General features: G+C 64.8%; 52 protein-coding genes and 3 tRNA genes (1 of these 55 only partly in view). 50 read left to right on the forward strand and 5 right to left on the reverse strand.

From position 1 onward, the window contains the following. On the forward strand, positions 1–193 hold a 193-nt coding region (locus VGV37_RS28240), incomplete at its 5' end, for a transposase (RefSeq protein WP_326883163.1). A 250-nt stretch (positions 194–443) separates the two neighbouring features. On the opposite strand, the gene VGV37_RS28245 is transcribed toward VGV37_RS28240, so the two are convergent. Both VGV37_RS28245 and VGV37_RS28250 read right to left on the reverse strand, forming a co-directional pair. Further along, complete coding sequence (locus VGV37_RS28245; RefSeq protein ID WP_326883165.1) at positions 444–1,580, reverse strand: hypothetical protein; 1,137 nt, start codon at positions 1,578–1,580, stop codon at positions 444–446. Positions 1,581–2,118: 538 nt separating this feature from the next. After that, entirely contained in the window at positions 2,119–3,231 is a 1,113-nt protein-coding gene (locus VGV37_RS28250) for an acyltransferase (RefSeq protein WP_326883166.1), read from the reverse strand. Between the two features lie 216 nt (positions 3,232–3,447). On the opposite strand from VGV37_RS28250, the gene VGV37_RS28255 reads away from it, so the two are divergent. The 33 genes from VGV37_RS28255 to VGV37_RS28415 all read left to right on the forward strand — a co-directional run bounded on the left by VGV37_RS28255 (position 3,448) and on the right by VGV37_RS28415 (position 35,863). After that, on the forward strand, positions 3,448–4,215 hold the full coding sequence (locus VGV37_RS28255; RefSeq protein WP_326883167.1) for an HpcH/HpaI aldolase family protein: 768 nt from the start codon (positions 3,448–3,450) through the stop codon (positions 4,213–4,215). Next, positions 4,215–5,684 carry an NAD(P)H-hydrate dehydratase gene (locus VGV37_RS28260; RefSeq protein ID WP_326883169.1) on the forward strand — a complete coding sequence of 490 codons (1,470 nt, stop codon included), beginning with the start codon at positions 4,215–4,217 and terminating at the stop codon, positions 5,682–5,684. Before VGV37_RS28255 ends, VGV37_RS28260 begins: the two co-directional genes overlap by 1 nt. Further along, on the forward strand, positions 5,681–6,100 hold the full coding sequence (locus VGV37_RS28265; protein ID WP_326883171.1) for a BLUF domain-containing protein: 420 nt from the start codon (positions 5,681–5,683) through the stop codon (positions 6,098–6,100). The genes VGV37_RS28260 and VGV37_RS28265 overlap by 4 nt, the downstream gene beginning before the upstream one ends. 115 nt (positions 6,101–6,215) lie before the next feature. After that, entirely contained in the window at positions 6,216–8,576 is a 2,361-nt protein-coding gene (locus VGV37_RS28270) for a 1-deoxy-D-xylulose-5-phosphate synthase N-terminal domain-containing protein (protein ID WP_326883173.1), read from the forward strand. Positions 8,577–8,664: 88 nt separating this feature from the next. Further along, positions 8,665–8,749: transfer RNA gene (locus VGV37_RS28275), tRNA-Leu, on the forward strand. Between the two features lie 82 nt (positions 8,750–8,831). Further along, entirely contained in the window at positions 8,832–10,190 is a 1,359-nt protein-coding gene (gene tig, locus VGV37_RS28280; protein WP_326883176.1) for a trigger factor, read from the forward strand. Between the two features lie 161 nt (positions 10,191–10,351). Beyond that, complete coding sequence (gene clpP, locus VGV37_RS28285; RefSeq protein ID WP_414638125.1) at positions 10,352–10,972, forward strand: ATP-dependent Clp endopeptidase proteolytic subunit ClpP; 621 nt, start codon at positions 10,352–10,354, stop codon at positions 10,970–10,972. Positions 10,973–11,186: 214 nt separating this feature from the next. After that, positions 11,187–12,473 carry an ATP-dependent Clp protease ATP-binding subunit ClpX gene (gene clpX, locus VGV37_RS28290; RefSeq protein ID WP_326883180.1) on the forward strand — a complete coding sequence of 429 codons (1,287 nt, stop codon included), beginning with the start codon at positions 11,187–11,189 and terminating at the stop codon, positions 12,471–12,473. A gap of 174 nt (positions 12,474–12,647) precedes the next feature. Further along, entirely contained in the window at positions 12,648–15,062 is a 2,415-nt protein-coding gene (gene lon, locus VGV37_RS28295) for an endopeptidase La (protein ID WP_326883182.1), read from the forward strand. Between the two features lie 167 nt (positions 15,063–15,229). Further along, entirely contained in the window at positions 15,230–15,535 is a 306-nt protein-coding gene (locus tag VGV37_RS28300) for an HU family DNA-binding protein (protein WP_326883301.1), read from the forward strand. A 130-nt stretch (positions 15,536–15,665) separates the two neighbouring features. Further along, positions 15,666–15,740 (forward strand) — tRNA-Val (locus tag VGV37_RS28305). A 153-nt stretch (positions 15,741–15,893) separates the two neighbouring features. Next, the gene (locus VGV37_RS28310) at positions 15,894–16,202 is read left to right on the forward strand and encodes a hypothetical protein (RefSeq protein ID WP_326883184.1); all 309 of its coding nucleotides are present in this window, start codon (positions 15,894–15,896) and stop codon (positions 16,200–16,202) included. Positions 16,203–16,580: 378 nt separating this feature from the next. Then, positions 16,581–16,657: transfer RNA gene (locus VGV37_RS28315), tRNA-Asp, on the forward strand. Positions 16,658–16,884: 227 nt separating this feature from the next. Beyond that, on the forward strand, positions 16,885–17,256 hold the full coding sequence (locus VGV37_RS28320) for an NADH-quinone oxidoreductase subunit A (RefSeq protein ID WP_326883187.1): 372 nt from the start codon (positions 16,885–16,887) through the stop codon (positions 17,254–17,256). Next, positions 17,247–17,810, forward strand: coding sequence for an NADH-quinone oxidoreductase subunit B family protein (locus VGV37_RS28325; protein WP_326883189.1), 564 nt, complete (start codon positions 17,247–17,249; stop codon positions 17,808–17,810). Before VGV37_RS28320 ends, VGV37_RS28325 begins: the two co-directional genes overlap by 10 nt. A 35-nt stretch (positions 17,811–17,845) precedes the next feature. Continuing rightward, on the forward strand, positions 17,846–18,481 hold the full coding sequence (locus VGV37_RS28330; RefSeq protein WP_326883190.1) for an NADH-quinone oxidoreductase subunit C: 636 nt from the start codon (positions 17,846–17,848) through the stop codon (positions 18,479–18,481). An 80-nt stretch (positions 18,482–18,561) separates the two neighbouring features. After that, positions 18,562–19,731, forward strand: a complete 1,170-nt coding sequence (locus tag VGV37_RS28335) for an NADH-quinone oxidoreductase subunit D (protein WP_326883302.1) — start codon at positions 18,562–18,564, stop codon at positions 19,729–19,731. Continuing rightward, entirely contained in the window at positions 19,728–20,360 is a 633-nt protein-coding gene (nuoE, locus tag VGV37_RS28340) for an NADH-quinone oxidoreductase subunit NuoE (protein ID WP_326883192.1), read from the forward strand. Before VGV37_RS28335 ends, nuoE begins: the two co-directional genes overlap by 4 nt. Next, on the forward strand, positions 20,350–21,648 hold the full coding sequence (gene nuoF / locus VGV37_RS28345; protein WP_326883194.1) for an NADH-quinone oxidoreductase subunit NuoF: 1,299 nt from the start codon (positions 20,350–20,352) through the stop codon (positions 21,646–21,648). Before nuoE ends, nuoF begins: the two co-directional genes overlap by 11 nt. Before the next feature lie 11 nt (positions 21,649–21,659). After that, complete coding sequence (nuoG, locus tag VGV37_RS28350) at positions 21,660–23,720, forward strand: NADH-quinone oxidoreductase subunit NuoG (protein ID WP_326883195.1); 2,061 nt, start codon at positions 21,660–21,662, stop codon at positions 23,718–23,720. Further along, on the forward strand, positions 23,713–24,759 hold the full coding sequence (nuoH, locus tag VGV37_RS28355) for an NADH-quinone oxidoreductase subunit NuoH (RefSeq protein WP_326883196.1): 1,047 nt from the start codon (positions 23,713–23,715) through the stop codon (positions 24,757–24,759). Before nuoG ends, nuoH begins: the two co-directional genes overlap by 8 nt. 38 nt (positions 24,760–24,797) lie before the next feature. After that, positions 24,798–25,286, forward strand: coding sequence for an NADH-quinone oxidoreductase subunit NuoI (gene nuoI, locus VGV37_RS28360; RefSeq protein ID WP_326883198.1), 489 nt, complete (start codon positions 24,798–24,800; stop codon positions 25,284–25,286). Between the two features lie 45 nt (positions 25,287–25,331). Beyond that, on the forward strand, positions 25,332–25,940 hold the full coding sequence (locus VGV37_RS28365; RefSeq protein WP_326883201.1) for an NADH-quinone oxidoreductase subunit J: 609 nt from the start codon (positions 25,332–25,334) through the stop codon (positions 25,938–25,940). Between the two features lie 25 nt (positions 25,941–25,965). Further along, complete coding sequence (nuoK, locus tag VGV37_RS28370) at positions 25,966–26,274, forward strand: NADH-quinone oxidoreductase subunit NuoK (RefSeq protein WP_326883203.1); 309 nt, start codon at positions 25,966–25,968, stop codon at positions 26,272–26,274. Between the two features lie 6 nt (positions 26,275–26,280). Continuing rightward, positions 26,281–28,209 (forward strand): NADH-quinone oxidoreductase subunit L, encoded by a 1,929-nt coding sequence (gene nuoL, locus VGV37_RS28375; RefSeq protein WP_326883204.1) that lies wholly within the window; start codon positions 26,281–26,283, stop codon positions 28,207–28,209. Positions 28,210–28,216: 7 nt separating this feature from the next. After that, positions 28,217–29,764 carry an NADH-quinone oxidoreductase subunit M gene (locus tag VGV37_RS28380; protein ID WP_326883207.1) on the forward strand — a complete coding sequence of 516 codons (1,548 nt, stop codon included), beginning with the start codon at positions 28,217–28,219 and terminating at the stop codon, positions 29,762–29,764. Further along, a complete protein-coding gene (nuoN, locus tag VGV37_RS28385) occupies positions 29,764–31,215 on the forward strand; it encodes an NADH-quinone oxidoreductase subunit NuoN (RefSeq protein WP_326883209.1) in 1,452 nt (483 codons plus the stop codon). Before VGV37_RS28380 ends, nuoN begins: the two co-directional genes overlap by 1 nt. After that, on the forward strand, positions 31,212–32,000 hold the full coding sequence (locus tag VGV37_RS28390) for a biotin--[acetyl-CoA-carboxylase] ligase (protein WP_326883211.1): 789 nt from the start codon (positions 31,212–31,214) through the stop codon (positions 31,998–32,000). The genes nuoN and VGV37_RS28390 overlap by 4 nt, the downstream gene beginning before the upstream one ends. A 242-nt stretch (positions 32,001–32,242) precedes the next feature. Further along, the gene (locus VGV37_RS28395; RefSeq protein ID WP_414638126.1) at positions 32,243–33,943 is read left to right on the forward strand and encodes a ribonuclease J; all 1,701 of its coding nucleotides are present in this window, start codon (positions 32,243–32,245) and stop codon (positions 33,941–33,943) included. Between the two features lie 36 nt (positions 33,944–33,979). Further along, on the forward strand, positions 33,980–34,384 hold the full coding sequence (gene mce / locus VGV37_RS28400) for a methylmalonyl-CoA epimerase (protein ID WP_326883212.1): 405 nt from the start codon (positions 33,980–33,982) through the stop codon (positions 34,382–34,384). 6 nt (positions 34,385–34,390) lie between these two features. Then, on the forward strand, positions 34,391–34,627 hold the full coding sequence (locus tag VGV37_RS28405; protein WP_326883214.1) for a DUF1467 family protein: 237 nt from the start codon (positions 34,391–34,393) through the stop codon (positions 34,625–34,627). Positions 34,628–34,635: 8 nt separating this feature from the next. Beyond that, entirely contained in the window at positions 34,636–35,178 is a 543-nt protein-coding gene (locus VGV37_RS28410; RefSeq protein WP_326883216.1) for a DNA-3-methyladenine glycosylase I, read from the forward strand. A 43-nt stretch (positions 35,179–35,221) separates the two neighbouring features. Further along, complete coding sequence (locus VGV37_RS28415) at positions 35,222–35,863, forward strand: hypothetical protein (RefSeq protein WP_326883218.1); 642 nt, start codon at positions 35,222–35,224, stop codon at positions 35,861–35,863. Between the two features lie 88 nt (positions 35,864–35,951). Here the strand turns inward: VGV37_RS28415 and VGV37_RS28420 are convergent, their stop codons facing one another. After that, positions 35,952–36,395 carry a hypothetical protein gene (locus VGV37_RS28420; RefSeq protein WP_326883219.1) on the reverse strand — a complete coding sequence of 148 codons (444 nt, stop codon included), beginning with the start codon at positions 36,393–36,395 and terminating at the stop codon, positions 35,952–35,954. A gap of 42 nt (positions 36,396–36,437) precedes the next feature. On the opposite strand from VGV37_RS28420, the gene VGV37_RS28425 reads away from it, so the two are divergent. Continuing rightward, the gene (locus tag VGV37_RS28425) at positions 36,438–37,235 is read left to right on the forward strand and encodes a hypothetical protein (RefSeq protein ID WP_326883220.1); all 798 of its coding nucleotides are present in this window, start codon (positions 36,438–36,440) and stop codon (positions 37,233–37,235) included. Between the two features lie 13 nt (positions 37,236–37,248). Here VGV37_RS28425 and VGV37_RS28430 read toward each other — a convergent pair whose 3' ends face one another. After that, positions 37,249–38,151 (reverse strand): fumarylacetoacetate hydrolase family protein, encoded by a 903-nt coding sequence (locus tag VGV37_RS28430; RefSeq protein WP_326883221.1) that lies wholly within the window; start codon positions 38,149–38,151, stop codon positions 37,249–37,251. A 424-nt stretch (positions 38,152–38,575) separates the two neighbouring features. Then, positions 38,576–39,703 carry an NADH:flavin oxidoreductase/NADH oxidase gene (locus tag VGV37_RS28435; RefSeq protein WP_326883222.1) on the reverse strand — a complete coding sequence of 376 codons (1,128 nt, stop codon included), beginning with the start codon at positions 39,701–39,703 and terminating at the stop codon, positions 38,576–38,578. Between the two features lie 166 nt (positions 39,704–39,869). Here VGV37_RS28435 and VGV37_RS28440 point away from each other — a divergent pair, with 166 nt between their 5' ends. From VGV37_RS28440 to lpxD, 15 genes are all read left to right on the forward strand, one after another. Beyond that, positions 39,870–41,114 carry a lipoprotein-releasing ABC transporter permease subunit gene (locus VGV37_RS28440; RefSeq protein ID WP_326883223.1) on the forward strand — a complete coding sequence of 415 codons (1,245 nt, stop codon included), beginning with the start codon at positions 39,870–39,872 and terminating at the stop codon, positions 41,112–41,114. Then, entirely contained in the window at positions 41,107–41,793 is a 687-nt protein-coding gene (locus tag VGV37_RS28445; protein ID WP_326883224.1) for an ABC transporter ATP-binding protein, read from the forward strand. The genes VGV37_RS28440 and VGV37_RS28445 overlap by 8 nt, the downstream gene beginning before the upstream one ends. Before the next feature lie 4 nt (positions 41,794–41,797). Further along, entirely contained in the window at positions 41,798–45,274 is a 3,477-nt protein-coding gene (dnaE, locus tag VGV37_RS28450) for a DNA polymerase III subunit alpha (protein ID WP_326883225.1), read from the forward strand. Positions 45,275–45,336: 62 nt separating this feature from the next. Continuing rightward, positions 45,337–45,816 carry a copper chaperone PCu(A)C gene (locus VGV37_RS28455; protein ID WP_326883226.1) on the forward strand — a complete coding sequence of 160 codons (480 nt, stop codon included), beginning with the start codon at positions 45,337–45,339 and terminating at the stop codon, positions 45,814–45,816. 225 nt (positions 45,817–46,041) lie between these two features. Further along, entirely contained in the window at positions 46,042–46,908 is an 867-nt protein-coding gene (gene rpsB, locus VGV37_RS28460; protein ID WP_326883228.1) for a 30S ribosomal protein S2, read from the forward strand. A gap of 141 nt (positions 46,909–47,049) precedes the next feature. After that, complete coding sequence (gene tsf / locus VGV37_RS28465; protein ID WP_326883230.1) at positions 47,050–47,976, forward strand: translation elongation factor Ts; 927 nt, start codon at positions 47,050–47,052, stop codon at positions 47,974–47,976. A gap of 188 nt (positions 47,977–48,164) precedes the next feature. Then, on the forward strand, positions 48,165–48,893 hold the full coding sequence (gene pyrH / locus VGV37_RS28470) for a UMP kinase (RefSeq protein ID WP_326883231.1): 729 nt from the start codon (positions 48,165–48,167) through the stop codon (positions 48,891–48,893). Positions 48,894–48,931: 38 nt separating this feature from the next. Beyond that, on the forward strand, positions 48,932–49,453 hold the full coding sequence (gene frr, locus VGV37_RS28475) for a ribosome recycling factor (RefSeq protein WP_326883304.1): 522 nt from the start codon (positions 48,932–48,934) through the stop codon (positions 49,451–49,453). Next, complete coding sequence (locus VGV37_RS28480; protein WP_326883233.1) at positions 49,453–50,193, forward strand: isoprenyl transferase; 741 nt, start codon at positions 49,453–49,455, stop codon at positions 50,191–50,193. Before frr ends, VGV37_RS28480 begins: the two co-directional genes overlap by 1 nt. A 40-nt stretch (positions 50,194–50,233) precedes the next feature. Further along, on the forward strand, positions 50,234–50,995 hold the full coding sequence (locus tag VGV37_RS28485) for a phosphatidate cytidylyltransferase (protein WP_414638127.1): 762 nt from the start codon (positions 50,234–50,236) through the stop codon (positions 50,993–50,995). Further along, a complete protein-coding gene (locus VGV37_RS28490) occupies positions 50,986–52,176 on the forward strand; it encodes a 1-deoxy-D-xylulose-5-phosphate reductoisomerase (RefSeq protein WP_326883235.1) in 1,191 nt (396 codons plus the stop codon). The genes VGV37_RS28485 and VGV37_RS28490 overlap by 10 nt, the downstream gene beginning before the upstream one ends. Positions 52,177–52,330: 154 nt before the next feature. Then, positions 52,331–53,452: an RIP metalloprotease RseP gene (rseP, locus tag VGV37_RS28495; protein ID WP_326883236.1), complete on the forward strand. Its 1,122-nt coding sequence runs from the start codon at positions 52,331–52,333 to the stop codon at positions 53,450–53,452. 114 nt (positions 53,453–53,566) lie between these two features. Further along, positions 53,567–55,825: an outer membrane protein assembly factor BamA gene (gene bamA, locus VGV37_RS28500; protein ID WP_326883237.1), complete on the forward strand. Its 2,259-nt coding sequence runs from the start codon at positions 53,567–53,569 to the stop codon at positions 55,823–55,825. Positions 55,826–55,839: 14 nt separating this feature from the next. Continuing rightward, positions 55,840–56,541: an OmpH family outer membrane protein gene (locus VGV37_RS28505; RefSeq protein WP_326883238.1), complete on the forward strand. Its 702-nt coding sequence runs from the start codon at positions 55,840–55,842 to the stop codon at positions 56,539–56,541. Between the two features lie 13 nt (positions 56,542–56,554). Then, positions 56,555–57,237 carry the 5' portion of a UDP-3-O-(3-hydroxymyristoyl)glucosamine N-acyltransferase gene (lpxD, locus tag VGV37_RS28510; RefSeq protein ID WP_326883239.1) on the forward strand. The gene runs 340 nt beyond the window's last position, so 683 of the gene's 1,023 nt are visible here — the first part of the coding sequence; it begins with the start codon at positions 56,555–56,557; the stop codon falls past the right edge of the window.

Below are 57,237 nucleotides of genomic sequence, written 5' to 3' on the forward strand. Positions count from 1 at the left end.
GCCGCCCAAGTGCCCGGAACTCAATCCAATCGAGAATGTCTGGCAGTTCATGCGCCAGAACTGGCTCTCGAACCGCGTGTTCCAGTCCTACGCCAACATCCTCGATCACTGTTGCCATGCCTGGAACAGACTCGAAGGCCAACCCTGGACCATAATGTCCATCGGGATGAGGGATTGGGCTCACAGGTTCTGATCAACGGGATTTGGTATTATATCGTGCAAAGGCGGGTCGTCGGTGTCTTCTACTATGCATGGCTCGACAGCCGTGAAGGATTCTCTGTCTATCGCTGCAATCATCTGACGGAGACCGGACGCTTGGCACTGGCTCCATTCTAATAGGATCGTAAATAAGGGACGGTTTTGGATTTCACGGGTGTTGAGCAGGCGCGGTCTTTATGGAAAACTGACGAACGGTGTCATGCTGCGACAATGCACCCGCCCCTTTACTGTTTGAGCGTAGCCGGTAACAGCGGGGCCAGCGCCGCTCTTCCGGAGTTGCTGAGGATGCCGCAGCGGAAAATACTGTAGGGATCATTGTCTATTTTGTCTGCGGGCTCCCAGTTGAAGGGCACGACGCCGCTCCAGGAGTAATAGACGATCGCCTTCAACCGCCCTTGCGCAATATATTGTTCGAAGGCCTCTCGTTCGGCCTGAACGTCCTGAGCGCGCCCGGTGTCGTCGAGCGGGCAGCCGGTGCTGCCGTTGGGAAATCCCCATTCGGTTAGCCAGCAGGGTTTGGTGTCCGTTCTGCATTCGGACAATATGCCGTATTGTTCGAGCTGCTGCGCGCGAGTTGCTACCGTCAGGCGTGGATTGCCGTCGGGATAGACATGAACGGCGTAACCATCCACCAACTTGTCCAAACCGTTCTGGCGCAGAAACTGCTGTGAGTCCGGAATTGGCGCCACTTCGCGGCCTTTTGCCATGATGGCCGACATGCCCGAGAGAATAGGCGTCGTGCGGTTGAGCTTCGAATGATCGCGCACGTCCTTGAGCGCTGCCACGATCTTGATGTATTGCCGGTAACCGTCGGCGACAGCGCGGGCCTCGCTGTCATTGAGATTGTCTAGATCTTTCAGACCCAATACGCGCCCCGGTATTTTGTCGGGGCCGAAATCGGCATTGAATCTTGGCGTATTCAGCTCGTTGCCGAGTTCAAAGGCCGTGGCTCGAACGCCCGCCGCTTCCAGCTTCGCCAGTTCGCCGCTGAACCATTTTTTGAATCCTTCCGGATCGGCATCCGACAGGGCGCCGATGCCCCAGGGCCTTCCCGCCGCCTTATCGGGCGGAAGCGCATGCGCATTATTCGTGCTGCCCGCTTCCGGCCCGATGAAGATGACTGCGCCGATGCCGCGCTGATGGGCCTCAATGATGAAATCCGTATACCCTTCGCCGTGCCCGCCGAGGGAGGTGCGGACGGTGTTGACGCCGTAGCGTTGTAGTTGCGCGAGCAGATCGTCCTTGGTCTGCTTGCTCGCGAGATCGACGCCGACGACGTTGACCCCGACGATGACGGTCTGGGCCTGCGCAGAGCGGGGAGCGAGAGCGGAGGATAAAAGGAGGACTAGAAATAAGCTCAAGGCGCGTAAGCCTGAGCATTTGACGTGTCTACTCACAGAAGACCTTCCCGCCCCACCCGTCCTGTTTGATGTTTGGTCCCGCATCAGCGGTCTCCCCAAAAGGCCCAGCGAAAAACCGCGGAATGGTGGCGCCCCGGAGCTTGAACGGATTCCGGGCGGGGTCATCCTTCAGTGCGCAAACACAGAGGTGAGCCCGAAAGTCGGATCCTCGGTTCTCTGTAAAGCCACGGTCGGCATGGTCACGACCTTTGAAAGGCTCTGAGCTTTCATTGTAAGCGGAGCCCCAGCCCCACCTTCCGCGCTTTATCGTCGTGCGCCATGGTCGCGATCTTTTTGAGGATCGGGTTGACCATATGGATGACCGTACGCCGGCTCTGCGGGAAGTGACCAATTCCGGGGTTTTCCCGGATAGTTGCTCGATCATGCTGCACTTGGGTGCCCGGGATTTTGCCCCTTTTACGAGATTTGCAGATCGTGATTCTGGATGTCGCCGGTTCAAATCCGGTCACTCGCCCCAAACTGCCCAAAAATTCCGATCCTACAGCGCAGGCCGCCCCGCCTGGGGCATTACCCTGGCCATCAGGCGTCGGAGCGAGCCCTTCTGCGACTCCGTCACCGGGGCGATCAGGGCCACCAGCGCCAGGGTCCCGCCGGTGACGATGAGCGGGCTGAAACGCTCGAGCCCCGTCGCCAGCACGGCCGCGCGCAGGACATAGACCAGCGGATAGTGCAGCAGGTAGAGCGTGAAGGTGAGGCCGGCCAGCGTGCGGATCGGCTTCTGCACCCGCTGCAGCGCCACGGCGAAATCCTGGGCTATGGCGGCCAATCCGATCAGCAGCACCGAAAACAGGATGCCGGTGGCGTAGTTGCTGAGGAACTCCTGGGAATTGCTCATCAGCAGCGCCGTGTCGGGGCCGACCATCGTCTCGACCAGATGATCGAGCCTCGTCTTGATGCCGAGCGCGATGAACAGGACATAGGCCAGCAGCGAGGCTGCGACCAGCAGGTAGCCCTGGCCCCTGGGAACCCGGTCGGCCTTGACGGCGCGATAGGTGACGACGCCCAGCATCCAGAGCGGAAACAGCAGCATGATCTTCGGCCCGGCGATGAGCGCGGCAAGCGCCGCCCAGGCCCAGCGATAGCGGCCGCCCCAGATCACCAGCGCATAGAGCAGGTAGTAGATCGCCTCATAGCCCAGCGACCAGAATGGGCTGTTCACGCCGGGCCATGCGTCCCACCACCAGATCTCGTTCACGAACAATCCGGTCGCCAACAGTTGCACGCCCAGCGGCCGGGCGATGTTGGCCAAGGTCGCGGGATCGGTCCAATGATCGGCATAGAGCGCCGGCGACAGCCAGCGTCCGACCGATTCGAGCAATGCCGTCAGCAGCAGGGCCGGCAGAACGACCGAATAGAGCCGCGCCAGGCGGTTGAGCGCGTAGGCGCCGGGGGTGCGGTCCTTGGTCTCGGCGCTATAGGCGATGACGAAACCGGACAGCACGAAGAACAGGATGACCGGCTCCCGTTCCGTCAGGACGAAGCGGTAGGGCAGGCCGGAGCCGAATTTGCCGATGGCGGCATGGTGGAAGAACACCAGCAATGCCGCCCCGAAGCGGATCACGTCGAGCAGCAGGGAAAGCGGTCGGTTCAATCTCTTCATCCGATCGATGGGCAGGGAACAAGGTGCGCTCTCGACCGGTTCACGAGAGGCGGCGGCACCGCGCATCTTCCGACTCGTGTTCGCAACCGCAGCATGATCCTGCCAGCAAACGTCGATCGACGCCACAAACGGTCGTGGCTCGGCATCCGATCCAAGCGGGGCTACAGTCGGTTTCGGAAACAAATCATCGGATGAAGGGGGAAAATCATGTGGCGACCCAATGGCGTGAAGGCGCGGCTTAGGGCCGGCAACGCGGTCTATGGCCTGTTCCATGGCTTCGCGAGCCCGCTGGTCGCCGAACTGCTGGGCCTCGTCGGCTATGATTTCGTGCTGATCGACGGCGAGCATGGGCCGGGCGACGTCATGACCCACCTGTCCCAGGTCCAGGCGATCCAGGCGACCCCCGCCATGGCCATGCTGCGCGTATCGTCGAACGATCCGGTGCAGTTCAAGCGCGCGCTCGACATCGGCGTCGAGGCCATCATGGTGCCCAACGTATCGAGCGCCGAGGAGGCGGCCGCGGCGGTGTCCGCCTGCCGCTATCCCAACGCCGGCAAGCGCGGCTTCGCGGCACCGATCCTGCGTGCCGCCAATTTCGGACTGGCGGCGGCCGACTATGTCGCGCGGGCCGCCGACGAGCTGCTGATCGCGGTGCAGATCGAAACCCTGGCCGGCGCCTCGCGGGCCGCCGAGATCGCTGCGGTCGACGGCGTCGACGTCGTGTTCATCGGGCCGAACGATCTCTCGGGCGATCTGGGCGTGCTGGGCCAGTTCGAGCATCCGGATTTCACCCAGACCGTGGCGGCGATCGAGTCGGCCGTAAAATCGGCCGGCAAGGTGCTGGGCTGTCTGCCCTATCCTGGTGCCGATCCGGCCGAACTGCATCGCCGCGGCCACCGGTTCATCTGCTCCGGTGCCGACGTCGCCCTGCTGCGCGATGCGGCGCTGGCCCAGATCCGCACGCTGCCGCGCTGATGGCACTTCCGACGGCCCTTCTGACGCCGGCGCAGATGGGCGAGGTCGATCGGCGCACCATCGCCGGCGGCATCGCGGGTTCCGTCCTGATGGAGCGGGCCGGCGCCGCCGTGGCCGTTGAAATCCGCCGGCGCTGGACCCCACGGCCGATCGCGGTGCTCTGCGGGCCGGGCAACAATGGCGGCGACGGCTTCGTCGCCGCCCGCCTGCTCGCGGCCGATGGGTGGCCGGTACGGCTGGCCCTGCTCGGCGAGCGGGCGGCGCTTCGTGGCGATGCCGCAGATCATGCGGCGCGCTGGACAGGCTCGGTCGAGCCGTTCGGCGCAAGCGTCCTCGACGGTGCCGACCTCGTGCTCGACGCGCTGTTCGGCGCGGGCTTAAGCCGTCCGCTCGACGGTCCGGCCAAGGATCTGCTGGCGGAGGCACGTCGACGCACGCTGCCGATCGTCGCGGTCGACGTGCCGAGCGGCCTGTTCGGGGCGACCGGCGAGGCACCGGGTGCCGTCGCCGCGGACTTGACCGTCACTTTCGGCTGGCTGAAGCCGGGCCATCTGCTGCAGCCGGGACGCACCCTGTGCGGCGAGACCCTGCTGGCCGACATCGGGCTCGATCCGCACGCTCTCGATACGCTCGGGATCAGGACCTGGAAGAACGATCCGGCATCCTGGCTGGGCGTGCTGCCCGTTCTCGGCGGCGCATCGCATAAATATACGCGCGGCCATGCCCTGGTGCTGGGCGGCTGGCCAATGAGCGGGGCAGGGCGCCTTGCCGCCCGCGCCGCCGCACGGGCCGGGGCCGGTCTGGTCACGGTCGCGGTACCCTCTGCCGGACTCGCGACCTATGCGGCGGCGCTCGAAAGCCAGATCGTCCGTGCGCTCGACGATCCGGGCACCCTTGATACGCTGCTGTCCGACCGGCGCTATACCGGCCTGCTGATCGGCCCCGGCGCAGGCGTCGGCAGCACGACGCGCGCCGCCGTTCGGCAATTGCTGGCGGCCGGGCGCGCCACCGTGCTCGATGCCGATGCGCTGACCAGTTTCGCGGACCGGCCGGCCGATCTGTTCGCCGCGATCCGGGCACCCACGGTGCTGACGCCCCATGCCGGCGAATTCGGCCGATTGTTCAAGGTCTCGGGCGACAAGCTGGCCCGGGCGCGGGCGGCTGCGGCCGAGAGCGGCGCGGTCCTGGTGCTCAAGGGCTCGGATACGGTGATCGCCGCACCCGATGGCCGTGCTATCGTCAATGCGAACGCACCGCCCACGCTCGCAACCGGAGGAACCGGCGACGTGCTTGCGGGACTGGTCCTGGGCCTTCTGACCCAAGGCATGCCGGCCTTCGAAGCGGCGGCAGCGGCCGTGTGGCTCCACGGCGCCGCCGCGGCATCGTTCGGGGCCGGGCTTATCTCCTCGGACCTGCCCGACCTCGTGCCGGCGGTCCTGCAACGGCTCGATCGGAAGACCAGCCCATGATTTCCCTGGTATACGTGAGTTCGGCCACTCGGCGCTTCGAAGCGGCGGAGCTTCGGGACCTGCTCGAAATCAGCAGGCAGAACAATGCGCGGGTCGATGTCACCGGCATGCTGCTGTATGCGGATGGCGACATTCTGCAGGTGCTCGAGGGCGACAAGCCGGCAGTCGATGCGTTGTTCCACCGCATCGAGGGCGATCCCCGGCACCGGCTGGTCTTCAAGCTCTACGAAGGCGAGACCGAGCATCGGCAGTTCGGCGATTGGTCGATGGCGCTCGCCAGGCCGGAAACTTTGGGCGCGACCGAGGGCGTCGAGAGTATCGCGGTGCTGCGCCGGTCGCTGGCGGCGCCGAGCGATCCCTCGACCAGCGCCGAGGTTCGCACGCTTCTGACGGTGTTCGCCAGAAACATGCGCTGAGCGGCTCTGACGCCGCCCGGCTTGCTCTCCGGCACGGGTTGAGGGAGAAAGGCAGGCAAGATGGGCCGACGAAGGCCCGCCGCCGCCAGCCTGCTTTCCGGGAGAGACCACCGCCGTGGCCAGCCTATCGATCGTTCCGCCGCCCGCACCGCGCGTCATCGAGCCCGTCCGGCTCCGCCGCCTCGAAGCGCTCGCGGAAAAGGTGCTGTGGCTGTCGGCCTGGACGATCCACAACGCGAACCATATCCGGCCGAGCCGCGATGGGCTGAAGGTCGGCGGTCACCAGGCCTCGTCCGCGTCGCTCGTCACCCTGATGACGGCGCTCTATCTGGATGTGCTGCGTCCGGAAGACCGGGTCGCGGTCAAGCCCCATGCCTCGCCGGTATTCCACGCGCTGCAATACCTGCTGGGCCACCAGACGCGCGACAAGCTGGAACGCTTCCGCGCGCTCGGCGGTGCGCAATCCTACCCGTCGCGCACCAAGGATACCGACGACGTCGATTTCTCGACCGGCTCGGTCGGCCTTGGCGTCGCGATCACCCTGTTCGCCTCGATCGCCCAGGATTTCGTCAAGCTGAAGCAGCTGTCGCCGGACAAGCGCCCGGCCGGCCGCATGGTGGCGCTGGTCGGCGACGCGGAGCTGGATGAGGGCAACGTGTTCGAAGCCCTGCTCGAGGGCTGGAAGCACGACGTGCGGAACCTCTGGTGGGTCATCGACTATAACCGCCAGAGCCTGGATTCGATCGTCAACGACCGGCTGTTCAACCGTATCGACAGCCTGTTCGAGATGATGGGTTGGCGCGTCGTCACCCTGAAATACGGCAAGCGGCTCGAGGCCGCCTTCGCCCGGCCCGATGGCGAACATCTGCGCCAATGGATCGACGAATGCCCGAACTCGCGTTACTCGGCCCTGGTTTACAAGGGCGGAGCCGACTGGCGTGAGCACCTGTCGCGTGACCTGAACCGCTATCCGGGCATCCGCCGGATCCTGGACGAGCATGACGACGACCAGCTCCATGGCCTGATGACGAACCTGGCCGGCCACGACATGGAAGCGGTGCTGGAGGCGTTCCACGGCATCGAGGACGACCTGCCGACCTGCTTCATCGCCTACACGATCAAGGGCTACGGCCTGCCGTTTGCCGGCCATAAGGACAATCATGCCGGCCTGATGAACAAGGACCAGATGGCCGGGTTCAAGGCCAAGCTGGGCATTGCCGACGGCACCGAATGGGACCGGTTCGCCGGCGCCAAGCTGCCGGCCGACGAGCTGGAAGAATTCCTGGCCCAGGTGCCGTTCGCGGCCGACGGCGTGCGCCAGCATGTAGCGGCGCCGGTGCCGGTCATCGACCTGCCGGTGCCACAGGTCGGCGGCGGCAAGGCGTCAACCCAGGAAGGCTTCGGCAAGATCCTGAACGACCTCGCCGCCGGCGACAGCGATCTCGCCAGCCGGATCGTCACGACCTCGCCCGACGTGACCGTATCGACCAATCTCGGCGGCTGGGTCAACCGGCGCGGCATCTTCCACCGCGAGGAGGTCGCCGACACGTTCCGCGACGAAAAGGTCGTCTCGGCCCAGCGCTGGGCCATGGCGCCGACCGGCCAGCATCTGGAGCTGGGCATCGCGGAGCATAATCTGTTCCTGATGCTGGCGGCGCTCGGTCTGACCGCGCCGCTGTTCGGCGCGCGGCTGCTGCCCATCGGCACGCTCTACGATCCGTTCATCAACCGGGGCCTGGATGCGCTCAACTACGGCTGCTACCAGGATTCCCGCTTCATGGTCGTGGCGACTCCGTCCGGCCTGACGCTGGCGCCGGAGGGCGGGGCGCATCAGTCGACCAACACGCCCCTGATCGGCATGGGACAGGATGGGCTCGCGTCCTACGAGCCGGCCTATGTCGACGAACTGGGCGTGCTGATGGCCTGGGGCTTCGCGCACATGCAGGCGCCGGCGGGCGAGGGCGGGTCGATCTATCTGCGCCTGTCGACCCGTTCGATCGAGCAGCCGGACCGGCCGATGACCGCGACCTTGCGCGACGGCATCGTGTCGGGCGCCTATTGGCTGGTCGAGCCGGCCGAGGGCGTCGAGCTGGCGATCGTCTATTGCGGCGCCGTGGCCGAGGAAGCGAAGCGGGCGCATGCCGCCATCCTGGAGGACATCCCCGGCGCCGGCCTGTTGGCTGTCACCTCGCCGGACCGGCTCCATGCGGACTGGCTGAAGCATCGCCAGGGTGGCCAGGGTCCGAGCCGGATCGAGCGGCTGCTGGCACCGCTCGCCCGTGACGCCGGCCTGGTCACGATCATCGACGCGCATCCGGCCGCACTTTCCTGGCTGGGTGCCGCGGCGGGCCGCCGGGTCGAGCCGCTGGGCGTCGATCATTTCGGCCAATCCGGTGATCTGCCGGACCTTTATCGGACCTACGGGCTCGACGAGAACGCGATTCTGGACGCCGTGGCGCGCGCGTGTCTCGCCTGATCCGGCGAAATCGCGGCTGCCTCCTGCGTATTTATCGTGGGAGTGCAAAAAAGGCTGTGCTATGTCAACCGGCCGACTTCGGGCCGGCGCGGGCGTGGCGGAATTGGTAGACGCACTGGATTTAGGTTCCAGCGACGCAAGTCGTGGGGGTTCAAGTCCCTTCGCCCGCACCAGTATCGAAGACCTGTTTAACCCTTGCCATCGGGGCCGCGCGTGTTCGAGCGCGCGTCCTTCTGACCCATAGGCTTGTTTTTCATGCAGATCACCGAGACCAGCACCGAAGGCCTGAAGCGCGAGTTCAAGGTCGTCGTCGCCTCCCAGGACATCGAGCAGCGCGTCAACGCGCGGCTCGCCGAGGTCGCCAAGACCGTCCGCCTGCCGGGCTTCCGGCCGGGCAAGGTGCCGACGGCGGTCGTCAAGCAGCGCTACGGCGACAGCCTGCTGGGCGAAGTGCTGGAGCAGACGGTGAACGAGACCTCGTCCCAGGCGCTGTCCGAGCGCAACCTGCGCCCGGCCCTGCAGCCCAAGATCGAGATCACCTCGTTCGAGAAGGGCGCCGACCTGGTTTACGACATGAAGCTGGAGGTCCTGCCCGAGATCGAGACGATCGATTTCTCCGGCGTGTCGCTCGAGCGGCTGAAGCCCGAGATTCCGGATACGGAGCTCGACGAGGCGCTGAAGAACCTGGCCGACCGCTATCGCGAGACCGAAGACGTGACCGACGGCAGCGCCGCCGCTACGGGCGACACGGTCGTGATCGATTTCGCGGGCTCGATCGACGGCGAGAAGTTCGACGGCGGCGCCGGCACCGACTTCTCCCTCGAGCTGGGCTCCGGCCGGTTCATTCCGGGCTTCGAGGAGCAATTGGTCGGTGCGAAGGTCGGCGACCATGTCGCCGTCAAGGTGCCGTTCCCGGCCGACTATGGCGTCGACACGCTGGCCGGCAAGGATGCGGTGTTCGAGGTCGACCTCAAGGGGCTGAAGCGCAAGCTGCCGTCCGTCGTCGACGAGAAGCTGGCCGAGACGCTGGGCCTGGAGAACCTCGAGGCGCTGCGCGGTGCCGTCCGCGAGCAGATGGAGCGCGAATACGCTGGCGTCGCCCGCCAGAAGCTGAAGCGCGACCTGCTCGACATCCTGTCGGAGAAGCATGATTTCGCCGTGCCGACCGGCATGGTCGATCTGGAATTCGACGCCATCTGGAAGCAGTACGAAGCCGAGCGCGAGCGCGCCAAGGCATCCGGCGCCTACAAGGAAGAAGAGGCGAAGCCGGACGAGGAGACCAAGGAGGAGTACCGGAAGATCGCCGAACGGCGCGTCCGTCTGGGCCTGGTCCTTGCCGAAGTCGGTCGGACGAACAACATTCAGGTAACCCAGGACGAGGTGAACCGGGCCGTGATGGCCCAGGCGCGCAATTATCCGGGGCAGGAGAAGGCCGTGATGGACTTCTACCGCAACAATCCCGACGCCGCGGGTCAGCTGCGCGCGCCGATCTATGAGGACAAGGTCGTCGATTTCATCGTCGATCTCGCCCAGGTCACCGACAAGGCGGTGCCGCCCAAGGAATTGGTGGCACTCGCCGGCCTCGATGATGAAGAAGAAGCTGCCGAAGCCTGATCGGGCGAGCGCCTGATCGGTTCGAGGCCTGATCGAAGCCCTCCGGTCCCGGTTCGCGAGACAGATTGCGGACCGGGACCCCGCCGGGGCATGCTCGTGCCCGAAGGGCCGAGCAGTTTGAAGGAACCAGTGTGATCATGGCCGACGCTTTGGACGTATATATGAATACCCTCGTTCCGATGGTGGTCGAGCAGACCAACCGCGGCGAGCGTGCGTACGACATCTATTCGCGCCTGTTGAAGGAGCGGATCATTTTCCTGGTCGGGCCGGTCAATGATGCGGTCGCCAGCCTGATCTGCGCGCAGATGCTGTTCCTCGAATCCGAGAATCCGTCGAAAGACATCTCGATCTACATCAACTCGCCGGGCGGGCTGGTCACGGCCGGCCTCGCGATCTACGACACGATGCAGTACGTGCGCCCCGACATCGCGACGATCTGCATCGGCCAGGCGGCCTCCATGGGGTCGCTGCTGCTCGCCGCCGGCGCCAAGGGCAAGCGATTCGCCCTGCCGAATTCGCGCATCATGGTCCATCAGCCCTCGGGCGGCGCCCAGGGCCAGGCCTCGGACATCGAAATCCAGGCCCGCGAGATCCTGTCGCTGCGCCATCGCCTGAACGGTATCTACGTGACGCATACGGGCCAATCGCTCGACGTCATTGAAGAGGCGATGGAGCGTGACAAATTCTTGTCACCGGAAGAGGCCAAGGTTTTCGGCCTGGTGGATGACGTCATGGCCGCACGGCCACCGTTGCCCAAGGACGAAGACGGCAGAAGCCGCTAGGCATCGGGCCTGCGCCCTCGTTAAGGGGGCGTTGATGTCCGGTGCGTTACGGTTCGATTGGATCGGCGGGACGATCCAGAGACGGTTCGTCCCGTCATGCGCCTAAAAGCCCCTGTGGGGCGACGCCAGCTTGCGCTTGTGCTGGTGAAGCGCTGGTGGATAACATGACCGAAGATCGGGGTAGAAGTCCCCGGTGGTCGACGGAGTGTCTATAGTGCCCACGACGAAATCCAGCGGCGGCGATTCGAAAAACACGCTCTATTGCTCGTTCTGCGGCAAGAGCCAGCACGAGGTCCGCAAGCTGATTGCCGGCCCGACCGTGTTCATCTGCGATGAATGCGTCGAGCTGTGCATGGACATCATCCGCGAGGAACACAAGACCACGCTGGTGAAGTCGCGCGACGGCGTGCCGGGCCCCAGAGACATCTGTGCCGTGCTCGACGACTACGTGATCGGCCAGTTCCATGCCAAGCGCGTGCTGTCGGTGGCGGTGCACAACCACTACAAGCGGCTGGCCCACGGCGCCAAGAACAACGACGTCGAGCTCGCCAAGTCCAACATCATGCTGGTCGGCCCGACCGGTTGCGGCAAGACGCTGCTGGCCCAGACCCTGGCCCGCATCATCGACGTGCCGTTCACCATGGCCGATGCGACGACGCTGACCGAGGCCGGCTATGTCGGCGAGGATGTCGAGAACATCATCCTGAAGCTGCTGCAGGCGGCCGACTACAATGTCGAGCGCGCGCAGCGCGGCATCGTCTACATCGACGAGGTCGACAAGATCAGCCGCAAGTCCGACAACCCGTCGATCACGCGCGACGTCTCCGGCGAGGGCGTGCAACAGGCCCTGCTGAAGATCATGGAAGGCACCGTCGCCTCCGTGCCGCCCCAGGGCGGGCGCAAGCATCCGCAGCAGGAATTCCTGCAGGTCGACACCACCAACATCCTGTTCATCTGCGGCGGCGCCTTCGCGGGCCTGGAGAAGATCATCGCCCAGCGCCGACAGGGCACCTCGATCGGCTTCGGCGCCGACGTCAAGGGTCCGGACGAGCGCACCACCGGCGAGATCCTGCGCGACGTGGAGCCCGAGGATCTGCTGAAGTTCGGTCTGATCCCCGAGTTCGTCGGCCGCCTGCCGGTCGTCGCCACGCTCGAAGACCTGGACGAGAAGGCGCTAATCGACATCCTGACCAAGCCGAAGAACGCGCTGGTGAAGCAGTATCAGCGGCTGTTCGAGATGGAGGACGTCCGCCTGACCTTCAACGAAGATGCGCTGAAGGGCATCGCGAAGAAGGCGATCCAGCGCAAGACCGGCGCGCGTGGGCTGCGCTCCATCATGGAAAGCATCCTGCTCGACTCGATGTACGATCTGCCGGGCCTCGAATCGGTCGATGAGATCGTCGTCAATCGCGAAGTGGTCGATGGGCGGGCCCAGCCGCTCTACATCCATTCCGAAACGCGCGGCGCCACCGGTGCCGCCGCCGGCGGAACGCCTGCGTGAGGTCGCATTTCAAGGGGCGGCCGCGCCGGCCCTGACATGCAAGGGGGAGGATGGCACGATCCTCCCCCGGCCTTGAATGGCCCACGACAGAGGCCACGTTAGTTCACGGGCAGCTACGCCTTAACGGCCGTTTCGCCGCGTGTCGGGAAGCGGCCCCAGCCAAGACGAGGCATCATGTTCGAAATTCCGCGCGGTGCCCTTTATCCTGTTCTTCCCCTGCGCGACATCGTGGTGTTTCCCCACATGATCGTCCCGCTGTTCGTGGGCCGGGAAAAGTCGGTACGTGCTCTCGAAGACGTCATGAAGGAGGATAAGCAGATCCTGCTCGTGACGCAGAAGAATGCCGCGCAGGACGATCCGTCTGCGTCGGACATCTTCACCGTCGGTACGGTCGGCACGGTTCTGCAGCTGCTGAAATTGCCCGACGGCACCGTCAAGGTACTGGTCGAGGGCGGCCAGCGCGCCCGCATCGTGCGCTTCAGCGACAACCCCGATTTCTTCCAGGCCTATGCCGAGCTGGTCGAGGAGAAGAGCGGCGAGGGCAGCGAGCTCGAGGCCCTGGCGCGTACCGCCGTCGCCCAGTTCGAGCAATACATCAAGCTCAACAAGAAGATCCCGCCCGAGGTGCTGGTCTCGATCAACCAGATCGACGATCCGGCCAAGCTCGCGGACACGATCGCCTCGCATCTGGCGCTCAAGATCCCCGAGAAGCAGGAGCTTCTGGAGGCCGAGACGGTCAGTGAGCGCCTGGAAAAGGTCTTCGCCTTCATGGAGGGCGAGATCGGCGTGCTGCAGGTGGAAAAGCGCATCCGCAACCGCGTCAAGCGGCAGATGGAGAAGACCCAGCGCGAGTATTATCTGAACGAACAGATGAAGGCGATCCAGAAGGAGCTGGGCGAGGGCGAGGATGGCAAGGACGAGCTGGCCGAGCTCGAAGAGCGCGTCAACAAGACCAAGCTGACCAAGGAAGCCCGCGACAAGGCCTTTGCCGAGCTGAAGAAGCTGCGCAGCATGAGCCCGATGTCGGCCGAGGCGACGGTGGTTCGCAACTACCTCGACTGGCTGCTGAGCATTCCGTGGGAGCAGCGCACCAAGGTCAAGCGCGACATCAAGGTCGCCGAGACGGTGCTGCACCAGGATCATTACGGCCTCGACAAGGTCAAGGAACGTATCCTCGAATATCTCGCGGTCCAGCAGCGCATGAAGAAGGTCAAGGGACCGATCCTGTGCCTGGTCGGCCCGCCGGGTGTCGGCAAGACCTCGCTCGGCAAGTCGATCGCCAAGGCGACCGGGCGCAACTTCGTGCGCATGTCGCTGGGTGGCGTGCGGGACGAGGCCGAGGTGCGCGGCCATCGCCGGACCTACATCGGCTCGATGCCGGGCAAGGTCATCCAGGGCATGAAGAAGGCGAAGTCGTCGAACCCGCTGTTCCTGCTGGACGAGATCGACAAGCTGGGCGCGGACTGGCGGGGCGATCCGTCCTCGGCCCTGCTCGAAGTGCTGGATCCGGAGCAGAACTCGACGTTCAACGATCACTATCTCGAGGTCGACTACGACCTGTCGGACGTGATGTTCGTGACGACCGCCAACAGCCTGCGCATGCCGCAGCCCCTGCTGGACCGCATGGAGATCATCCGTATCCCCGGCTACACCGAGGACGAGAAGCTGGAGATCGCCAAGCGGCATCTGCTGGCCAAGCAGGTCGAGGCCCATGGCCTGAAGAAGACCGAATGGTCGATTTCGGACGACGCGATCCGCGACCTGATCCGCTACTACACGAGGGAGGCCGGCGTCCGGTCGCTCGAGCGCGAGTTCGCCAACCTGACCCGCAAGGCCATCAAGGAAATCTTGATGAACAAGACGGTGAAGGTTGCGGTGACCCGGCGCAATCTCGAGAAGTATGCGGGCGTGAAGAAGTTCCGCTACGGCGAGATCGAGGCGGAGGATCTGGTCGGTGTCGTCACTGGCCTGGCCTGGACGGAAGTCGGCGGCGAGCTGCTGTCGATCGAGTCGGTGCTATTGCCCGGCAAGGGCAAGATCACGGCGACCGGCAAGCTCGGAGACGTTATGAAGGAATCGGTGCAAGCCGCTGAATCCTATGTGAAGTCGCGTGGCCCTGCTTATGGCATCAAACGGTCGGTGTTTGACAAGAAGGACATCCACGTCCATGTGCCCGAGGGGGCGACGCCCAAGGACGGCCCGTCGGCCGGCGTCGCCATGGTTACGACGATCGTCTCGGTCATGACCGGCATCCCGGTGCGCCGCGACATCGCCATGACCGGTGAGATCACGCTCAGGGGCCGGGTGTTCCCGATCGGCGGCCTGAAGGAGAAGCTGTTGGCGGCCCTGCGCGGCGGCATCAAGACGGTGTTCATCCCGAAGGACAACGAGAAGGACCTGGCCGAGATCCCGGACAACGTGAAGCGCGGCATGACGATCATCCCGGTCGCCCATGTCGACGAGGTCCTGGCCAAGGCCCTGACGAGGCCGCTGGTGCCGATCGAGTGGGACGAGACCGATGCGCCCGTAGCCGAATCGGTCGCTTCCAAGACCGAGACGGAAGACCGACCAGGGGTCGTGACCCACTAATCCACCTATCGGATTGACCAACCCGGGCCCGGATGGCGACATCCGGGCCCGGTTTCGTCAAAAGCCACTGTTTTTTCGCAGAATAGCTCGATTTTTTGGACTTTCGGCGGTTGACTGCCAAACGAGCCGCGATCTAAGCTCCCGGTTCAATTGAACGGGTAAATTTCCTGGTTCTACTTTGTGTCGTTGGAGGGGGTCGCGTGAACAAGAACGAACTCGTCGACGCGGTTGCTACCGCTACCGAGCTTAAGAAGTCCGAAGCGGCGAAGGCCGTGGATGCGGTCTTCGACAGCATTGAAGCCGCGCTGAAGAAGGGTGATGAAGTTCGCCTGGTCGGCTTCGGCACGTTCAGCGTCGCGGCGCGTGAGGCTTCTGAAGGGCGCAACCCGCGTACCGGCGAGAAGATTCAGATCGCTGCGTCGAAGCAGGCCAAGTTCAAGGCCGGCAAGACGCTCAAGGATGCGCTGAACTAATAGTTCGCGTTCGGGGCCGCCGGCGACGGCGACCTCACCGGTCTGAGGAAGCGATACCGCTCGACGGGGCTCGGATTCGACGAGCAGGTTGGGTAGGTCGCTTCGTCGGCCACCAGGGCCAGCCCCTGTCGGGCGATTAGCTCAGCGGTAGAGCGTCTCGCTTACACCGAGAGGGTCGGCGGTTCGAATCCGTCATCGCCCACCACCCCCTGGACTGCCACGACCTCGACCGAAGTCTGCATGGCCGCCTGTCGGAACACCGATGGCGTCTGCCGTGTTTGCTGTGGTAGGGTGACGCCTAGCTTAAAGCTACGCCATCTTGCAGTTAAAGCTGCGCCATTCAAAAACGGACGGCATGATGAGCGACATCAATGTAAATCCTGCCCAACGGCAGGCGACGGTCACCGACACGACCAACACGACGGCCCGGGCCGCAACGCAGCCCAATTCGGCCTCGACGACCGATGCACCCGCGACCAATGCGCCGGGTGATTCGATCAACCTCAGCCCGGCCGCCCAAGTGGCGACGGCGGGGTTCGCGGGCAACACGACGCTCAACGACAAGGATGCGGTCAGCACCTCCGTCGGTCTGCGTCAGAGCATCGGCGCATCGAGCCTATCGGTCAGCGCAAAACAGAACCAGGCGATCCTTTCGCTCCTCCGCTGAGGCTGGCGGCCTTCGGGCCGGCCCTTCCGGAATTCGGCCAAGGCCGCGCTTCGAAACAGACGCTGTTTCGGGACGCGGCTCCTTGCGTTTCTCGACAATGTTCGCCGCGGAAAGGAGCGGGCGGAGGAGGTCGCGGCAGCCGTTTCGTTCCAAAGAATTCTCCGACACCGGCCCCTAAGCGACTGTTTTGCCTGCCATCCCGCTCTACTGCACCGCCGAAGCAAGGCGCTGCCTCACCGAATCGATGAGGGTGCCGTCGCCTAGCCCAAAACATCCCGCAGACCTGCAGCCCTGCAATGCGCGACAGAGTGTGAAAAGACCGCTGTAACATGCTTGACCTAAGTCGGGGGCAGGGGTACTTAGCGGCCCTCGGTTCGCGGGGGTGTAGCTCAGTTGGTTAGAGCGCCGGCCTGTCACGCCGGAGGTCACGGGTTCGAGTCCCGCCACTCCCGCCATTCCGCCCCGAGCTTCGAAGGCGTCGTCCACCGCGCCCGCGGCGGTTTGCCGATACCCGTTCGGCATCGCGCGCTTTCCTTTTCCGCTTGTTCTCCTTATACCTGATTTTTCTGGCGATAACCGGACCTTGGCCTCCCGAGGCGTCCCGGTGAGCGCGTCCGACTCCCCGGGTCACGGGGGTTGATCCGCGTGGCGCCCCAGCCCGACAGGACCGAGAGACCGATCAATGTCTTCGCTCAGCCTGCTGCGAGAATATCTGCCGATCCTGATTTTCCTCGGCATCGCCATCTTCATGGGCTGCGCCGCCGTCGGCCTGTCCTTCATCGCCGGAAAACAGAATCCGGACAGCGAGAAGCTCTCGCCGTACGAATGCGGCTTCGAGCCGTTCGAGGACGCGCGTTCCAAGTTCGACGTGCGTTTCTATCTGGTCGCGATCCTGTTCATCATCTTCGACCTCGAAGTGGCCTTCCTGTTCCCCTGGGCGGTGACGCTCGGGGATATCGGCATGTTCGGGTTCTGGTCGATGGTGCTGTTCCTCGGCATCCTGACCATCGGCTTCGTCTATGAATGGAAGAAGGGAGCTCTCGAATGGGAGTGATCGGATCGTCCCAGCCGCCGACACCGTCGGGCCTCGCCCCCATTCCGCCCGGCGCCAGCCAGGACGCGCTCCTGCGCTCCGTGACCGACGAGATGACGGACAAGGGCTTCGTCGTGGCCTCGCTCGATGCGCTGGTCAATTGGGCCCGAACCGGCTCGTTGTGGCCGATGACCTTCGGTCTCGCCTGCTGCGCCGTCGAGATGATGCACAGCTATGCCAGCCGCTACGACCTCGACCGGTTCGGCGTGGTGCCGCGGCCGAGCCCGCGCCAGTCCGACGTGATGATCGTCGCCGGCACGCTCACCAACAAGATGGCGCCGGCCCTGCGTAAGGTCTACGACCAGATGGCAGAGCCGCGCTGGGTCATCTCCATGGGCTCTTGCGCCAACGGCGGCGGCTATTATCACTATTCCTATTCGGTCGTGCGCGGATGCGACCGGATCGTTCCGGTCGACATCTATGTGCCGGGTTGCCCGCCGACCGCGGAAGCGCTGGTCTACGGCATCCTGCAACTGCAGAAGAAGATCAAGCGCTCCAGCGTCTTCGCGCGCTGATCCGCCCCGTTACGGCAGGCGACCCAAGAGGGATCATGACCCAAGCGCTTACGGAGTTCGGCTCCACCGTCGCCACCGCCCTCGACCAGAATTGCCTCAAGGTCGAAGTGATCAGGGACGAGCTCATCCTTTGGGTGCCGCGCACGGCGATCGTGCCGGCGCTCACGTTCCTGCGCGACGATCCGCGCTGCCTGTTCAAGATCCTGGTCGACCTGTGCGGCGTCGATTATCCGGAACGCCCGCAGCGGTTCGAGGTCGTCTATAATCTGCTGAGCCTCAAGCACAATCGCCGGATCCGCGTAAAGGTCGCGACCGACGAGGAGACGCCGGTGCCGAGCGTGGTCGGCGTGTTCAGCACCGCCGGCTGGTTCGAGCGCGAAGCCTGGGACATGTACGGCATCTTCTTCGCCGACAATCCGGACCTGCGTCGCATCCTGACCGACTACGGCTTCGAAGGGCACCCGCTGCGCAAGGATTTCCCGCTGACCGGCTTCGTCGAGGTGCGCTATGACGACGACCAGAAGCGCGTCGTCTATGAGCCGGTGAAACTGAAACAGGAATTCCGCAGCTTCGACTTCCTGTCGCCGTGGGAGGGCATGAACCACCTGCTGCCGGGCGACGAGAAGTTCAAGGAGACGCCGCCCGAAGCCCCGGCGGGGAGCAAGACCTGATGAGCGAGACCATCCTCAAGACCGCGACGGCGTTCGACACCGCCACCGCCTCCGGCGCGCTGACCAATGCGCCGGCCGCGATGGACATCAAGAACTACAATCTGAATTTCGGGCCGCAGCATCCGGCCGCCCACGGCGTGTTGCGCCTGGTGCTGGAGCTGGACGGCGAGACCGTCGAGCGGTGCGATCCGCATATCGGCCTGCTGCATCGCGGCACCGAGAAGCTGATCGAATACAAGACCTACATGCAGGCGCTGCCGTATTTCGACCGGCTCGACTATGTGGCACCCATGTCGCAGGAGCACGCCTTCGCGCTGGCGGTCGAGCGGCTGATGGGTATCGACGTGCCGCTGCGTGCCCAATATATCCGTGTGCTCTATGCCGAGATCTCACGCATCGCGAACCATCTGCTCAACGTCACGACCTTCGCGATCGACGTCGGCGCCATCACGCCGCTGTTGTGGGGCTTTGAGGATCGCGAGCGGCTGATGGAGTTCTACGAGCGGGTCTGCGGCGCCCGGCTCCATGCCAACTACTTCCGCCCCGGCGGTGTCCATCAGGACCTGCCGTCCGGCCTGACCGACGAGATCCTGGGCTTCTGCGATGCGTTCCCCAAACGCATCGACGACCTGGAAAACCTGCTGACCGAAAACCGGATCTTCAAGCAGCGCACGGTCGACATCGGCGTGATCAGCCCCGAGGACGCGTTCGACTGGGGGCTGTCCGGGCCGATGCTGCGCGGCTCCGGCGTCGCCTGGGACCTGCGCAAGTCGCAGCCCTACGACTGCTATGCCGACATGGATTTCGACATTCCGATCGGCAAGAACGGCGACTGCTGGTCGCGCTACCTGGTTCGCATGGAAGAGATGCGTCAGTCCGTCAAGATCATGCGCCAGGCGATCGAGCAGATGCCGGGCGGCCCGCACATGGTCAACGACCGCAAGGTGGCGCCGCCGCCGCGCGCTGAAATGAAGCAGTCGATGGAAGCCCTCATCCATCACTTCAAGCTCTATACCGAGGGTTATCACGTACCGGCGGGCGAGACCTACACGGCCGTCGAGGCGCCCAAGGGCGAGTTCGGCGTCTATGTCGTGTCCGACGGCAGCAACAAGCCGTATCGCTGCAAGATCCGCGCGCCCGGGTTCGCCTTTCTCCAGGCGGCCGACTTCATGGGCAAGGGCCACATGCTGGCCGACGTGGTGGCGATCATCGGTTCCATGGACATCGTGTTTGGCGAGATCGATCGATGAGCGGAGAGCACGACGACGTGGTCGTCGAGCAGCCGAAGAGCTTCGAGTTCACGGCTGAGAATCTGGAACGGGCCAAGGCGATCATCGCCAAATATCCCGAAGGCCGCGAGGCGAGCGCGGTTCTGCCGCTGCTCTATATCGCGCAGAAACAGCACCAGAACTGGGTGCCGCGCGTCGCGATGGATTATGTCGCCGGCCTGCTCGGCATGGCACCGATCCGCGTGTACGAGGTCGCGACCTTCTACACCATGTTCAACCTGAAGCCGGTCGGCACCTATTTCCTGCAGGTGTGCCGCACGACTTCGTGCTGGCTGCGCGGGTCGGACGCCGTGACCGAGGCCTGCAAGCGCAAGCTGGGCATCGACCTTGGCGGCACGACGCCGGACGGCAAGTTCACCCTGGTCGAGGTCGAATGCCTGGGCGCCTGCGTCAATGCGCCGGTGCTGCAGGTTCACGACGATCTCTACGAGGATCTCGACGCCAGGCTGACCGAGGATCTGCTCGACAGCCTGGCGCGCGGCGTGGTTCCGCCCAAGGGTTCGATGATCGGCCGCCAGACCTCGGCGCCGGTCGGTGGCCCCGACACCCTGCTGACCCTCGGGCTCGATGGAGACGGCCATGCTGCGTGACGAAGATCGGATCTTCACGAACCTCTACGGCATCCACGACTGGCACCTGGCCGGCGCGCAGAAGCGTGGCGACTGGAGCGGCACCAAGGACCTGATCCTCAAGGGCCGCGACTGGCTGGTCGAGGAGATGAAATCCTCGAACCTGCGCGGCCGTGGCGGCGCGGGCTTCCCGACCGGGATGAAATGGTCGTTCATGCCCAAGGCCTCGCCCGATGGCCGCCCCAGCTACCTCGTGGTCAATGCCGACGAGTCGGAGCCCGGCACCTGCAAGGACCGCGACATCATCCGGCATGACCCGCACAAGCTGGTCGAGGGCTGTCTGCTGGCCTCGGTCGCGATGGGGGCGAGCGCCTGCTACATCTATATCCGCGGCGAGTTCTATAACGAGGGCACGAACCTCCAGGTCGCGATCGACGAGGCCTATGCGGCGGGCCTGGTCGGCAAGAACGCCTGCGGTTCGGGCTATGATTTCGAGATCTTCCTGCATCGCGGCGCCGGCGCCTATATCTGTGGCGAAGAGACGGCTCTTTTGGAGAGCCTGGAAGGCCGCAAGGGCCAGCCGCGCCTGAAGCCGCCGTTCCCGGCGCAGTGCGGGCTTTATGGCTGCCCGACGACGGTCAACAATGTCGAGACGATCGCGGTCGTGCCGACCATCCTGCGCCGCGGCGGCGCCTGGTTTGCGGGCCTCGGCCGGCCCAAGAACAACGGCACCAAGCTGTTCTGCATCTCGGGCCACGTGAACAAGCCGTGCAATGTCGAAGAGGAGATGGGCATCCCCCTGAAGGAACTCATCGAGAAGCATTGCGGCGGCGTGCGCGGCGGCTGGGACAACCTGCTGGGCATCATCCCCGGCGGCTCGTCGGTGCCGGTGCTGCCCAAGTCGATCTGCGACACGGTGCTGATGGATTTCGACAGCCTGCGCGAGGTCAAGAGCGGCCTTGGCACGGCAGCCGTCATCGTCATGGACAAGTCGACCGACATCATCGCGGCGATCGCGCGCCTGGCCCATTTCTATAAGCATGAGAGCTGCGGGCAATGCACGCCGTGCCGTGAGGGCACCGGCTGGATGTGGCGCGTGATGGAGCGGCTGGTGAAGGGCAATGCCTCGGTCGAGGAGATCGACATGCTGCTCGACGTCTCCTATGAGATCGAAGGCCATACGATCTGTGCGCTGGGCGACGCCGCGGCCTGGCCGATCCAGGGCCTGATCAGGCATTTCCGCCCGGTGCTCGAAGAGCGTATCAAGAACTACCGAGCGACGGCGATCGGCCGTTCGCACGCGGCCTGAGGTCCCAATCCATGCCGAAGCTGACGATCAACGGCCAAGAGGTCGAGGTTCCCGCGGGAACCACCGTGCTGCAGGCGTGCCAGAGCGCAGGCGTCGAGGTGCCGCATTTCTGCTTCCATGAGCGCCTGGCCATTGCCGGCAATTGCCGCATGTGCCTGGTCGAGATGGAGAAGGCGCCGAAGCCGGTCGCGTCCTGCGCCATGCCGGTTGCCGACGGGCAGGTGGTCTACACCAATTCCGCCAAGGCCCAGCGTGCCCGCAAGGGCGTGATGGAATTCCTGCTGATCAACCATCCGCTGGATTGCCCGATCTGCGACCAGGGCGGCGAGTGCGACCTCCAGGACGAGGCGATGGCATTCGGCTTCGATCGCGGCCGGTTCCAGGAAAACAAGCGCGCGGTCAAGGACAAGAATTTCGGTCCGCTGATCAAGACCCAGATGACGCGCTGCATCCATTGCACACGCTGCGTTCGCTTCGCGACCGACGTGGCCGGCGTGTCCGAACTGGGCGCCACGGGCCGCGGCGAGAATATGGAGATCGGCACCTATGTCGAGCATGCGCTGACGTCGGAGCTGTCGGGCAACATGATCGACCTGTGCCCGGTCGGCGCGCTGACCTCGAAGCCTTACGCCTTCGTGTCCCGGCCGTGGGAGTTGACCAAGACCGAGTCGATCGACGTGCTGGACGCGGTCGGCGCCAATATCCGCATCGACGCACGCGGGCCGGAAGTGCTGCGGGTACTGCCGCGCCTGCACGAGGACGTGAACGAGGAATGGCTGGGCGACAAGGGTCGCTTCGCCATCGACGGCCTGATGAAGCGCCGCCTGGACAAGCCCTATGTCCGCCAGAACGGCCGGCTGGTCGCGGCGAGCTGGGTGGACGCGTTCAGCGCGATCGCGGCACGGGTGGACGGCCTCGACGGCTCCAGGATCGCGGGCATCGCCGGCGATCTGGTCGATGCCGAGGCGATGCTGGCGCTCAAGGATCTGCTGGCCGGCCTGGGTTCCGCCAATCTCGACTGCCGCCAGGACGGCGCCAAGCTGCCGGCCGAGCGCGCGGGCTATCTGTTCAACACGACGATCGCCGGCATCGACCAGGCCGACGTCGTGCTGTTCGTCGGTACCAATCCGCGCATCGAGGCGCCGCTGATCAATGCGCGCTTCCGCAAGCGCTACCTGCTGGGCGGCTTCAAGGCGGCGGTGATCGGCCCGGCGGTCGACCTGACCTACCCGGTGATCCAACTGGGCGAGGGGCCGGAAGTGCTGGCCGATCTGGCCGACGGCAACCACACCTGGGGCGAGGTGCTGAAGGGCGCCAAGAACCCGATGATCGTGGTCGGGCAGGGCGCGCTGGCCCGCGAGGACGGCGCCGCCGTCCTGGATCTCGCGCGCAGGCTGGCTGATGCGGCCGGCGTGGTGCGCGAGGGTTGGAACGGCTTCAACGTGCTGCATACCGCGGCCGCGCGGGTCGGCGGCCTGGAACTGGGCTTCGTGCCGGGCGAGGGTGGCCGCGACGTGGCCGGCATCCTGGAGGGGGCGCGGTCCGGTGCGGTCGAGGTCGTCTACCTGCTGGGTGCCGATGAGATCGATACGACCCAGCTGGGCAAGGCCTTCGTGATCTACCAGGGGCATCACGGCGATGCCGGTGCCGCGCGCGCCGATGTCGTGCTGCCGGGTGCCGCCTATACCGAGAAGAACGGCACCTACGTCAATACCGAGGGTCGGGTCCAGCTCGGCCGCCTCGCGACCTTCCCGCCAGGCGAGGCGCGCGAGGATTGGAAGATCCTGCGCGCGCTGTCCGAGCCGCTCGGCCATAAGTTGCCCTACGACAACCTGTCCCAGCTGCGCCAGCGCCTGATCGAGGTCAATCCGCGCTTCGCCCATGTCGACGAACTGGTGCCGGCGGAATGGAGCGCGTTCGGTATCGCCGGACCGACCGGGGCAGGGCCGTTCGTCTACCCGATCGAGAATTATTACATGACCGATGCGGTCAGCCGGTCGTCGCCGACCATGGCGGCCTGCACCGAGTCGCTTCGCGCAACCGTCAGCCAGAAGACCGGCACCCATGGCTAACCTATTGACGGACTACATCATCCCGTTCGGCTGGATCCTGGGGGGCATCATCCTGACGGTGGCCTGCCTGATGGGCGGCATGGCGTACCTGACCTTGTTCGAGCGCAAGGTGCTGGCGGCGGCCCAGCTGCGCATCGGCCCGAACGTGGTCGGCCCGTTCGGGCTGCTGCAGCCGATCGCGGACGGGCTGAAGCTGCTCAGCAAGGAAACCATCATCCCGAGCGGGGCGAACCGCGCAGTGTTCATCCTGGCGCCGATGATGACCTTCATCCTGGCACTGGTCGCCTGGTCGGTCATCCCGTTCAACCAGTACCTGGTGCTGGCGAACATCAATGTCGGCGTGCTGTTCCTGTTCGCGATCTCGTCGCTGGGCGTCTACGGCATCATCATGGCCGGCTGGGCGTCGAACTCGAAATACGCGTTCCTGGGCTCGCTCCGCGCAGCGGCGCAGATGGTGTCCTACGAAGTTTCCATGGGCCTGGTGCTGGTCACGGTGCTGCTGTGTGCCGGTTCGCTGAACCTGTCGCAGATCGTGCTGGCGCAGAGCCATGGCTGGTTCGGCGTCTCGTGGCTGCCCGGCTGGTACGTGCTGCCGCTGCTGCCGATGGCGGTCGTGTTCTTTGTGTCGGGCCTGGCCGAGACCAACCGCTCGCCGTTCGACCTGGTCGAGGGCGAGTCGGAACTGGTCGGCGGCTATTTCGTCGAATATTCCTCGATGACCTTCGCGCTGTTCTATCTCGGCGAATACATGAACATGATCCTGGTCAGCGCCATGACCAGCATCCTGTTCCTGGGCGGCTGGCTGCCGCCGCTCAACATCGCGATCCTGAGCTATGCCTGGATGGGTCCGATCTGGTTCGTGCTCAAGACGATCTTCGTGCTGTTCTGTTTCATCTGGGTCCGTGCCTCGTTCCCGCGCTTCCGGTACGACCAGCTGATGCGGCTCGGCTGGAAGATCTTCCTGCCGCTGTCGCTGATCTATCTGCTGGTGGTGGCGTTCGTGCTGGTCTACGCAGGCTGGCTGCCCAAGGTCGCCTGACCGAAAGGCTTCGTCGTGTTCGGTAAAGGATTGAAGTGATGGCGTTCATCGACCGCGGGGCTCGGAGTTTCCTTCTGAAGGAACTCATCGGCGGCATGTTGCTGACCCTCAGCTACATGTTCAAGAAGCCCGTGACCGTGAACTACCCCTATGAAAAGGGGCCGCTCAGCCCGCGCTTCCGTGGCGAGCACGTGCTGCGCCGCTATGCCAATGGCGAAGAGCGCTGCATCGCCTGCAAGCTGTGCGAGGCGGTGTGTCCGGCGCTCGCCATCACGATCGAGGCCGAGCCGCGTGACGACGGCAGCCGCCGCACGACGCGCTACGATATCGACATGACGAAATGCATCTACTGCGGCCTGTGCCAGGAGGCCTGCCCGGTCGATGCGATCGTCGAAGGTCCGAATTTCGAATTCGCCACGGAGACCCGGGAAGAGCTGTTCTACAACAAGGAAAAGCTGCTCTCGAACGGCGACCGCTGGGAATACCAGATCGCCTTGAACCTCGTCGCCGACGCGCCGTATCGCTGAGGCTGGAAGAAGCATGGATATTCGTCTGACTTTCGGAGAGCCGGCATGATCCTCTCGGCCCTGGCCTTCTATCTCTTCGCCATCATCCTCGTCTTCTCGGGCCTGATGGTCGTCACGGCGCGCAATCCCGTGCATTCCGTGCTGTTCCTGATTCTGGCGTTCTTCAACGCGGCCGGGCTGTTCGTGTTGCTGGGCGCGGAATTCCTGGCGATGATCCTGGTCGTCGTCTATGTCGGCGCGGTGGCGGTGCTGTTCCTGTTCGTCGTCATGATGCTCGACATCAATTTCGCGGCCCTGCGGCACGGCATCAAGCAGCACCTGGCGCTGGGCCTCGCGGTCGGGATCGTGCTGCTGGCCGAACTCATCTTCAGCGGCACCGCCCTGGCACCGCAGGTCACGGCCCATATTGCCCAGGCTGGCGCCGCGCCGGCCGGTGCGACCAATACCCAGGCGCTGGGGGCGATCCTCTATACCCGCTACATCTACGCGTTCGAGGGCTCCGGCCTGATCCTGCTGGTCGCCATGATCGGCGCGATCGTGCTGACGCACCGTTCGCGCGTCGGCGTCCGCCGCCAGGTCATTTCCGCCCAGATCAACCGTTCGCGCGCCGAGACGATCGAAGTCGTCAAGGTCCCGACCGGCCACGGCATCTGAGCCGCAAACGAGAGGAATGGAAGCCATGGAAATCGGTCTTGCCCATTACCTGATCCTGGCGGCGCTGCTGTTCACGCTCGGGATCTTCGGGATCTTCCTCAATCGCCGGAACGTCATCATCATCCTGATGTCGGTCGAGCTGATGCTGCTCGCCGTCAACATCAATTTCGTGGCGTTCTCGAGCTTCTTGGGCGACCTCACCGGCCAGGTGTTCGCCATGTTCGTGCTGACCGTGGCCGCCGCCGAGGCGGCGATCGGTCTCGCCATCCTGGTCGTCTATTTCCGAAACCGCGGCACCATCGCGGTTGAGGACATCAACCTGATGAGGGGCTAGGGCCCTATGGCAACCGCCATCGTCTTTCTGCCGCTGCTCGCGGCACTCATCGTCGGCCTGCTCGGGCGCACGCTCGGCGACCGCGCCTCGCAACTCATCACCACCGGTGCGGTGCTGGTCTCGGCGATCCTGTCGGTGCTGGTGTTCAAGGATGTGGCGCTCGATCACCACACCTCGACCATTACGCTGTTTAAGTGGATCGACACTGGCCCGCTGTCGGTCGATTGGGCGATCCGCCTCGACACGCTCACCGCGGTCATGCTGCTGGTGGTCAACGGCGTGTCGTCGATGGTCCATGTCTATTCGATCGGCTATATGTCGCACGACCATTCCAAGCCGCGCTTCATGGCCTATCTGTCGCTGTTCACCTTCGCCATGCTGATGCTGGTGACGGCAGACAACCTGGTGCAGATGTTCTTCGGATGGGAAGGCGTCGGCGTCGCGTCCTACCTCCTGATCGGCTTCTGGTACGACCGGCCGTCGGCAAATGCCGCCGCCATCAAGGCGTTCGTGGTCAACCGGGTCGGCGATTTCGGCTTCTCGCTCGGCATCTTCGCCACTTTCTTCATGTTCGGTACCCTGCAGTTCGACCAGGTGTTCGCGGCCGTCCCGGGCGCCGTCGACAAGACTTTCGAGTTCCTGGGCTACCAGGTCGATGCGCTGACCTGCACCTCGATCCTGCTGTTCGTCGGCGCCATGGGCAAATCGGCCCAGCTCGGCCTCCATACCTGGCTGCCGGACGCGATGGAAGGTCCGACCCCGGTCTCGGCGCTCATCCATGCCGCGACCATGGTCACGGCCGGCGTGTTCATGCTGTGCCGCCTGTCGCCGATGCTGGAATATTCCCAGACCGCGCTCAACGTGGTGGTCGTCGTCGGCGGCACCACTGCGATCTTCGCCGCCTCGGTCGGCATGGCGCAGAACGACATCAAGCGCGTCATCGCCTATTCGACCTGCAGCCAACTCGGCTACATGTTCTTCGCCGCCGGGGTCTCGGCCTATCCGGCCGCGATGTTCCATCTGGCGACCCATGCCTCGTTCAAGGCGCTCTTGTTCCTCGGCGCCGGCTCGGTCATCCATGCCATGTCCGGCGAGCAGGACATGCGCAAGATGGGCGGGTTGTGGAAACTGATCCCGGTGACCTACGTGCTGATGTGGATCGGCAACTTGGCGCTGGCCGGCATTCCGCCCTTCGCAGGATATTTCTCCAAGGATGCGATCATCGAGGCGGCCTACGCGGCCGGTACGCCGGTCGGCTACTACGCCTATTGGCTGGGCATCGCGGCGGCGTTCCTGACCAGCTTCTATTCCTGGCGCCTGCTGTTCATGACGTTCCACGGCAAGTCGCGCGCCGATCATCACACGCTGGAGCATGTGCATGAGTCGCCGGCCGTGATGGTCGTGCCGCTGGTCGTGCTCGCGATCGGCGCCGTGTTCGCCGGCTGGATCGGCGTCGATCATTTCATCGGCGAGGACATGGGCGCGTTCTGGGGCAAGTCGATCCTGATGCTCGACAATCACCAGGGGCTGGCCCATCGCGAGGAGATTCCGGCGCTGATGAGTTACATGGCGCTGATCGTTGGCGTCGCCGGCATCGTGCTCGCCTGGATCTTCTACGTCGTGGCTCCGGGCCTGCCGGCCGCGTTCGCCAACGCCTTCCGCACGCTCTACGAAGCCTGTCTCAACAAGTGGTACTTCGACGAGATCTACGATGCGCTCATCGTCAAGCCGTCGATGTGGCTCGGCTGGGGGCTGTGGAAGGGCGGCGATGGCGTGATCATCGACGGGCTGGGTCCGAACGGCGTCGCCGCCGTCACCCGCGGCCTGTCCCGCCGGGCCAGCCGCCTGCAGACCGGCTACGTCTACCATTATGCGTTCGCGATGCTGATAGGCGTGCTGTGCCTTGTGTCGTGGTACATTGTCTATCAGCGGTGAGGATTTGATGAGCAACTGGCCGCTCCTGTCGCTGGTCACCTTCCTGCCGCTGGTGGGTGGCGCATTCATTCTGTTCTTGCGGGGCGACGAACATCTCGTCGCACGCAATGCCCGATGGATCGCGCTCTGGACCTCGCTGATCACGTTCGCGCTGTCGATTCCGCTGTGGGTCGGCTTCAACCCGAAAAGCCCGGATTTCCAGTTCGTCGAGCAGGCGGAATGGATGCCCAGCCTCCATATCGCCTACCACATGGGCATCGACGGCATTTCGCTGTTCTTCGTGCTGCTGTCGACCCTGCTGACGCCGATCTGCATCCTCGCCTCGTGGGAGGCGGTGCATAATCGCGTCAAGGAATACATGCTGGCCTTCCTCATCCTCGAGACGATGATGGTGGGCATGTTCTGCGCGCTCGATCTGATCGTGTTCTACATCTTCTTCGAGGCTGTACTGATCCCGATGTTCCTGATCATCGGCATCTGGGGCGGTCAGCGGCGCGTCTATGCCGCGTTCAAGTTCTTCCTCTACACCTTCCTCGGCTCGGTGCTGATGCTGCTGGCGATCCTCGCGATCTATTGGCAGCTGGGTACGACCGACATCCCGACCGCCATGCACGCGACCCTGCCGAAGTCGCTGCAGAACTACCTTTGGCTCGCGTTCTTCGCCTCCTTCGCGGTCAAGGTGCCGATGTGGCCGGTCCATACCTGGCTGCCCGACGCCCACGTCGAGGCGCCGACCGCGGGCTCGGTCATCCTGGCCGGCGTGCTGCTGAAGATGGGGGCCTACGGCTTCCTGCGCTTCTCGCTGCCGATCTTTCCGGATGCCAGCGTCTATTTCACGCCGCTCATCTTCGCGCTGTCGGTCATCGCGATCATCTATACGTCGCTGGTGGCTCTCGCCCAGGAAGACATGAAGAAGCTGATCGCCTATTCGTCCGTCGCCCACATGGGCTTCGTCACGATCGGCATCTTCACCCTGTCGCAGCAGGGTGTGCAGGGCGCGCTCATCACCATGATCAGCCACGGCTTCGTCTCGGGCGCCCTGTTCCTGTGTGTCGGCGTCGTCTACGACCGGCTGCATACCCGCGAAATCGCACGCTACGGCGGCCTTGCCGAAAACATGCCGAACTACGCGCTCGTCTTCATGGTGTTCATGATGGCGTCGGTCGGGCTGCCCGGGACGTCGGGCTTCGTCGGCGAATTCCTGGTGCTGAACGGCGCGTTCGAGGCCAACACCTGGGTGGGCTTCCTCGCGACCACCGGCATCATCCTGGGGGCGGCCTATATGCTGTACCTCTATCGCCGCGTGATCTTCGGCAAGATCACGCGCGAGGACGTGCGCGGCATGCTCGACCTGTCCTGGCGGGAAAAGCTGATCTTCGCGCCGCTACTCATCCTGGTGTTCTGGATGGGCATCTACCCGTCCTCGTTCCTCGAGCCGATGAAGCCGGCGGTCAGCTTCGTGATCGATCGCGGTCGTCTCGCCTCGCAGCCCCGGCCCCATCTGGCCGCGGCCGATGCGGTCTCGGTGGCCGACGCTGTCCCGGTGGTGAAGTGATGATGCCCGTTCCCGATCTCCTGCCGGCGCTGCCGGAGCTTTTCCTGGCCGTCGCCGCGATGGCGCTGATGATGATCGGCGTGTTCCGCAGCGACCGGACCTCGGCGCTGGTCTCGTGGCTTGCCGTGCTGGTGCTGGTCTTCGATCTGGTACTGGTGCAGCGCGGCCCGATCGCGCGCACCGTCACCTTCAGCGGCATGTTCGTGACCGAGCATTTCGCGATCTTCATGAAGTCGCTGATCCTGATCGGGTCCGCGGTGTCGATCGTGATGGCGCGGCAATATAACGAGCGCAACAAGGTCGACCGGTTCGAATTCCCGATCCTGATCCTGTTCGCGACCATCGGCATGATGGCGATGGTCTCGGCCAATGACCTGATCTCGCTCTATGTCGGCCTCGAGCTGCAGAGCCTGTCGCTCTACGTGCTGGCCGCCTTCAAGCGCGACACGCTGCGGTCGACCGAGGCGGGGCTGAAGTATTTCGTTCTGGGCGCGCTCAGCTCCGGCATGCTGCTGTTCGGCGCCTCGCTGATCTACGGCTTTGCCGGCTCGACCAACTTCGACCAGCTGGCGACGGTGCTGAGCACCGAGGCTGGCCTCGGCTCGATCGGCCTGATCATCGGCGTGGTGTTCCTGTCGGTCGGCATCGCGTTCAAATGCTCGGCCGTGCCGTTCCACATGTGGACGCCGGACGTCTATGAGGGCGCGCCGACGCCGGTCACCAGTTTCTTCGCGGTGGCGCCCAAGATCGCCGCCCTCTCGCTGTTCCTGCGCGTGATGATCGAGCCGCTGGGCCACCTCGTCCATCAGTGGCAGCAGATCATCTGGTTCATCTCGCTGGCCTCCATGGTGCTGGGCGCCTATGCCGCGATCAACCAGTCGAACATCAAGCGCCTGATGGCCTACAGCTCGATCGGCCATGTCGGCTACGCGCTGATCGGCCTCGCCGCCGGCACGGCCGACGGCGTGCGCGGCGTGCTGATCTATCTGGCCGTCTATCTGTTCATGAACCTGGGCGCCTTCTCGGTCATCCTGTGCATGGAGCGCAACGGCGAGAGCGTCGAGGAGATCAACGACCTGGCCGGCCTGTCGAAGACCCAGCCGATGACGGCGGCCGCGCTGGCGATCTTCATGTTCTCGATGGCCGGCGTGCCGCCGCTCGCAGGCTTCGTGCCGAAGTTCATCATCTTCATGGCGGCAGTCCATGCCGGGCTGGTCTGGCTCGCTGTGCTGGGCGTGCTGGCCAGCGTGGTCGGCTGCTACTACTACATCCGCATCGTGAAGCTGATGTATTTCGATGCGCCGGCCGAGGCGCTGGACCCGACCGCCGGCGGCAGCGCCGTACGGGTCGTGATGGCCATCACCGCGCTCATCATCCTGCTGTTCATCCTGATCCCCGGTCCGTTGCTGGCGACGGCCGAGGCTGCCGCGACGTCGCTGTTCCCGGGATGAGCCTGCCGGAGACCGCCGGAACGGACGGCGGCCCGAAACTGCCGCCGCCTTTCACGGCGGTCCTCCGCGACGTGGTCGGTTCGACCAGCGATGAGGCCAAGGCGCTGGCTGCCGCCGGTGCTGCCCACGGCACCCTGGTCTGGGCCCGGGAACAGACGGCAGGCCGCGGCCGGCTCGACCGGCAATGGCAGAGCCCGCGCGGCAATCTTTTTACGTCCTGCATCCTCAGGCCTGACGTGACGCCGGCGCGGGCAGCCGAGATCGGCTTCGTCGCGGCGCTGGCCGTGGCGGAGACGGTTCGGACCCTGTTGCCGGCCGCGGTGCCGGTGGCCCTCAAATGGCCGAACGACGTGCTGGTCGACGGCGGCAAGGTCGCCGGCATCCTGCTCGAAGCCCAGTCCGGTCCCAACGGGACGGTCGATTGGCTGGTGCTGGGCATGGGCATCAACATCGTGGCGGCGCCGACGGGCACGCCCTATCGCGCCGTGGCGCTCCAGCCGCTCGGTGCCGTCGCGGATGCGCGAATGGTTCTGGAACTGCTCTATGGCGCGCTGGCCGAACGGCTCGACGACTGGCGGCACGGCGGCTTCGGCGGCATCCGCGCGCGCTGGCTGGCGCTCGCACGTGGCCTGGGGCAACCGATCGAAGTCCGGCAGGGCGACGCCCTGGTTCAGGGTCGCTTCGTCGATCTCGACCATGACGGCGCGCTCGTGCTCGACACGGCCGAGGGGCCGCGGCGGATCACGACCGGTGACGTGCATTTCGCCCAGGTCATAGGAGCCTAGGCGTCGATGTCCGTTGCGCGCGAGGCTCGCAATGCCGATATCTTATTCATGAAATTCGATCGCGGCCTGCTGCCTTGGCTCGTTGGAGCCGATCGGCGCACCGCGACGTTAGCGTTCGAACGAGAAATCCGAGAAACCCATCGATCGGGAGACGGGCGCGGCTTTGCGTCGGCGCCTTCCCGATCATCGACGCGACTGCCTGTGGCGGCCTGCGTCTCATCCTTTTTGAAGAATCCGGTGATATGACACGACGACCCGTTACTTTCGAATCCGCGGCCTCGGCCGCCCCGGCCACGCTCAACAAGCCCGACGAACTGGTGTTCCTGCCCCTGGGCGGCGCCGGCGAGATCGGCATGAACCTCAACATGTACGGCTACGGCGGCAAATGGCTGATGGTCGACCTCGGCATCTCGTTCCCGGACGAGACCATGCCCGGTGTCGAGATCATCATGGCCGATCCCAGCTTCGCCGTTGAACGCAAGGCTGATCTGGTCGGCCTGATGATCACCCACGCCCATGAAGATCATATCGGCGCCATCAGCCATCTGTGGCCTCGCCTCGGCTGTCCGATCTATGCGACGCCGTTCACCGCGTCGGTGCTGCGCCTGAAGCTCGCCGAGTCTGGCCTGCTGCATTCGGTCAAGATCATCGAGCAGCCGCTCGGCAGCCGGTTCAACATCGGCCCGTTCGACATCGAGCTCATCTCGCTGACCCATTCGATCCCAGAACCGAACGCGCTGGTCATCCGCACCGCGGCCGGCACCGTGCTGCATACTGGCGACTGGAAGTTCGATCCGAACCCGCTGGTTGGCCTGACCTCAGATTTCGCGGCGCTGACGCGCTTGGGCGAGGAGGGGGTCGACGCGCTGATCGGCGATTCGACCAACGCATTGCGCGCCGGCGAGGCCGGGTCCGAGGCGGACGTGCGCGAATCCCTGATCGAGCTGGTCGGGCGTTACGACAATCGCGTCGCCATCGCCTGCTTCGCCTCCAACGTCGCCCGCCTGCAATCGGCCGCCGCTGCCGGGGCCGCCCACGGCCGCAAGGTGGCGCTGGTCGGCCGCTCGCTGTGGCGTATGGAGCAGGCTGCGCGCGAGAACGGCTATCTCGACGGCACGCCCGCCTTCATCACCGACGAGGCCGCGGCGGAGTTGCCACGCGACAAGGTGCTGCTGATCTGCACCGGCAGCCAGGGCGAGCCGCGCTCGGCCTTGACCCGCATCGCCGCCAACGACCACCAGAACATCGTGCTCGACGCCGGCGACACGGTGATCTTTTCCTCGCGTGTCATCCCCGGCAACGAACGGCCGATCGGCCGGCTGCAGAACCAGCTGGCGAAGCGCGGCGTCAAGGTCGTGACCGACGACGAGCATTTCGTCCATGTCTCCGGCCATCCGGCGCGCGACGAGCTGTCGCGCATGTATCAGCTCGTGCGGCCGAAGGTCGCCTTGCCGGTGCATGGCGAAGCGCGCCATCTGATCGCGCATGCGCAACTGGCCGAGGATTGCCAGGTGCCGCAGACCGTGATCATCGAGAATGGCGAGATGGTGCGCCTGGCACCGGGGCCGGCCAAAGTGATCGACCAGGTCGAGACCGGTCGGCTCGGCCTCGACGGCAAGAACCTGGTGCAGCTCGATAGCGGCGCCTTCAAGATGCGCCTGCGCATGACGTTCAACGGCTCGGCGGTCGCGACGATCGTGCTCGACCGACGCGGCAAGGTGCTGGCGCTGCCGCAGATCACGGTCCATGGCCTGATCGGCGAAGATGCCGAGGATACGATGAGCCTGACCAAGGCGGTCGAGCGCGCGGTCAATGCCATGCCGGCCGGCGCCAAGATGGAGGACGAAGCCGTGCGCGAGACGACGCGGCTCGCGATCCGCCGGGCGCTCAGCAACAGTCTCGGCAAGAAGCCGGTGACCGAGGTCCATGTCGTGCGCGTCTGACGCGCCGGCCGACGAAACGACGGGAGAGGAAGCAGCATGATCGGACGGCTCAACCATGTCGCCATCGTCGTGCCGGATCTGGCGGCGGCGACAAGGCTCTATGCCGAGACCCTGGGCGGCAAGGTTTCGGCGGCGGTGCCGCAACCGGCGCACGGCGTTACCGTCGTGTTCGTCGAGCTGCCGAACACCAAGATCGAGCTGCTGGAGCCGCTGGGCGAGGGCTCGCCGGTCCAGTCCTTCCTCGACCGCAACCCGTCGGGCGGCATGCATCATGTCTGCTACGAGGTCGACGACATCCTTGCCGCGCGCGACCATCTGAAGGCGCAGGGCGCCCGCGTGCTGGGCGACGGCGAGCCGAAGATCGGCGCCCACGACAAGCCGGTGTTGTTCCTGCACCCGAAGGATTTCTGCGGCACGCTGGTCGAGCTGGAACAGGCCTGAGCCGTCATGAACTGGGTCGAAGGCATCGTCGTCTACACCATCACCTGGTGGCTGGTGATCTTTTGCGTGCTGCCGATCGGCGTGAAGCGCGCCGGCGAGGAGCATCTGGGCCATGACGCAGGCGCGCCAGCCAACCCGCGCCTCAAGTTCAAGGCGCTGTTGACGACCGGGATCACGACGGTGATTTTCATCGCGATCTATCTGGTCGTATCGTCGCCTTATCTGTCCTTCCGCGGTGACTGAGCACATCCATGGCGACGACCTATTGCGACGCGGCCCCCGGCCACCCGTTCCACGAGCCCTATCACGATACCGAATACGGCTTTCCCCAGCGCGACGACCGGGTGCTGTTCGAGCGGCTGGTGCTGGAGATCAACCAGGCCGGCCTGTCCTGGCTGACCATCCTCAAGAAGCGGCCGGCCTTCACCGCCGCCTATGACGGCTTCGACATCGACAAGGTCGCGGCCTATGGCGAGGCAGAGGTGGCGCGGCTGCTGGGCGACCCCGGCATCATCCGCAACCGCCTGAAGGTGGCGGCCGCGATCGAAAACGCCAAGCGGCTGCAGGTCATCATCGCCGAGCATGGCTCGTTCGCCGGCTGGCTCGACAAGCATCACCCGCTGGACAAGGCCGGGTGGGTCAAGCTGTTCGGCCAGACGTTCCGCTTCACGGGCGGCGAGATCGTCGGCGAGTTCCTGATGAGCCTCGGCTACCTGCCGGGCGCCCATGCACCGCATTGTCCGCAGTACAAGACGGTGCTGGCACTCAAGCCGGCATGGGCCGCGGCGCGGTAGCATTGTTCCGACGACCAACCTTGAAAACCACTTGCGATCAAGAATGACCAGCTCTTATGTCGATCCAGCAGTCGTTTTCGCGTGGCAGGCAGCGCATTCGGTCGCGCGGGGCTCCCCGCCTCCTGTTCACGATCGCGGGGGCTTCCGGGTAGATACCAATTCGGAAAAAGAAGCGACGCGTTGGATATTTCCACAACTATGTGACGGGTTGCACGCAGTCGCATGCGGCATCACGGCACCGCGGCACTATCTGAAACTGTGCGGCACCGGAGAAGAATTGCGAAGGGTCCTTCCACCGCATTGGGAGATCCACCCCGCGGCCTATTTCATGACGGCAACGGAGATCGCCTTCGGTCCGAAGTCTCTGCCCGATGGATACCGGATGGAGCTTCACCAATCCGGGCCTGTCACCCAGGTTCGCGTCCTCGCGCCAGATGGCAGTCCAGCTGCCAGCGGGCACGCTGCGGAAACTGCAGACGCCTTCGTTTATGACCGAATCGAAACCACCCAGGATCACAAGCGCAAGGGGCTCGGTATCGCGGTGATGATCGCCCTCGGATCCACCAGGAAGTCCCTCGCGGCGAGGCCACTTCTTGTTGCGACGGAAGATGGCCGCAGCCTCTATGAAAGGCTTGGTTGGACGGTGCTCTCGCCATTCGCGACCGCGACAATTCCGGAAAGCTGACCGCCTGCCAAAAGCACTCCGCCGGCCCTTGGTGACGCGCGCGCCTTTTTGGCGCTATTGAGGTCTTCCCCGGAGCCCCGTTCCGCAGCTATGACCAAGCATGACCGGCGATCTCCTCATCCATGAACTCGGCCCCAAAGGCGACGGCGTGCACCGGTCGCGGGGCGGCACCGTCTATGTCGACCGCGCCCTGCCGGGCGACCGGATCCAGGCCGCGATCCGTCGCGATGACGATGGTGTCCTGCGCGGCGACCTGCTCAAAATCATCAAAGCCTCGCCTCATCGCGTCAGGGCGCCATGCCCGAATTATGACGTCTGCGGCGGCTGCACCCTGCAGCACGCCAAGGATGAATTCTATCGACGCTGGAAAGTCGACATCGTCCGCGATGCCCTGCGCAATAAGGGTTTGAAGCCGAGGGTCTGGCGCGATCCGGTTTTCCTGCCCGCAGGCGACCGGCGCCGCGCCACCTTCACCGCCTTGAGGAAAAACGACCTCGTCATCCTGGGTCACTACCGGCGCCGGGCGCATCATGTGACGGACATCGCCTCCTGCCTCGTCGCCGATCCGGCGGTCATGGACATGCGCGACCGGCTGACGGCCCTGCTCGCGAGAATCCTGCAGGACGGTAAGCCCGCTGCGGCCTTCATCCAGGCGGTAAACGGTCAGTTCGATATCGTCATCACAGGCCCCGTCGGCAAGACGGGCAAGCCCGATCAGGAGACGCGCAAGGCCATCGGCCAGCTTGCCCGGGACGCGAGCGTCAACCGCATTTCCTGGCGCGCCCATCTGGACGATACCGCCGAAATCATCAGCGAGATCAGCCCGCCGCGCGCCCATTTCGGCGATCTCGACGTCATCCTGCCGCCGCTCGCATTTCTGCAGCCGACGCAGGCCGGAGAGAATGCGCTGGTCGGTGCCGTCATGGAACTGCTGCCGCCAACCGGAAAATTCGCTGATCTGTTTTCCGGCTGCGGCACCTTCACCGGTCCGATGCTGGAACGCGGCGCGGTCGACGCCTATGAAAGCGTCGGCTCCGCCGTCCGCGCCCTCGATAAGGCGAAAGGCAGCAGGCCGCTGAAGGCTTTACGGCGAGATCTCTTCCTCAATCCGCTGCGCCGCGACGAAGCCAACCGTTACGACGCCATCGTCTTCGACCCGCCGCGCGCCGGAGCGCAGGCGCAGGTCAGAATGCTGGCTTCCAGCAGGGCGCCGATCCTCGTCGGCGTTTCCTGCAATCCCGCCACCTTCGCCCGCGATGCCCGCATCCTGGTCGACGGTGGCTATCGGCTGGACAGCGTCCGCGTCGTCGACCAATTCACCTGGTCTCACCACGTCGAACTCGTGGCCGCTTTTACCAAGCGATCCAGGTGAAGCGCCCGTCCGACTACGGACGCTCGTAGGCGATGATCGGGGTCACGAGCCGGCCGATGTCCGAAATCTCGCACACCACCTCGTCACCGGCCTTCAGGTAGCGCGGCGGATCCATGGCATAGCCGACGCCGGAAGGTGTGCCGGTCGCGATGATGTCGCCGGGCTCGAGCGTCAGGCCGGCCGACAGCGAGGCGATGATGGTCGGGATCGGGAAGATCATCTGGCCGACCAGGGCGCGCTGGCGTGGCTCGCCATTAACCGTCAGCGACAGTTCGAGCGCGCTCGGATCGGCGATCTCGTCCCGGGTGACGACGAATGGACCCATCGGGCAGGATCGATCGAGCCCCTTGCCCTTGAACCATTGATCGTGGCGGCGCTGCAAATCGCGCGCGGTGATGTCGTTCAGGATCGTAAAGCCGAAAACATGGTTCCAGGCGCGGTCGGCTGGAATGTCGCGCCCGGCCTTGCCGATGATCAGCGCTAACTCGACCTCGTAGTCGATCTTGGCGCTCACCGACGGGTCGACCGCGAAAGGCTCGCCGGGGCCGATTACCGCCGTCGGCGGCTTTGTGAAGAATTGCGGTGCTTCCGGCAATTTTGTTTCCGTGCCCCGCGCGCGGTAGCCCTCCGCCACATGGTCGAGGTAGTTCCGGCCGACGCAGAACACATTCTTGCCCGGGCGCGGGATCGGCGCGGTCAGGCGTACGGCCGAGAGCGGCAGCGATAGGCTGGACTGGGCCAGCAGATCGCGAACGACGGCCAGGGCCGGCGCGCCAGCAGCGATCAGGCCAGAGAGATCCGCGGGCAGGGAGAGCCCGGCCTTCCGCGCCGCCGCCGGCAGATCGAGAATGCGGTCTTCCGTTACGAAGACTCCGTAGCCGATTTTTTCATCATGGACGAAACTGGCGAAGCGCATTCCAATTCTCCCGAAAGCTGCCACGCAGCTACTACGATCGATAAAAATCGCTCCGGCAAGATCGAAGCCGACGACGGGTTCTGGCTGGCCGTTTTATCGGCCAGCGCCAGGAAATCGGACGTCCGGAAATTGGCAAAAAAAATGGCAAGGGCCAAAGCCTCTTGCCATTATGCTCTGCCTTTGGGCAGAATTATTTTTGTAGCTGCGCTCGGTTCATGCCGGGTGCTAGCTGCGGTTCCTCCCTAAACTCAGGCCTGCATCAGCGATGATGTGGGCCTTCTTTTTCGCCACCGGACTGTACGAATATTCGGCAGACCCGTCACGCAGTTTTTGCCGGATTGCGGGGAAAATCGCGTGATACGATGACAGCGACGCAATCGGCTGCACAAAATAAATGCAACCGATTGGTCCCGTGACAAATGCCTCAGTCGTGGGCTGCCGTTGCTGCGTGCGCGAGGCCGAATCCGGGCCAGAGGGCCGGTGTACCGCGCTCGTACTGCGGCGGATAGGCGAGCTTGGCGCCGAGCGTCGCTGCTGCGTGCCACGGCCAGCGTGGATCGTCGATCACGGCGCGGGCCAACGCCACCATATCGGCGTCCTGGTCTTCGATCACCCGGTTCGCATGCTCGGCTTTCACGATCATCCCGACGGCGCGGGTGACGATACCGGTTTCGGCCCGGAACTGCCGGGCGAGGGGAACCTGATAGCCTGCGCCGACCGGAATGCGCGGCCGGCCGATGCCGCCGCTCGAGATGCAGACGAAATCGACGCCCCGGGATTTCAGCTCATGGCCGAATGCGATCGTGTCGGCGATGGTCAGCCCGCCTTCCAGCCAGTCGGTTGCGGAAACCCGGACGCCCAGCGGCCTGTCGGCCGGCCAGACCGCTCGGACGGCATCGAACACTTCCAACGGAAAGCGCATGCGGTTCTCGCGACTGCCGCCATACCCGTCGGTCCGCTGGTTCGACAGCGGCGACAGGAATGTATGCAGCAGATAGCCGTGTGCGCCGTGCAGTTCGAGCAGATCGATACCGATGCGCAAGGCTCGTTGCGCGGTCGCAACGAAGGCGTTCTTGACCCGGTCGAGGCCGGCTTCGTCGAGTTCCTCGGGGATCTGCCAGCCTTCGAGGTGGGGTAGGGGCGAGGCGCCGGACGGTTGCCAAGCGCCCTCGTCGGCGGCAAGCGGTCCCCCGCCGCGCCAGGGCACGTGGGAGGCCGCCTTGCGGCCGGCGTGGGCCAACTGCACGCCGATCGGCGTCGAGGCGAACTGCCGGATGCCGGCGATGGTGCGGCCGAGCGCTTCCTCGGCCTGGTCGTCATAGAGGCCGAGACAGCCGGGCGTGATGCGCCCCTGCGGCTCGACCGCCGTCGCCTCGGTCATGACCAGGCCGGCGCCGCTGAGCGCCAGGCTGCCGAGCTGTTGGAGATGCCAGGCCTGGGCGACGCCGTCGAGCGCGCTGTACTGGCACATGGGGGCGATCGCGATGCGGTTGGCCAGGTCGAGGCCGCGCAGCGCGATCGGGCGGAACAGGGCGGGGGTGGGTTCTGTCATGGCCCGGTTAAGATGGGTCAGGCGTCGGCGGTGGGCAAGGTGTCACGGCGCGAACCGGGCCCATGGACAGGCCGGAGCGCCATCGCCTACAGTCCCGCCACATTTCGCCGGATACTCGCGTTCCGATCCGGCTTCCCACCGATTCCCCATAGAGTTCGATCCGACCATGATCTTCGGCACGTTCGAGCGGATGATTGCCTTCCGCTATTTGAGAGCCAGGCGTCAGGAAGGCTTCATTTCGGTCATCGCGGGCTTCTCGCTGCTCGGCATCGCGCTGGGCGTCGCGACCTTGATCATCGTCATGTCCGTCATGAACGGGTTCCGCCAGGAATTCCTCAACAAGATCCTGGGCGTGAACGGCCATCTGAACGTCTATGGAGCATCGGGCAGCCTCGGCAACTACGACGTGATGACCGGCAAGATCGCGCTGCTGCCCGGCGTTGTGGCAGTGCATCCGCTGGTCGAGGGCCAGGTGCTGGTGTCGTCGAGCGGCCATGCCATCGGCGCGCTCGTCCGCGGCGAGAAGCTCGCAGACCTGAAGAGCCAGCCGCTGATCGCCAACCACCTCGTGGCCGGATCGCTCGACGCGCTCGACGACGAGTCGATCATGATCGGCGATGGGCTGGCCCGGAACATGGGCGTGCGGCTCGGCGACTCGCTGTCGCTGTTGTCGCCCGACGGCAACCCGACCGCGTTCGGCACCACGCCGCGGGTCAAGACCTATAAGATCGCCGCGATCTTCAACGTCGGCGAATACCACTACGACGGCAGCTTCGTGTTCATGCCGCTCGCCTCGGCGCAGCTGTTCTTCAAGGTGCCTAACGCCGCGACCTCGCTCGAGGTCTTCGTCAAGGATCCGGACAATATCGGCCCGATCAGCCAGCAGGTCCGCCAGGCGACCGGCCCGACCGCGCGCGTGCTGGATTGGACCCAGTCGCAATCGGCCTATTTCAATGCGATCGAGACCGAGCGGAACGTGATGTTCCTGATCCTGACCCTGATCATCGTGGTCGCGGCCTTCAACATCATCTCCAGCATGATCATGCTGGTGAAGGACAAGACGAAGGACATCGCCATCCTGCGTACCATGGGGGCGACCCAGGGCATGATCCTGCGCATCTTCTTCCTGGCCGGCGCCTCGGTCGGCGTCGTCGGCACGATCCTGGGCTTCGGGCTGGGCCTCGCCTTCGCGGAAAACATCGAATCGATTCGCCAGTTGCTGCAGCGCTTCACCGGAACCGACCTGTTCAACAACGAGATCTATTTCCTCTCGACCCTGCCGGCCAAGGTCGAGCCGGACGAGGTCATTACCGTCGTCGCCATGGCCTTCGCGCTGTCCTTCCTCGCGACCATCTATCCATCCTGGCGGGCGGCACGGCTCGATCCGGTCGAGGCGCTGCGCTATGAGTGACACCGCCGCCCTGCATCTGGTCGATATCCAGCGCACCTATCACCAGGCAGGTGAGCCGCTGCCGGTGCTACGGGGCGCCTCCCTCACCCTGCACCCGGGCGAGCTGGTGGCCCTGGTCGGCCCGTCCGGCGCCGGCAAGTCGACCCTGCTCCATGTGGCGGGCCTGCTGGAACGTCCCGATGGCGGCCAAGTCATGGTCGGGGGCCGCGACTGCGGCCGCATGGCCGACGGCGAGCGCACGGCGATGCGCCGGACGACGATCGGTTTCGTCTATCAGTTCCATCACCTGCTGCCGGAATTCACCGCGGTGGAGAACGTGATGCTGCCGCAGATGATCGCCGGCCTGTCGAAGAGCGAGGCGCGCACGCGGGCGCTCGAACTGCTGTCGATGGTCGGCCTCGCCAAGCGGGCGAGCCATCGCCCGGCGAAGCTGTCGGGCGGCGAGCAGCAGCGCGTCGCCATCGTGCGGGCGCTGGCCAATGCGCCGCGCGTCCTGATCGGCGACGAGCCGACCGGCAACCTGGACCAGCACACGGCCGACGACGTGATGAATGCCCTGATCTCGATCGTGCGCAATGTCGGCCTCGGCGCGCTGATCGCGACCCACAACGTCGAGCTGGCGCGCCGGATGGATCGGATCGTAACCTTGGAAGACGGCGTCCTGGTCGAGCGGAGCTGACGGCATGGCGCATGCGGATTTCGTCCATCTGCGGGTCCACTCCGCCTATTCGCTGTCCGCGGGCGCCATCAAGATCAAGGAGCTCTATGGGCTCTGCAAGAAGCAGGAGATGCCGGCGGTCGCGGTGACCGATGCCGGCAACCTGTTCGGCGCGCTCGAATTCTCGGTCACGCTTTCGGGCGAAGGCATCCAGCCGATCATCGGCTGCGAGCTGGGCATCCGCGCGCCGCTGCAGGAGCAGGGACGGCAGAACAAGGGGCCGCCCGAGCCGGAGCCGGTCGTGCTGCTGTGCCAGAACGAGCGCGGCTATCGCAACCTGATCGAGCTGGTCTCGAAATCCTTCATGGAGACCGACGGTGCCGAGACGCCGCAGATCTCCATGGACGACCTGGCGGGCCTGAGCGGCGATCTGCTGTGTCTGACCGGCGGTCCCGGCGGTCCCGTCGGCAAGCGCCTGCTGGAAGGCAACGCGTTCGCCGCCAAGGAGACCCTGGCGCGTCTGGCGCAGGCCTTTCCGAACCGGCTCTACGTCGAGCTGATGCGCCACGGCATGGCCGAGGAAGATCGTATCGAGGGCGCGTTGGTCGATCTCGCCTATGCCCAGAACATTCCGCTGGTCGCGACCAACAACGTGTACTTCGCCCAGCGCGATTTCTACGAAGCGCACGACGTGCTGCTGTGCATCGCCGAAGGTGTCACGGTCAACGTGACCGAGCGCCGGCGGCTGACGCCGGAGCATCATTTCAAATCCGCCGCCGAGATGCGCCAGCTGTTCGTCGACCTGCCCGAGGCCTGCGACAATACGCTGGTCATTGCCCGGCGCTGCGCCTTCTGGGTCAAGAAGATCAAGCCGATCCTGCCGCCGTTCCCGACCGTGTCCGGGCGCGACGAGGTCGCCGAGCTGCGTGCCATGTCGCACGAGGGGCTGACCGAGCGGCTAAACCTGCAGGTCTTCCCGGTCCAGCCGCCGGACGCCGACCGGGTCGCGATCGAGAAGAAGTACCGCGACCGGCTCGACTACGAGCTGGGCGTCATCGAGAGCATGGGGTATCCGGGCTATTTCCTGATCGTCGCCGACTTCATCCAATGGGGAAAGAAGCACGGGATTCCCGTGGGGCCCGGTCGCGGCTCGGGCGCCAGCTCGGTCGTCGCCTGGGCGCTGACCATCACCGACATCGATCCGATCAAGTTCGGCCTGTTCTTCGAGCGTTTCCTCAATCCCGAACGCGTCTCGATGCCCGACTTCGACGTGGATTTCTGCCAGGACCGACGGGACGAGGTCATCCGCTACGTCCAGCAGAAATACGGCCGCGACCGGGTCGCGCAGATCATCACCTTCGGTAAGCTGCAAGCGCGCGCCGTGCTGCGCGACGTCGGCCGCGTGCTGCAGATGCCCTATGGCCAGGTCGACAAGATCAGCAAGCTGGTGCCGAACAATCCGGCAGCACCCGTCACCCTGCAGCAGGCGCTCGACGGTGACGAACAACTGCGCGCGATGCGCGACAATGACGAGAGCGTCGGCCGTCTGATCGGCCTCGCGATCCGGCTCGAGGGGCTCTATCGCCACGCGTCGACCCATGCGGCCGGCGTGGTGATCGCCGACCGGCCGCTCAACAAGCTGCTGGCGCTCTATCGCGACCCGCGCTCGGACATGCCGGTCACCCAGTTCAACATGAAATATGTCGAGGACGCCGGCCTCGTCAAATTCGACTTCCTGGGCCTGAAGACGCTGACCGTGATCGATCGCGCGGTCCGGCTGGTCAACCAGCGCGGTACGCCGCTCGAGGTGCTGACCATGCCGCTCGACGACCAGAAGAGCTTCGAAATGTTGACGCGCGGCGAGACGGTCGGCGTGTTTCAGTTCGAAGGCGCCGGCATGCGCGACCTGTTGAAGAAGCTGCGGCCGAACAAGTTCGAGGACCTGATCGCGGTTGTGTCGCTCTATCGGCCGGGCCCTATGGATTCGATCCCCGAATATATCGCGGTCAAGCATGGGCTCCAGGCAGCCAATTACATGGACCCGGCGATCCAGCACATCCTGGAGGAAACCTACGGCGTCATGACCTATCAGGAACAGGTCATGCAAATCGCCCAGGTGCTGGGCGGCTATACATTGGGCGGGGCCGACCTGCTGCGCCGCGCCATGGGCAAGAAGATCAAGGCCGAGATGGATGCGCAGCGCAAGCTGTTCCAGGATGGTGCGGCCAAGAACGGCGTCGATGCGGCGACCGCCGAACTGATCTTCGACAAGATGGCGAAATTCGCCGGTTACGGCTTCAACAAGGGCCATGCGGCGCCCTATGCACTGATCGCCTACCAGACCGCCTATCTCAAGGCGAACCATCCGGTGGAGTTGATGGCCGCGTCGATGACGCTCGACCTCGGAAACACCGACAAGCTGAACGTGTTCCGCCAGGAACTGCAGCGCATGGGCGTCAAGCTGCTGCCGCCGGACATCAACCGCTCCCAGGTCGATTTCTCGGTCGAGGGCACCGGCGAGGATGCCGCGATCCGCTATGCGTTGGCCGCGGTCAAGGGGGTGGGTGCCCAGGCGATGACCGAGATCGTGGCCGAGCGCGAGCGCAAGGGACCGTTCCGGAGCCTGTTCGATTTCGCCGAGCGGCTCGATGCCAAGCAATTCAACAAACGGCAGTTCGAGAACCTGGCGAAGGCCGGCGCGTTCGACGAGTTGAACCCGAACCGCGCCCAGAGCTTCGCCGCCGCCGAACTGATCATGCGCCAGGCCGCGGCCGCGGCCGAGGAGCGGTCGACCAGCCAGCTCGGCTTTTTTGGGGGCGCCGGCGGCGTCACGCTGAAAAAGCCGCCGTTGCCGGCCGTGGCCGAGTGGCCGAGCATGGATCGGCTGCAGCAGGAATTCGAGGCGATCGGCTTCTATCTCTCGGCTCATCCCTTGGACCCGTACGAGACGGCGCTGAAGCGCATCGGCGTCATCCCGTCGGGCAAGCTGGTTGCCCATCTGATGAGCGGCAAGCCGGGACGGGTGCGCCTCGCCGGCATCGTCGGCAGCCGCAAGGAACGCACCTCGGCCAAGGGTAACCGCTTCGCCTTCGTCAGCATGTCGGACCTGACCGGCATGTACGAGGTCATGCTGTTCTCGGAGATCCTAGCGCAATCGCGGCCGTTGCTGGACAGCGGCCAGCCGCTGCTGATCACCTGCGATGCCAAGCTGGAAGAGGACAACGTCCGCCTGAACGGCCAGGCGATCGATACGCTCGACAATGCCGCCGCCGCGTCGTCGGCCGGCCTGCGCGTCGTGCTGCACGATCCGGGCGCGATCGAGCCGTTGAAGGCGCTGTTCCTGCGCGATATCGGCAAGGGCCGGAGCGGGCGGGTCAAGCTGGTCGTCCCGGCCGATCGGCGCGAGGTCGAAGTCACCCTGCCGGGCTTCTTCCCGATCGGCGGCCAGACCCGTGCTTCGGTCAAGGCGATCCCAGGTGTGGCCGATGTGAGCGATTTCTGATACTCGGGGGACCGTCGTTACAGTTTGCCATCGAGGGGCCGGGCTGCGGGATGGTCGGTTTGTTGTTGAAAAAGCTGGGCTGGTTCGTCCCCGTCCTTCTGTTGCTCTGGGCCAGTAGCGCCATCGCCGCGACGGATCCGATCTCGATCGACGGCGCCTGGGCGCGCCGCAGCACTCGCGCGCATGTCGTCTTCGTCTACATGACGATCAGCCTCGCCAAGGGGGCCGAAGATGTCCTGATCGGCGCTTCCTCGCCGCTCGCCGACAAGGTGGAACTGCTGGGGCTGCTGCCGAAGAGGCGGGGCGAAAGCCTGGAGCCGGTGCTGGCGCTGGAACTCGAAACCCACACCCCGACGGTGTTTCAGCCGGGGGAGGCGCATCTGGTGCTGCGTGGCGTCAAGCAGAAGCTGAAATCGGGCGACAGCTTTCCCATGACCCTGCGCTTCGCCAATGCCGGCAGCCGGGACGTGGTGGTCAGACTGATGGATCTTTCGCCCGATGCCGGGATGCCGGCGATGCCGAAGGGCGTCAAGCTCGACTGAACCCTCGCCAATTCCCCTGGCGCAGAGCTGATCCAAGAAATCGTCGCCCGGTTTTCCTTGCAAAAGCGGGCGTCCGGGCCTATCACCTCCGCCGCGATTGTCGCAAAAACTCACGCGGGTTTGCCGTGCGGTCGGATCGAAAGATTCGCATCCGCGCAGGCTCCGGTCCCCTCAGGGGGTTCTCCCGCGGTGGCTCAACCGGAAAACAAGGGTCTAGAAGACACCATGACGATTCCGAGCTTCACCATGCGTCAGCTGCTCGAGGCTGGCGTTCATTTCGGCCATCACACCCGTCGCTGGAACCCGAAGATGCAGCCGTATCTGTTCGGCGTGCGCAACGGCGTGCATGTGATCGATCTCGAGCAGACGGTTCCCCTGCTGGCCCGCGCGCTCGAAGCGGTGCGTCAGACGACCGCCAGCGGCGGCCGCGTGCTGTTCGTCGGCACCAAGCGCCAGGCGCAGGAGCCGATCGCCGCCGCCGCCCGTCGTTGCGGCCAGTATTTCGTCAACCACCGCTGGCTCGGCGGCATGCTGACGAACTTCAAGACCATCTCGCTCTCGATCAAGCGCCTGCGCGAACTCGACGAGAAGCTCGCCAACCCGGCTGCCGGCTTCACCAAGCGCGAGCTGCTGGAAGTGACGCGCGACCGCGACAAGCTGGAGCGCGCGCTGGGCGGCATCAAGGAAATGGGCGGCCTGCCCGACCTCATCTTCGTGATCGACACCAACAAGGAAAAGATCGCGATCGAGGAAGCGACCAAGCTGAACATTCCGGTCATCGCGGTGATCGACAGCAATTCCTCGCCGGACCACATTGCGTTCCCGATTCCGGGCAACGACGATGCGATGCGCGCGATCAATCTCTACTGCGATCTGGTTTCGAGCTCGGTGCTCTCGGGCATCCAGGCCGAACTGATGGCATCGGGCGTCGATGTTGGCGAAGCCGAGGAAGTCGCCGAAGAACTGCCGAGCGACGAGGAAGTCGTCGAGGCCGCTGCGGCCGAGACCGAAGCCGAGGCCGTTTCGGTCGAGGCCGAAGTCGCGGCGCCGGTCGAAGCCGAGGCCGAGCAGGAAGTCCAGCCCGGCGCCTGAACGGCCCGTCCTGGCGTGAAGTGACGCGCGTCGGCTGCCGAGAGGTGGCCGACGCGCCGCTTTCGTGAGCGGAAATTTTCGGCGGCGCCGGTGGACAGCACCGGCTGCACCCGTGAGCAGACGAATCCTAGGAGAATAGCGATGGCAGAGATCACCGCCGCTTTGGTCAAAGAGCTGCGCGAGAAGACTGGCGCGGGCATGATGGATTGCAAGCGCGCCCTGGGCGAGGTCGCCGGCGACGTCGAGCAGGCAGTCGACTGGCTGCGCAAGAAAGGCCTCGCGGCCGCCGCCAAGAAGGCCGGGCGCATCGCCGCCGAGGGCCTGATCGGCGTCGCGACCGACGGCAAGATCGGCGTTGTGGTCGAAGTCAATGCCGAGACCGACTTCGTCGCGCGCAACGACAAGTTCCAGGAACTGGTGACCGGCGTGACCCGCCTGGCGGTCCAGCATGGCGACGATATCGCCGCCATCAAGCAGGCCCACGTGCCGGCGTTCGACAATACGGTCGAGGCGCACCTGACTCACCTCGTCGCCACGATCGGCGAGAACATGAACCTGCGCCGCATCGCGCGCCTGGAAGTGTCCGAGGGCGTCGTGGTCGGCTATGTCCACAACCAGCTGGTTCCGGGCCTGGGCAAGATCGGCGTCCTGGTGGCGCTCGAGTCGGCGGCCGATGCCGCCACGCTCAACACGCTCGGCCGCCAGTTGGCCATGCATGTCGCGGCCGCCTCGCCGCTGTTCCTCGACGTGTCGTCGGTCGATGCCGCGGCGCTGGAGCGGGAACGGGACGTGCTGAAGGAGCAGGCGCGCGCCAGCGGCAAGCCTGAAGCGATCATCGACAAGATGGTCGAAGGCCGGGTGCGCAAATACTACGAGGAAGTCGTCCTGCTCGAGCAGGTCTACGTCGTCGACGGCGAGACCAAGATCGCCAAGGTCGTCGAGAACGCCGGCAAGGCCGCCGGCAAGCCGATCAAGCTGGTCGGTTTCTCCCGCTTCGTGCTGGGCGACGGCATCGAGAAGGAAACGCAGGACTTCGCGGCCGAGGTTGCGGCAACGCTGAAGGCCTGACGCGCAACGCTGGGGCGGCGGGCTATGCGCCGCCGCCCCAGCCGCATGCCGAGTGCCTGGAATCTTGGGCGCCGATCGGGGCTCGCACCGGTCGGCGGCGACCGCTTGGCGTTTGCGTCGGCGGCTCGGGCGCGTTATCACCACACGAGCAGCCGTAGAACCGCTCCACGAAAAGGCCGCGAGCCGTCATGTCCTCTGAACCCGTCTATCGCCGCGTCCTTCTGAAGCTCTCGGGCGAAGCCCTGATGGGGGACCGCGAGTTCGGACTGGATTCGACGATCGTCAATCGCATTGCCGAGGAAGTGAAGGGCGTACTGAGCCTCGGCGTCCAGGTGTGCCTGGTGATCGGCGGCGGCAATATCTTCCGCGGTGTCTCGGGCGCCGCGTCCGGCATGGACCGTGCCAGCGCCGACTACATGGGCATGATGGCGACCGTGATCAATTCGCTGGCCATGCAATCCGCGCTCGAGCAGGCAGGCGTGCTGACCCGCGTCCAATCGGCCATCTCGATGCAGTCGGTATGCGAGCCCTATATCCGACGCCGGGCGATCCGGCACATGGAAAAGGGGCGGGTGGTGATCTTCGCCGCCGGCACCGGCAATCCGTTCTTTACGACCGACACCGCTGCGGCACTGCGCGCATCCGAGATGAATTGCGACGCGCTGCTGAAGGCAACCAAGGTCGACGGCGTCTATGATGCCGATCCCAAGACGAGCCCGGATGCCAGGCGCCACGAGCGCCTGTCCTATCTCGAGGTGCTGGCGAACGATCTCAAGGTCATGGACGCCTCGGCGATCTCCTTGGCACGCGAGAGCAACATTCCTATCCTGGTCTTCTCACTGTTCAAACCCGGTGGTTTTGCCGACGTGGTGACCGGGCGGGGACTCTATACGATTATTACGGACGCAGAGGGTTGATCGTGGCCGACGGTTTGACCAAGGACTTGAAGCGCCGCATGGACGGCGCGATCGAAGCACTCAGGAAGGAATTCGCGGGTCTGAGGACCGGCCGTGCATCGGCCAGCCTGCTGGACCCGGTCATGGTGGATGCCTATGGCAGCTCCATGCCGCTCAACCAGTGCGGCACGGTCAGCGTACCGGAGCCGCGTATGCTGCTGGTCCAGGTCTGGGACAAGGGCCTGATGAAGCCGGTCGAGAAGGCCATCCGGGACGCGGGCCTCGGCCTCAATCCCCAGGCCGACGGTGCCGCGATCCGCGTGCCGATTCCCGACCTCAACGAAGAGCGTCGGCGCGAACTGGTCAAGGTCGCCGCCAAATATACCGAGCAGGCGCGCGTCTCCGTCCGCAACGTGCGGCGCGACGGCATCGATGCCTTGAAAAAGCTCGAAAAGGATAGCGAGATCAGCCAGGACGAGCAGCGCAAGATCCAAGCCGAGATCCAGGCGCTGACCGACGATACGATCAAGAAGGTCGACGACGCGTTCGCCCAGAAGGAAAAAGAGATCTCGCAGGTCTGATGTCCATGGATGGACTTCCCCCGCCGCCAGCGCCTCCGGTGCATGTGGCCATTATCATGGACGGCAATGGTCGATGGGCGAAGGCTCGCGGCATGCCCCGTCTTGTCGGCCATAAGCGCGGGGTCGAGTCCGTGCGCGACGCGGTCAAGGCGGCGCAGTCACTTGGTGTCCGTTATTTGACACTCTATGGGTTCTCGTCGGAAAACTGGCGACGGCCGGAGGCCGAGGTCAAGGACCTGATGGGGCTGCTGCGCCTCTATCTGCGCAGCGAGATCGCCGAACTGCATCGCGAGGGCGTGCGGCTCCGGATCATCGGGCAGCGCTCGCGCCTGTCCGACGACATCCGCGCGCTGATCGACAATGGCGAGCGGCTGACCGGCGGGAACCATAGCCTGACCCTGACCATCGCACTGTCTTACGGCGGCCGGGACGAGATCGCCCATGCCGCGAAAGCCATCGCCGAAGCGGTGCGGGCCGGCACGATCGATCCGGCCGACGTTGATGAAGACACGGTGACGCGCCACCTGTTCACCCATGACATGCCGGACCCGGACCTGCTGATCCGGACCAGCGGCGAAAAGCGCATCAGCAATTTCCTGCTCTGGCAATGCGCTTATGCCGAATTGGTTTTCATCGATAAACATTGGCCGGATTTCTCGCGGGACGACCTCGAGAGCGCCATACGGGAATATCATGGTAGAGAACGCCGCTTCGGCGCCTCCGCCGGCACCTCCCGTTAGCGGGAGCGCGCTCGGCCCCCGCATCGCATCGGCGCTCGTCATGATCCCGGTGGCGCTGGCCGCTGTCTGGTATGGCACGCCCTGGAGTTCCGGCCTCGCGGCCCTCGCCGCCGCCCTCATGGCCTGGGAATGGGGACGGATGGTCGGCCGGTCGCCCCAGCTGATGGACGGTCTGATGTTGGCCGCCATCGCGGCCGCGTCGGTCCTGGCCGGGGCCTATGTCGCCATCTGGCTCGGCCTCCTCGTGGGCGCGCTCGGGATCCTGTTGCAGCATCGGCTCGCCGGCGACCGGAATGGGGCGCCGATCTGGACCGCGGTCGGGTTGGCCTGGATCATCGCGCCCTGCATCGGCTTCGTCTGGTTGCGCGACGATCCGGCCCATGGCGCTGCCACGGTGTTCTGGCTGCTGGCCGTGGTCTGGGCCATCGATACGGCTGCCTATGTCGCCGGCAAGACCATCGGCGGCCCGAAGCTCGCCCCTCGGATCAGCCCGAAAAAGACCTGGGCCGGCCTGATCGGCGGCGTCGTGGCGGCCATCGTCGTCGGCGTGGTCGCCGGCCTGATCGTCGGTTCGGACCGGGTCTGGTCGATCGGGCTGCTGAGCGGCGCGCTTGCCATCGTCGAACAAATCGGCGATATGGCGGAATCCTACGCCAAGCGCCGGTTCGGCAAGAAGGACTCGGGCAACCTCATTCCCGGACATGGGGGTCTGCTCGACCGGCTCGACGGCATGCTGGCGGTGGTCCTGGCGGTCGTCATTCTCAGTCTCGTCACGGGCGGAAGTGTTTTGACATGGCGTTAGCCTCCACGGCAGACCCGCGGTCGGTGACAATCCTGGGCTCGACCGGTTCGGTCGGCACCAGCACGATCGATCTGATCCGGCGCAATCCCGGCGCTTACGTGGTCGAGGCCCTGACCGCCAACAGCGATTGGGAACAGCTCGCCCGCCAGGCGATCGAGCTCAACGCCCGGTCCGTCGCGATCGGCGATCCCCATGCCTATGAGCCGTTGAAGCTGGCGTTGGCGGGCACCAACATCGGCGTCGCCGCCGGCCCGGAATCGCTGATCGAGGCGGCCAGCCATCAGTCCGACTGGGTCATGGCAGCCATCGTCGGTGCCGCCGGCCTGGCGCCGACCCTGGCGGCGATCCGTCGGGGCGCGATCGTGGCTTTGGCCAACAAGGAAGTGCTGGTCTGCGCCGGCGACCTGGTCATGGAGGAAGTAGCCCGCTCCGGCGCTACCTTGCTGCCGGTCGACAGCGAGCACAACGCCATTTTCCAAGTGTTCGATTTCGAGCGCATGGACACGATCGAGAAGATCATTCTGACCGCGTCCGGTGGTCCGTTCCGCACGCTCGACCGGGCCGCAATGGCGCTGAAGACGCCGGCCCAGGCCGTGGCCCATCCCAATTGGAAGATGGGCGCCAAGATCTCGGTCGACAGCGCCACGATGATGAACAAGGGGTTGGAGCTGATCGAGGCGAAGCACCTGTTCCGGATGCCGCAGGAGAAGATCGACATCGTCGTCCATCCCCAGTCGGTCATCCACAGCCTGGTCGCCTATATCGACGGCTCGGTCCTGGCGCAGCTGGGATCCCCGGACATGCGGACGCCGATCGCCTACACGCTCGCCTGGCCGGCGCGCATGCAGAGCCCCAGCCCGCGGCTCGACCTGGCGCAGATCGCCAATCTCAGCTTCGAGGCGCCGGATCCGGTGCGCTTTCCGGCGCTGCGCCTGGTGCGCGAGGCGGTATCGGCCGGCGGATCGGCGCCCACGGTGCTGAACGCGGCCAACGAGATCGCGGTCCATGCCTTCCTGAACGAGACGATCGGCTTCCTCGATATCGCCGAGATCGTCGAGCAAACACTGGCCGCTATTCCGGTCGGACCGATCGATACGCTCGGCGACGTTCACAATTTTGACAAACACGCCCGCGAGACTGCCGCTAAACTGGCCGAGAGCTATGCCCGGTCTGCGGCTTGATCACCGGGGACGATATTCGGATTGAAACGGTTTGTTTCCATCCGTTTTGCCGGTCGGCGCACCATTTTATTGATTTGATGGCCCAGTTGCGCCATCGCTTGGGCAGCAGACCCAGCCACGGCCGGGGCGCTGCTGCACGGAAGGAAATGGATCGATGAGCTTTTTGACCGGCGGCCTGGGCACGATCGTGCCGTTCCTGGTCGTGCTCACGATTCTCGTGTTCGTGCACGAGATGGGGCATTACCTGATCGCCCGGCGCAACGGCGTCAAGGTCGAGACCTTCTCGATCGGCTTCGGGCCGGAGCTGTTCGGCTGGTTCGATCGGTCCGGTACCCGGTGGAAGCTGTCGGCGATCCCGTTGGGCGGCTACGTCAAGATGTACGGCGACGCCGACGCGGCTTCGGCGCCGTCGGACACGCTGGCCGAAATGAACGCAGACCAGCGCTCGATCTCGTTTCACCACAAGCGCCTGGGCCAGCGCGCGGCGATCATCGCCGGCGGCCCCGGGGCCAATTTCCTGTTCACGATCGTCGTCTATTCGATCCTGTTCATGACGGTCGGCCATAGCGTCACGCCGCCCGGCGTCGGGCAGGTGATGCCGGACAGCGCCGCCGCGGCCGCCGGTATCAAGCCGGGCGACCTCATCACCAACATCGATGGACGGACGGTCACCAGCTTCGAGGACATCGTCCAGGTCGTGCTGCTGAACACGGGAACGCCGCTCGATCTCGTCATTCAGCGCGACGGAACGGAACAGAAGCTGTCCGTGACACCGCAGATGGTCGACCAGAAGGATCGCTTCGGCAATCATCATCGGCTGGGGCAGCTGGGCATCCGGGCGACGACCCAGGCCGTGTTCACTCGGCTCAATCCGGCGTCCGCCGTCTGGGAGGCCGGCCGCCAGACCTGGCTCGCGATCACGACCACGCTCGACGGCGTCGGCCAGATGATCACCGGCGCTCGCACCGCCGAGGATTTGGGCGGGCCGCTCAAGATCGCCAAGATGTCGGGCGAGGTCGCCCAGGGCGGCATCATCCCGCTGATCAATTTCATGGCCCTTTTGTCGGTGAATTTGGGGCTTATCAACCTGTTCCCGATCCCCGTCCTTGACGGTGGGCACCTGCTGTTCTATGCCGCTGAGGCTTTGTTGGGCCGGCCGCTCGGGCAGCGGGCACAAGAGTACGGTTTCCGCATCGGCCTCGCTCTCGTGCTGACGCTCATGGTGTTCGCGACGTGGAACGACCTGGTCCAGTTCGGTCTGTTCGGTGGTTCTTAAATCCGGGTCTCACGACCTAAAATCTGCATTCGCGTAGGGGCGGGGGACAATTTGCGTCCAGCTTTGGATGTTCTTCTGCGTTGCGGCACCGCCGCAATAGCATTGACGTTGGCGTTGCCGAGCTTTTCAAGCGCGCTCGCCCAGTCGCCACAGCTGGCTCAAGTCCAGATGGGGGGCACTGTCGAGGAAGTCCGCATCGAGGGATCGGAGCGAATCGAGCCGGAAACGGTACGCTCGTATCTGACGGTGCAGCCCGGCGACAAGTTCGATGCCGAAAAGCTCGACAAATCCCTGAAGATCCTGTTCGCGACCGGCCTGTTCGCCGACGTGACCATGCGCCGCGACGGCAACGCGCTGATCGTGAAGGTCGTCGAGAATCCGATCATCAACCGCGTCGCCTACGAGGGTAACGATCGGTTCGACGACAAGGCGCTCAACGACGAAGTGCAGTTGAAGCCGCGCACCGTCTACACCCGCACCCGCGTGCAGGCCGACGTGAAGCGCATCCTGGACCTCTATCGCCGCAGCGGCCGTTTCGCCGTGACGGTCGAGCCCAAGATCATCCAGCTGCCGCAGAACCGCGTCGATCTCGTGTTCGAGATCACCGAGGGCAAGCTGACCGGCATCAACAGCATCAATTTCATCGGCAACAAGGCCTTCTCGAACGACGATCTGCAGCACCAGATCCAGACCAAGGAATCGCGCTGGTATCGCTTCTTCTCGAGCGACGACAATTACGATCCGGATCGCGTCACCTACGATCGCGAGCTGCTGCGGAAATATTACCTGTCCCAGGGCTATGCTGATTTCCGCGTCGTCTCCGCCGTGGCGGAACTGACGCCGGCGCGCGACGGCTTCATCGTCACCTTTACGGTCGACGAGGGCGAGCGCTACCACTTCGGCAAGATTGGCATGAACGTCGGCCTCAAGGACCTGACGCCGGCCATCCTGATGCCGGTCGTCACGACCAAGGAAGGCGACTGGTACAATGCGGATCTGATCGAGAAATCGATCGACAAGCTGACCGATGCGGTCGGCGATCGCGGCTACGCTTTCATCGATGTCCGGCCGTTGATCACCCGCAACCGCGAATCCCGGACGATCGAGCTGACCTACGACATCGCCGAAGGTCCGCGCGTCTATGTCGAGCGCATCGACGTCAACGGCAACGTCCGGACCCTCGACCGGGTCATCCGCCGCGAGTTCCAGCTGGCGGAAGGCGACGCCTTCAACACCTCCAAGGTCAAGAAGTCCGAGCAGAACTTGAAGAACCTCGGGTTCTTCAAGAAGGTCGACGTGACCAACGCCCAGGGTTCGGCGCCGGACAAGACCGTGGTGACCGTCAATGTCGAGGAACAATCGACCGGCGATCTGTCCATCGGCACCGGCTTCTCGACGACCGAAGGCCTGCTGGGCAATTTCGGCATCCATGAGCGCAATCTGCTGGGCCGGGGCCAGGACCTGCGCCTCAACGGCACGATTTCGCAGTACAACAACCTGTTGGACCTGAGCTTCACCGAGCCATATTTCATGAACCGGCCGTTGGCTGCCGGCTTCGACATCTTCCGGATCCAGCAGAACAATCAGCGCCTGCAGAATTACGATCAGTACTCGCTGGGTACGACGTTCCGCATGGGTTTCGATCTGTTCGAAAATATCCATGACACGCTGCGCTATACGATCCGCCAGGACCAGATCACCAATATCTCGTCATCGGCGTCGCAATATGTGCTTCAACAGTCGGGAACGACCAACGAATCGTCGATTGGTCAAACCCTGGTGTTCGACCAGCGCGACAATCGCCTGGAGCCGACCGGCGGCTACTATCTCCAGGTCGACGATACGATCGCCGGCCTGGGCGGTAACATCGCCTACGTCAAACAGATCGTCAGCGGCGGCGCCTATTTCACCTGGGCGCCGAAATGGACGCTGGGCGTCGTGGCCGAATATGGCGATGTCGCGGGGCTGGGCGAGGGGGTGCGGCTGTCCGACCGGTTCTTCATCGGCGGCGACAACCTGCGTGGCTTTGCCAACGCCGGCATCGGTCCCCGCGACGTCACTACCGACGATAGTCTCGGCGCCAATCAATATTATACCATTCAGGCGACGCAGGGCGTTCCCCTGGGCCTGCCGGAGGAACTGGGGCTGACCGGCCGCGTCTTCGTCGATGCGGGCGCCGCTTACGGCATCGACGTAAACCGTATTGCAGGCGAACCCATCGCGGACAGCCATCAGATCCGTGTCGCGACCGGCGTCGGCCTGTCATGGAAGTCGCCGATGGGTCCGATCAAGATCGACCTCGGCGTTCCGGTCAAGAAAGCTCCCCATGACGAGACCGAGGCCTTCCGCGTCAGCTTCGGCACCAAATTCTAAGCAAGGAAATGTTTATGGCTCGCGTCAATCTCCAGCGGGCGGCCCTTCTCTCCATGGTCGCTCTTCTGCTCGGTGTCTCGACCACGGCATCGGCCCAGACCAAGGCCCCCGCGGCGGCGCCCAGCCTCGCGGCCGGCGGCGTGAACGCGGCGCCCCCGGTGCCGGCGCCGATCGTCATGATCGTCGATTTCGAAGGGATCATGGCGGTCTCCAAGGCCGGCAAGTCGATCCAGACCCAGCTCGACACGCAGCGCTCGTCGATGCAGAAGGAAATCAGCCAGCGCGAGAACGACCTGCGCAACGAGGAGCAGGAGCTGACGAAGCAGCGTCCCACGATGGCGGCCGACGCCTTCGAGGCGAAGGCGCGCGACTTCCAGCAGAAGGTCGCGGCCTACCAACGCGAGACGCAGCTGCGGGACCGGGCGCTCAGCCAAGGTTTCGGCGAGGCCAAGCAGAAGCTGCAGCAGGCGCTGGCCGAGGTCGTCCAGCAGCTGACCACCGAGCGTGGGGCCAATCTGGTGCTCTACAAGTCGCAGGTGTTCCTGTACGAGACGTCCTACGATGCCAGCCAGGAAGCGCTGAAGCGCCTCGACGTCAAGCTGCCGGCTGTGACGGTGACCGTTCCGAAGCTGTCGGACGTGGCCGGTGGCCAGGCTCCGGCGGCGGCACCCGCGTCCGCTCCCGCGACGCCGGCCGCGCCGGCCAAGAAGAAGTAAGAGCGCTCCAGGGATGGCCGATCCGCGGTTCTTCCGTGCGGCCGGTCCGTTTACCGTCGCCGACCTCGCGCGCCTGACCGGCGCCGAGATCGGGGGCGGCGGCGATGGCGAGCTGTCGCTCGCGGACGTGGCGCCGCTCGATACGGCGGGTCCGGCCCATGTGACCTTCCTGGCCAATCCGAAATATGTCCCGGCATTCGAGCGGACGAACGCCGGGGCTGCTTTCGTACACCCGGACCAGGCGCATCGTGCGCCGGCCGGCATGACCTTGCTGATCACGACCAACCCCTACATCGCCTTCGCGCGCGCGGCGCGCCGGTTCTACCCGTCGCCCCGTCCACCGGCCGGCATCGCGCCGACGGCCGTCGTCGACCCCTCGGCGGTCCTGGGCGAAGGTGTCGCGATCGCGGCCCATGCCGTGATCGGCGCCCGCGTCGAGCTCGGACCGGGCACCGCGATCGGCGCCAACTCCGTCATCGGCGACGGGTGCATCATCGGCAGCGATTGTCTGATCGGTCCCAACGTCACGGTCAGCCATTGCCTGATGGGCAATCGGGTCGTGCTGTATCCAGGCGTGCGGGTCGGCCAGGACGGGTTCGGGTTCGCGATGGATCCATCCGGGCATGTGAAGATTCCGCAACTCGGGCGGGTACGGATCGGCGATGATGTCGAGATCGGGGCGAATTCGACAGTCGA

Origin of the sequence: Aliidongia sp. (assembly GCF_035943795.1) — a bacterium.
Lineage (GTDB): Bacteria > Pseudomonadota > Alphaproteobacteria > ATCC43930 > CGMCC-115725 > Aliidongia.

What these genes read in the sequence shown, in the direction of transcription:
- VGV37_RS28365 (WP_326883201.1), top strand. Translation starts at nt 25,332, where the DNA reads ATGATCCTCTCGGCCCTGGCCTTCTATCTCTTCGCCATCATCCTCGTC.
- VGV37_RS28330 (WP_326883190.1), top strand. Translation starts at nt 17,846, where the DNA reads ATGACCCAAGCGCTTACGGAGTTCGGCTCCACCGTCGCCACCGCCCTC.
- VGV37_RS28405 (WP_326883214.1), top strand. Translation starts at nt 34,391, where the DNA reads ATGAACTGGGTCGAAGGCATCGTCGTCTACACCATCACCTGGTGGCTG.
- clpP (WP_414638125.1), top strand. Translation starts at nt 10,352, where the DNA reads ATGAATACCCTCGTTCCGATGGTGGTCGAGCAGACCAACCGCGGCGAG.
- VGV37_RS28335 (WP_326883302.1), top strand. Translation starts at nt 18,562, where the DNA reads ATGGACATCAAGAACTACAATCTGAATTTCGGGCCGCAGCATCCGGCC.
- frr (WP_326883304.1), top strand. Translation starts at nt 48,932, where the DNA reads ATGGACGGCGCGATCGAAGCACTCAGGAAGGAATTCGCGGGTCTGAGG.
- VGV37_RS28255 (WP_326883167.1), top strand. Translation starts at nt 3,448, where the DNA reads ATGTGGCGACCCAATGGCGTGAAGGCGCGGCTTAGGGCCGGCAACGCG.
- VGV37_RS28265 (WP_326883171.1), top strand. Translation starts at nt 5,681, where the DNA reads ATGATTTCCCTGGTATACGTGAGTTCGGCCACTCGGCGCTTCGAAGCG.
- dnaE (WP_326883225.1), top strand. Translation starts at nt 41,798, where the DNA reads ATGGCGCATGCGGATTTCGTCCATCTGCGGGTCCACTCCGCCTATTCG.
- VGV37_RS28395 (WP_414638126.1), top strand. Translation starts at nt 32,243, where the DNA reads ATGACACGACGACCCGTTACTTTCGAATCCGCGGCCTCGGCCGCCCCG.
- nuoI (WP_326883198.1), top strand. Translation starts at nt 24,798, where the DNA reads ATGGCGTTCATCGACCGCGGGGCTCGGAGTTTCCTTCTGAAGGAACTC.
- nuoK (WP_326883203.1), top strand. Translation starts at nt 25,966, where the DNA reads ATGGAAATCGGTCTTGCCCATTACCTGATCCTGGCGGCGCTGCTGTTC.
- VGV37_RS28490 (WP_326883235.1), top strand. Translation starts at nt 50,986, where the DNA reads ATGGCGTTAGCCTCCACGGCAGACCCGCGGTCGGTGACAATCCTGGGC.
- VGV37_RS28410 (WP_326883216.1), top strand. Translation starts at nt 34,636, where the DNA reads ATGGCGACGACCTATTGCGACGCGGCCCCCGGCCACCCGTTCCACGAG.
- nuoF (WP_326883194.1), top strand. Translation starts at nt 20,350, where the DNA reads ATGCTGCGTGACGAAGATCGGATCTTCACGAACCTCTACGGCATCCAC.
- nuoE (WP_326883192.1), top strand. Translation starts at nt 19,728, where the DNA reads ATGAGCGGAGAGCACGACGACGTGGTCGTCGAGCAGCCGAAGAGCTTC.
- VGV37_RS28260 (WP_326883169.1), top strand. Translation starts at nt 4,215, where the DNA reads ATGGCACTTCCGACGGCCCTTCTGACGCCGGCGCAGATGGGCGAGGTC.
- pyrH (WP_326883231.1), top strand. Translation starts at nt 48,165, where the DNA reads ATGTCCTCTGAACCCGTCTATCGCCGCGTCCTTCTGAAGCTCTCGGGC.
- VGV37_RS28435 (WP_326883222.1), bottom strand. Translation starts at nt 39,703, where the DNA reads ATGACAGAACCCACCCCCGCCCTGTTCCGCCCGATCGCGCTGCGCGGC.
- VGV37_RS28440 (WP_326883223.1), top strand. Translation starts at nt 39,870, where the DNA reads ATGATCTTCGGCACGTTCGAGCGGATGATTGCCTTCCGCTATTTGAGA.
- VGV37_RS28390 (WP_326883211.1), top strand. Translation starts at nt 31,212, where the DNA reads ATGAGCCTGCCGGAGACCGCCGGAACGGACGGCGGCCCGAAACTGCCG.
- VGV37_RS28430 (WP_326883221.1), bottom strand. Translation starts at nt 38,151, where the DNA reads ATGCGCTTCGCCAGTTTCGTCCATGATGAAAAAATCGGCTACGGAGTC.
- mce (WP_326883212.1), top strand. Translation starts at nt 33,980, where the DNA reads ATGATCGGACGGCTCAACCATGTCGCCATCGTCGTGCCGGATCTGGCG.
- tsf (WP_326883230.1), top strand. Translation starts at nt 47,050, where the DNA reads ATGGCAGAGATCACCGCCGCTTTGGTCAAAGAGCTGCGCGAGAAGACT.
- rpsB (WP_326883228.1), top strand. Translation starts at nt 46,042, where the DNA reads ATGACGATTCCGAGCTTCACCATGCGTCAGCTGCTCGAGGCTGGCGTT.
- VGV37_RS28415 (WP_326883218.1), top strand. Translation starts at nt 35,222, where the DNA reads ATGACCAGCTCTTATGTCGATCCAGCAGTCGTTTTCGCGTGGCAGGCA.
- VGV37_RS28425 (WP_326883220.1), top strand. Translation starts at nt 36,438, where the DNA reads ATGGACATGCGCGACCGGCTGACGGCCCTGCTCGCGAGAATCCTGCAG.
- nuoN (WP_326883209.1), top strand. Translation starts at nt 29,764, where the DNA reads ATGATGCCCGTTCCCGATCTCCTGCCGGCGCTGCCGGAGCTTTTCCTG.
- VGV37_RS28420 (WP_326883219.1), bottom strand. Translation starts at nt 36,395, where the DNA reads ATGATGCGCCCGGCGCCGGTAGTGACCCAGGATGACGAGGTCGTTTTT.
- lon (WP_326883182.1), top strand. Translation starts at nt 12,648, where the DNA reads ATGTTCGAAATTCCGCGCGGTGCCCTTTATCCTGTTCTTCCCCTGCGC.
- VGV37_RS28485 (WP_414638127.1), top strand. Translation starts at nt 50,234, where the DNA reads ATGATCCCGGTGGCGCTGGCCGCTGTCTGGTATGGCACGCCCTGGAGT.
- VGV37_RS28445 (WP_326883224.1), top strand. Translation starts at nt 41,107, where the DNA reads ATGAGTGACACCGCCGCCCTGCATCTGGTCGATATCCAGCGCACCTAT.
- VGV37_RS28380 (WP_326883207.1), top strand. Translation starts at nt 28,217, where the DNA reads ATGAGCAACTGGCCGCTCCTGTCGCTGGTCACCTTCCTGCCGCTGGTG.
- VGV37_RS28310 (WP_326883184.1), top strand. Translation starts at nt 15,894, where the DNA reads ATGAGCGACATCAATGTAAATCCTGCCCAACGGCAGGCGACGGTCACC.
- VGV37_RS28505 (WP_326883238.1), top strand. Translation starts at nt 55,840, where the DNA reads ATGGCTCGCGTCAATCTCCAGCGGGCGGCCCTTCTCTCCATGGTCGCT.
- VGV37_RS28320 (WP_326883187.1), top strand. Translation starts at nt 16,885, where the DNA reads ATGTCTTCGCTCAGCCTGCTGCGAGAATATCTGCCGATCCTGATTTTC.
- nuoG (WP_326883195.1), top strand. Translation starts at nt 21,660, where the DNA reads ATGCCGAAGCTGACGATCAACGGCCAAGAGGTCGAGGTTCCCGCGGGA.
- VGV37_RS28480 (WP_326883233.1), top strand. Translation starts at nt 49,453, where the DNA reads ATGTCCATGGATGGACTTCCCCCGCCGCCAGCGCCTCCGGTGCATGTG.
- tig (WP_326883176.1), top strand. Translation starts at nt 8,832, where the DNA reads ATGCAGATCACCGAGACCAGCACCGAAGGCCTGAAGCGCGAGTTCAAG.
- nuoL (WP_326883204.1), top strand. Translation starts at nt 26,281, where the DNA reads ATGGCAACCGCCATCGTCTTTCTGCCGCTGCTCGCGGCACTCATCGTC.
- VGV37_RS28325 (WP_326883189.1), top strand. Translation starts at nt 17,247, where the DNA reads ATGGGAGTGATCGGATCGTCCCAGCCGCCGACACCGTCGGGCCTCGCC.
- rseP (WP_326883236.1), top strand. Translation starts at nt 52,331, where the DNA reads ATGAGCTTTTTGACCGGCGGCCTGGGCACGATCGTGCCGTTCCTGGTC.
- nuoH (WP_326883196.1), top strand. Translation starts at nt 23,713, where the DNA reads ATGGCTAACCTATTGACGGACTACATCATCCCGTTCGGCTGGATCCTG.